Below are 57671 nucleotides of genomic sequence, written 5' to 3'. Positions count from 1 at the left end.
GTAACACTACCAGCTAGGCGGTCGAAATAAGGGCGTAACTTAGCCAAAGCAGCAAGGGTTTGATTATCACGAGGGCCATTATCTAAATGTTGTATATGTTGATACTTAGGCGCAATTGCAACGCTGATAATTTCATCAGCGAATTTGCCCGCTTGTTGCGCTTTTATCGCTTGTTGATGGCTATTTAAAGCAAATTGATCTTGTTGTTCACGCGTAATCGCGAACTCTTTAGCAAGCACCTCTGCCGTTTGCCCCATATTTAAGCCACAAACAGGATCGGTTAGACCTTGTTCAATACCAATCACAGGCTTCAAAAAAGATAAACGAAATTGAGATAAGAGTTTGAGTTTTGCAAGCGGTGTTTTAGCAAACATCATCTGCATCATGAACTTGGTCATTTCAGGGCTATAAAGAAGTGGAACGCTAGACATAGATTCACTGCCACCAACCAATGCGCTGTCAATTTCTCCAGCCAATATTTTATTGGCAGCGGTAGTCATAGATTCCATGCCTGAGGCACAATTGCGATTGACGGTATAAGCACTAGTAGAAACAGGAAACCCACCCTGTAATGCGATGACTCGGGCAATATTCGCCGCATGACCTGGTTGAGCAACGTTGCCCATGATCACTTCATCTATATCGGCATAATCTAATACAGAATTGGCCATCACCTCGCGGACAACAACCGCCCCTAATTGATCTGCCTGCATGCCTTTGAATTCAGTGCCGGCTTTGCAGAATGGGCTACGCCAACCTTCAATAATCGCGAGTCTTTCTTTCATTAACCACCTCCAGCATTATTTCTATGCTTTAAAACAGCCATAAAAATAATAAAAATGCTTTCCTGAAGGAGTCAATAAATACCCTCAGGGCATAAAGATTAACAATTCACAGTGACTTTAAAAATGGTAAAAAGGTGAGCATGATGTTGTAAATATTAAGTATTTCATGGTCACTTGCTTATATTACATACGATCTTCAGTATAAAGATGCTTTATTTTTGAGCAAGGCAAATACAATAAGCCCCATCGAATTCGCGAGGGGCATCGCATAAGTTACCTTTAAAAGAAGAAAAATTAGCATTAAGAGCCATAAAATACAGGAAGTTATTATATAGCTCTTATGAAATGAAATATTGAAGGTGTGTGATCATGGAAGTAAGAGGTCATGTCGCTTAACGCTATTTAACCTTGAATTAGGCTTTCATTAAGCAAACTTTCTAAACAATGATCTTTGATCCCATAATAGGTTTTTATATTAGCAATCTGAGTTAAAATTTTAGCTTGTTCTTTGGCATTGGTTGATGGCTTTTTGATCGCTAAAATCATCTTATTTTTGTTGGTATGCTCTAAACTAATAAACTCAAAGACCTTAGTAGTATAACCATTAGCCTCTAATAATAGTGCCCGTAACGAATCTGTCACCATTTCAGCTTGCTGGCCTAAATGCACACCATATTGCAACATAGGTTGAAATAATTCAGGGCTCTGCATTTGTGGGCGAATCTGCTTATGGCAACATGGCGAACACATAATAATGCTGGCGTTCGCACGGATCCCATAATGAATAGCATAATCAGTAGCAACATCACAGGCATGCAATGCAATCATGACATCGGTTTGTTTAGGTGCATGGGTTTTTACATCTCCACACACAAAGTCCAAACCGTGATGATCTAACGTTGCCGCTGTTTGATTACATAAATCAGCTAAAGCTTGACGTAACTCTACTCCAGTAACCTGTGCGTCATTTTGTAATGTATGGCGCAAATAGTCATGAATAGCAAAGGTTAAGTAACCTTTGCCAGATCCAAAATCGACAACGTTAAGTGGTGTGCTTGTATCCCTTGGAGAAACCTCTAATGCTTGGCTAAAAATCTCAATAAACTTATTGATTTGCTTCCACTTATTAGACATAGCAGGGATCAATTTTTGGTTTTTATCAGTGACTTTTAACGCTGTTAAAAAAGGACGCTGAATGTCTACATAACGATGTTTTTCGCGATTATGAGCAGCTGGCATAGTTTGCATTTGCTTAGCTTTATGTTGCGATATTTTTAACTTACCTTTTTTACTAAACTCTAATTGGATTTCTGAATCTTGCAGCGTTAAATAGGCACTTTTGAAGTCATCACCCAAAAGTGTAGTGATCTCAAGTAGCGCATTTTGATGGTTATGGTTTTTGGTAATATGGTTAGTTTGATGTTCATAAACAAAACTTAATACCGCTTCATTTTGCAAAGTAAGTGGTCGAATATTCAGCCTATTTAAGCTTTTATCTTGACCTCGATATTTGCTCAAGAGTAGCTTCACCACTCCATTACTCTCAAGTTGAGTTGACAGTAATCGATAAAAATCTTCAAGCGAATTAAGTACAGCAGCTGACATAGTAGTTTCCGAGAAAAATAAAAAAGACAATACAAACGAGCATTCTAACAGTTAAGACGAGACCAAATCTATTACTTAGCAGATCATTTGGCTTCGCCAAACAACTAACCATCACACAGCATTGATACTGAGTGCAATTTTGTTTAAACCATCATTCACTTTGTATCAACAATAGCCTCACAGACTACTACCTAAAAGTCGACCTCTTGATCATCCAATAACGGTACTTCACCATCCGCTAAGGCTTGCAAATAAACCTGATTCATTTTCAATGCCAAATACAGATCGGGTCTAATTAAGATGCCACCAGCAGCAATCGGGATTCCCACCACATTGCACCATTTCATCATTTGCCTTTTTCGGCCAGCGATAACTAAACGGACTCCCTGTTTTTTTAAATCTCGATGTAAATCATCTAACATTGCCATCACACTCACATCAAAATGCGTGAAACAAGGCACTCCATCAATAATCAAACATTCTGTTTGTGGCTCTGTGAGTAACTGCTCTAGTACTCTACGCTTAAAGTACATGGCATTAAAATAAGTCAATGGAGAGTTAAATCTATAAATGAATACCCCTGGAATAGTTTTAGTTCGATCTGATGAATCCATACTACGAATGATTCCATTATCGTCTAAGCCTAGTACCTGATCCGTCGGGCGCATCACCGCACGTAAAAATTGAAATAATCCTAATAAAACGGCCAGTGTAATACCGGGAATAACACCAACAAATAAGACCGCTAACAGGGTAATTAACGCCAGCACAAAGGCGGATTTATCATGCTTTCTTAATAACCATAACGCCTTGAAATCAATTAAAGAAATAGATGCTAAGATTAATACAACTCCCAATGCGGCTTCAGGGACATACTGTAATGGAGTAGTGGCAAACAAGGCCACCAGCGCAATAATTAATGCTGCAATAATCGATACTAATTGTGTTTTGCCACCATTCTCATCGTTGACAGCAGTACGAGAACTGGCACCACTGACCGCAAATCCCTGTGATAATGCAGAAGCGATATTAGCAAGACCAAGCGCTCTAAACTCTTTATCTCCATCAATATCGTAGCCATTTTTTGCAGCAAAGCTGCGTGCAGTTAACATCATGCTAACAAAGCTTACCATCGCTAGATTCAATGCAGGCATCACCAACTGACGACTAATACCTAAGTCAAAAACAGGCGCTTGAAAATCAGGTAAACCCACTTTTATTTCACCAATAGTAGCAATATTAAAATCACCAAGTTTAAATAACCACACCAATAGACCAGTACTTGCCATCGCAAATAAAGCCGCAGGCCATTGTGGCACTAAGCGTTTGATAGCAATAAACACCAGCAATGCAATCAGACTGATAGATACCGTTGGCCAATGTGCAGACAACAGATAACTGTGTCCAGACATCACCTGCTCAAGTAAATAAGTTTCGTCAAAACGTACGCCTAATACTTTAGATAGTTGCCCAACAATAATAGTAATAGCGACACCATTAATTAATCCCATTAAAATAGGTTTAGACAGGAAATCAGCAAGTACTCCGAGTTTGAAACGACTGGCTAATAAACACCAAACACCGGTCATTGCAGTCATGGTCATCACTAATTGCCAATGCTTAACTGCGTCACCTGCAGCTAATGGCGTGACCACTGCGGCAATCACAGCACAAGTGGCTGCATCAGGTCCAATAACCAACTGTCTTGAGGTACCAAAGAGTGCATAAACCAACATCGGAAGCACACAAGAATATAATCCGACAATTGCGTTTACACCCGTTAATTGTGCATATGCGATCGCTACTGGTAATGCAACGGCGGCAACAGATAACGCAGCTCGCAGATCATCACGTAACCACTGCTTTTGGTAGGTTACGAACAATTTAGTGCCTGGCATAAATGAATATAAACGAGCTAATGTCAAACAAATGCCTCCGCGACTCTACCATTTAAATGTTATTCGGCTGATATGATTAGTTACTAGCTTGCATCATAACCGCAATTCAATGAACTGGAAATAAGGAAAAATGCAATAAAAGAATGAGAATATTAATTGAATGGATCGCTAATAATGAGTAAAGGCTTCAGGGGGAGATTACCCTCCCCGTTAATGAGCAGATTAAGTATCGCTGAGGTCTTTGTGCTTATGTACTAACCCAAAATCCGCAAGAATCGCGTACGCACTTGGAATAATAAATAACACTAATAAAGTGGAAGTGAAAATACCAAACACAATAGAAATTACAATTGGTTTCACTATTTGCGCTTGTAAACTCGTTTCCAATAACAAAGGGAGCAAACCCGCCGCAGTGGTTAACGAGGTTAAAAATACCGCTCTAAAACGATCTCGGCTAGCTTTCACCACAGCATCATAAACATCAGCATCTTGATCGATGTGATGTCGAATATATTGCACTAATAATATGGAATCATTAACCACAATACCCGCTAATGATATAAACCCTAAAATGGATGGCATAGAAAGGTTATACCCCACTAACCAATGTCCCCACAGCACACCAATTAAAGCTAATGGAATTGCTAGCATCACAACAAAGGGCTCTAAATAGCTACGGAATTGGAAACTCAAAATAGCAAATAAACCAAATAGACCAATCATAAACCCTTTTAGTAATGAGCTACCGGTTTTTGCTGACTCTTTAGCCGCACCTTCAAAATCAACCTTTAAACCAGGGAATTGTTGTTGTAACTCAGGCAAATAATTAATACGCATATTACTTATCACTTCATTGCCATTGGCCTTTCTATTATCGACATCGGCCATCACTGTGACCGTACGCTGGCTATTAATACGTTGTATGCGCACATAGGAGCGATCACTTTTTAACAAAGCAACTGCACTTAATGGGATTTGCCCGCCTTGATCTAACATGATTGGGAAGTTAGCCAGTGTTTGTAAGTTACCTGCCTGTTGTTCATTCAATAAAACTTGTATGGATATATTTTCTGAGCCCACTTGGATTTCATCTGCGGTTTGTCCGAAGTACGCTGCACGTAATTGATTGGCAATCATCTGCCCGTCTACAGCGTAGTTTTCCGCGCCAGGTTTAAGGGAGATAACCACCTCTTCTTTACCCGGGCGCATATCATCTAAAATACCATTGATACCCGAGAATTGGCTTAAATAACCCTGTATAGCAACCGATGCTTGCTTTAATACGTTTAAATCTTCATGTTGCAAACGTATTTCAATATCACGTCCAGCAGGCCCCATTGCAGGTTGTTTAAAAACCAAAGACAAAGGTTCTGCCAACTCGCCTGTTTGTAAACGCCAAGATTCCATGAAAGCGTTGATTAAAGTATTGCGGGTTTCAGCAGATAATAGATCTAAGCGCACCGTAGCAACATGTGATCCAGTCTCTCCTGCATCAGCATTTGAATTATAATGTGCAGTAATATCTTTTATTAACGGTTCACTTTCCTGGTTTTCTTGCGTCGCCTGTTGCCCCACAACTTGTGCACTTTTGATTACCTTCGCAACGATCGCTTCTGTTTGTTGCAACGTTGAGCCTGGCGGTAAAATAAGTCGCGCTTCAGCGATATCGCCATCCAATGCTGGAAATGCTAAAAATTTTAATGCCCCACCAGCGACTAAGGCAAAAGAAGTTAATAGTAAACCGATCGTTATACCGATACTCAGATAACGCCAGCGCACCACAAAGGCAACTTTATTGACTAAAGTAACATTTCGGAAGTGTTCAAATTTAGCTAAAAAGACACGTTTGAATTTAAGTGTGGAGTCTACTTTTTCTGGTTTAGCTAATGAATGGTTTAGGTGATTAGGTAAAATCAAAAAAGCTTCAATTAAACTGATACTAAGCACCATGATTAATACCATCGGCACCACAGATAATACTTTCCCCATTTGACCGTCTAACCACAATAAACTGCCAAAAATAAAAATAGTGGTCAAAAAGGAAGAGATAACACCGGGTGCCACTTTCTTAACACCTTCTATTACTGCGTCATTAACGCTAAGTTTTTTTTCAATGTGTGCAGCAATCGATTCTGCAATCACAATGGCATCATCCATCAGGATCCCAATCGCCATTAACAGGCCAACTAAAGACATCACATTGATAGAGACACCAAATGCACTCATCAAAAACAATCCGCCCATAAAGGAGACCGGCAATCCTGCGGAGACCCAAAATGAATAGCGTAACGAAAAGAATAACCACATTGATAAGAAGACCAAAATGATCCCTTGCCACCCATTTTTCAGCAACATCGACAGCCTATCTTGTAACAAAGATGACATATCATTAGTCAAAGTCAGCGTGATACCTTCGGGCGCTATTTTTTGTTCCATTTCTACAAAAGCACTAACTCGTTCTTTAATACGTAACGCATCATCTGCTTTATTCTTTTTAACCTTTAAAATAGCAGCCGGTTTATCATTAAAAAGAATCTTATTGTACTCAAACTCAAAGGCATCCTGTAGCGTTGCAATATCCTTTAAACGCACCACACCACCATCACCTAGAGACGCAATGATTATGTTGCCTAAAGCCTGAGTCGTTGTTTTCCTTTGATCAAAGCGAAGTAATAACTCCTTGTCACTTAAAGACACAGTACCCGCAGGCATTTTAACATTTTGACGGCCAACTTTATCTGCAACCTCTGCCACGGTTAACCCTAAACGGCGCATATCTTGTAAATTCAGTTGCACTTTAAACTGATGATCTGAAAACCCTGAAATGCTCACCAAACTAACATCGTAGTCTAACTTTAAACGCTTTTTTAACGCTTCGGCATAAGCCTTTAAATGCGGCCAACTTACGTCTCCAGCAACAGCGATATCAACCACAGGTTCTGCCCAATCAAGCTCTTTAACAGTGGGTGGCTCTATTTGCGTAGGAAAATCTTTAATGGCATTTATTTCAGTTTGAATATCAACTAATGAGCGGCCAACATCTGCATCATCAGACATTTTAACTCTCAATGAAGCAGAGCCTTCTTGTGCATCACAGGTAACTTCTTCAATGCCACTTAATCCATCAATAGCATCTTCCATACGTAAGCATAAGCTCTCTTCCACTTCGGCGGGAGAAGCACCGGGATAAACAACACTAGCAATAATATAAGACGAAGAAAACTCAGGGAAAGTTTCACGCTTAATGTTACTAAGACTACTTAAACCAAGCACAAAAAAACTCAGCATGATCAAGTTAGCTAGCGTAGGGTGACGAGTAAAAAGTTTAATCACAGAGACGACTCCTGAACTGAGGTCGCGGCTTTTTGCGGTTCCTGTACTTTTAATGTCATCCCAGGAATTGCAGGCACTAAATCATTTAAAATTAACCATTCTCCTTCCTTTATATCCCCACTAATAGCAACACCTTGTTTATTTCTAAAATGCACTTGTACTTTACGCATCGCAAGCTGTTTATTCTCTTGCATTACATAAATGAGATCACCATGTAATGCCTTCTCTGGGATCATAAATTGTGAAGAAGCAAAACCGTGGATATTAGCACTAACAAACATTCCCTTAGTAAGTGGAGGTTTAGCGCCTAACTGAAACTGGGCAACATCCTGCTCAACTTCTAGATAAAAACCAATCGTTGCTTGTTCAGCATTAATATTATCTGCAATACGGGTCAATTTAGCTGGCCATTGATGTTGCTTTGCAGCAATTTGTAACTCAATATTGGCCCCGAAACCAAGCTCTTCCACGTTGGGTAGCGATGCTTGTGTTGGAAATGATTGAACACTACTCATGAGGATATCTGCATCTTGCAAAGAGAGTTCTGCTTTAACTTCTACAGTGCCCAACTTATATGCTTCAAATAACACGCCACCTAATGCAACTACCTGTGCATTTTCTACATCAACATTCGCAATACGTGCATCAAAGGGCAACGTAATTTGAGTGTTCAATAATTGTCTTTGAGCATCATCTAACATGGCTTGATTAACATTCAACTCTGCTAAAGCTACTTTATTATCGTCAGGCAAAAGTTTTAACGTACTGTTTAAATCTAAAACCACGTTTTTTTGTGCCAGTAAGGTTTGTTTTTGCGTTTCCAAATCAGAATTAGAGATCAAATTCTTTTTCTTTAACGATAGTTTGCGACGGTACTCTTGATTAATTAATTGCAACTTCTCCTGCTCAATCGCCAAACCAGCACTGATATTTTTCTGTTGTTGCTTTAAGCGTGTTAACTGAGCCTTACTGGCATTAACGTTAGCAATGGCTTGGGCTTTTTTTAACTCGTATTCAAATGGATCAATCTTTAATACCAGTGTACCCGCCTTTAATAAGCGGCCAGACTCTAACCCTGGATGGCGATAAATAACCTTACCATTCACTTCAGCAATCGCTTGCCAAGTCGTTTTAGGCAGAACACGCCCAAAGGCGAGAACCAGAGGTGCCGTTGGTTGTAGTATTAATGCTTGTACCGAGACTAACCGTGCTTTATCGAAATTGGGTTGAATCGTTGGTGACGATTTGAAAAAGATTGATAATGCCAAGATAATAATTCCAACTAATACACCAAGGATCGTTAAGCGTTTTTTATTACTGCTCATTTTCATTCTTTATCACTCTCAATAGGATTATTTTTAGGCGTATTTAAGCAACCAGTCTGTAATAATTGGGCATTTTGTTGCCCTAGCTTCAACATAAATTCAGGGGTTATTTTAATACCTATCGTATTTTTTATCCGATCAGGAATAAGGAATGGAAAAATCATCATACTGAAAAAGCTAATTTGCGCGCACAGAGGGTCTACACCGTCTTTTAGTAGTCCCTGCTGCTGCATTGAAGCAAATAAATTAATGTGTTTTGGACGAAAAACTTGATCCAGTATATTTTGAAAATCGATATTTTTATCACTGATTGGAGTTGAAGCGATTTTAAACATTAACTTAGGAAAGTCGGGGTTTTCACTCATTACGCGATAGTAAGTCATCATTAATAACTCACTACTTTTTTCATCAATATTTTGGTTTGCTTTACTTAATTGTTCGGTAACAGGGGCGGCAGTCTCTTTAAGCATCGCCATAAATAAACCCAGTTTAGATTGGAAATAATAACGAATAAGCGCACTATCTACTTGTGCTTTTTTAGCGATTTCACGAAGTGATACTTTGTCGTAGTCCTGCTCCACAAAGAGCTCCCTGGCAGACGTGATCAGCCTAGCTCGATTATCTCTATTTTCACTTGGGCGTCCTACTTTATTCACTTGCTTCATCGTAACCTTCCGTCTGCGACTCTATATTCTTCACCTGTAGAATATAATAATGCAAGAGTGATGACTGAAGCTAATAAAACAATTCTCTAAAGTGAACGGTTTAGTGAATAAAAAGAGAATTAGTTATCCACATCACACCTGCCTAACTATACCCGTTATCAATCGAGATGCTTTATTCAATTGTTAGCTTCGACAGCAAGGCAAGACGTAACTAAAGACAGTGCGAATAATTAATCGCATTAATTTTCTAGGAAGGTGTAAAAAAGAGTGTCACTTTTAAATAATGGGTATTAAAGATAAAGAGGAGGCTCACAGAGAACTTAAGGACTTAAGCCCCCTGCAAGCAAGTAACTGGAATGACTAAGTGGCCATCAATAAGCGAAAAATGACTCAATGAAAACTAACAACTCTTCATTAAGCACTACTGTGCCCTTTGTTAATATGAGTTTGATTAGCTAGATCATTAGCTAACACTTGATAAGCCTGACCAAATCCTTTCACATAAAGGCCCTGCTCTACTTTCAGCTTCACCAAATGAAAGTCATTGAATTGACTCAGCCCCTGTACCGTCTCGCCTAGCCTGTTAATCATCAATTCAATTACATCTTGCCACTGTTGCGTTTCACGTGAAACGATCATGGCATCAGCATCAAAGGTTAAGCGTACTCTTGCATATAAGTTCTTAGCTTTCGATTCTTCTTCAATTAACATCAAAGAAGCATTGGGGTTGTTTAATATATTTTGTGTATGTCGAGCCAATTCCGAAATCAATACATAAAAACTCTGCTCAAAGTAAACAAAAGGCGCATAGCTCGCATTAGGTTTAGCCTTTACATCAACGGTCGCTAGTTGCAGAGTTTTTTTACCGTTTATAAAGTCTAGAATTTCAGCCTCTACAAGCAGATCAGCTTGAGATTTATTTAATATTCCTTCATTTAACGCCGACTGATTTATAATTGATTGTTTCATTACATGCCACCTTAGCTGAAAATTGAATACTCCATGTTCCAATTCCATATATTTTGATTGGTAATAGGTATATTACATTTTCCAATTCTGCCTAGGTACCTTTAAAAAAATCAATCAGCCTTCATTATGCAAAATAGTGAAACAATCTGTCTCCTTTTTATCCAAAGTACAAATAAAACCAACCATTAGATGATAACTATTATCATCAAAAAATGTATCTTAATAAAAATATAAACTTAATACAAATGATAATTGATCTCATTGTTAATTTAATTGATAATGAGTCCTGTTACTGAATAGAATTTTTATATTGGAGTTATATCGTTATGTTTCGTTACCTAAGTGCTGGAATATTGTCTGTCGCGATTCATGCTTTAATTTTTGCCCCACTGTTTGATCAGCCAGTAATGGCACAACCTATGAGCCAACAATCGCAAAATGTTAGCATTAGTTTTAGTACCCCAAAAGCAACGCCTAAAAAGGCTGAAACAACACCCGTTCAAACAGAAACTCCACCAGTTCCAGTAAAAGAAGCTGCACCTACAATAGCGAAACCCAAACCAGTGGTCAAAAAGACAGTTAAGAAGCGCATCGTTAAAGAAAAGAGCGTGACTAAAAAAGAGAAAAAACAGGTTCCTAAAGCGATCCAAAAAGTAAAGAAGCAAGCGGCACCAGTAAAGAAACCAAAGAAAAAAATACAACAGTCTAACAAACCAACCGCGACTGCGGCGGCAAAGAAAGAAACAAAACAGATAGAACAACCAACGGCAGCACCAAAAGCAAAGCAGACAGTCAATGCGAAACAAGTTGTAAAAACTGACAATGGTTTACAGGGTAAACCGCAGCTAATACAAAAAAGTCGTTTTTTAAGTAAACCTAAACCACCTAGATATCCTCGTTTAGCAAAAAGAAAGGGGATCGAAGGTACGGTCACTTACGAGGTGTGGTTAGATGAGAAAGGTAAACAAGTTAAATTGTTATTAAAAGATTCTTCAGGCGCAAGAGTACTTGATCTTGCTGCTTTAAAAGCCATTAAAAAATGGAGATTTTCACCTCATAGTGTCAACGGGAAAACTGTTGCACATCGTATTTATGTCCCTATTAGCTTTCAATTGGATTAATCATGACTTTATTTAATTTAATACAACAACAACTTGGTTTAATGACTTGGCCATTATTAATTTGCTCGATTTTAACGTTAATGATCATAAGTGAACGATTATTAAAATTATTAAGCTTTGGTTCATTAAGCAAAAAAGAAATAACACAATTATTGAAAGGCCATGACCCAAAGCAAAGCGAGCAATTACAATCGCTTAGCGTGCAACTAAAAACAGAAAAAAATCTTGCTAAACGTGGTATCGCAATGCTTTTTGCGCATCAACACTTTAGCCAACAATTGCGTGAAGATACTGCCAGCATTTGGGTACAAGATAAGCGTCAAGAGTTACACAGCGGATTAAAGCTATTAGCCTTGATTGGCGTGATCAGCCCATTACTGGGTTTATTAGGTACCGTATTAGGTTTAATTGAGATGTTTAAAGCCATAGCTTTAACCACAGGCTCAGTCACTCCCAATGATTTGGCTGATGGATTAGGCATTGCAATGCGCACCACAGCCGCGGGTTTATTAATTGCGTTACCTGCTATTTGTGGCGCGCAGCTATTAGGGTTATGGGCAAATAAAGTAACTTATCGTTTAGAATTTACACTCAATTTTTGTAACCTTTGGTTACAAGGCGTTAGTTTTCCTGAGCAAAAACGTACTGCAAAAACAACTATCGCAACAACGCAGGAAGTTAACTCGTGATTAGAAGTCAACGAGCCAATGATCAACAATCATTTCAAGTTGATCTCACTCCATTACTCGATATTATTTTTATTGTGATGGTATTTTTAATGCTCTCAGCAAATATTAAATTGCAGTCATTAGAAGTTGACTTACCAACTACAGATAGCAGTGCTAGCCAAGTGGTTGATGATAAGGCGGTTACCATTAATTTACTTCATCAAGCACCACACTGGGCGATTGATGGGGTAGCACAAGCAGATTGGCCAACGTTCCAACAAAAGTTAATTAAAATCACGAAGGAAAAACCTGCAACACAATGGGTTATTGCAGCGGATAAAACGGCTGATGTGCAGTATATGGTGCAGTTATTAGGCTTTTTACAACAGCATAATATTCAAGCAACGCAAATATTAATCGAAGAAGAGTCGTCGAAAAATTAAAGCCATGCCATTAAAGGCACAGCATTCATGCTTCGACATACTAACTACAATTAAAATGCATTTCTAAAAGACTATTCTGCTAGATCCTTGATAATAAGGTAGGCGAATAGTCTTTATGCACTTCAATGTTGAACCTATCCTGATAAAAAATGTTAAGCGTTTTATATAAGCTGCAGATACAAATAAAAACACACCGCTACTTTTCCACTTTTAACTTCAAAGCTTAAACTCCAAAGTATTAACTTCACCCCTTTAATTTCAAATTAAAGTCATATGAAGTGGCTTCATTAATCTGTTACAAACATTAAATCACAATCTGTTCGCCAAAATATATTGAATAAAATTAAAAGCTATCTCTGTGATCTGATAGATTCATCATCAGGCGACACCTTACGCATTGGAATATTTTCCATGTAAAGTGACACAGCGAGCATATAATAATACAAATACTAACTTTTCAATAAATTTACGTTAATATTATTGAAGAGTAACTCCTTTTAATCTGGCAACAGCCGTAACTAACAAGAGACTGAAGATGACTGACAACAATAATCAAACATTAAGCAATCAAGCTTGTATCAAAGCTGCACAGGAACTATTAGCAAGACGTAAAAATAATCACAGAGGTGAAATGTTAAACGCTGATTGTCGTCCAACTAACCTAGATGATGCACTCGCAATACAAATGGCAACGGTTAAAGAAAATGGATCTAAAATAGAGGGGTGGAAATGTTTAGTGCCATTAAACCCTGAGCAAATGGTGGTTGCACCTGTATTAGAAGGTACTGTACAACAAGGCGCAGAGTGTTTAGTACAACCAACACAACCAGGCAACACTTTAATTGAGCCTGAAATAGCATTTATCCTAGGTCAAGACTTACCTGCTCGAGATCAAGCTTATACTGAACAAGAAATCGATGATGCCATTGTATCTTGCCATATGGCACTTGAGTTATTACAACGCCGTTACAGCCCTAATGATGACCTTGTTTTCTTTGATAATTTAGCCGATTGCCTACTTAACCAAGGTATATTTATTGGACCTGAGATCAGTAAAGAACAAGCTTATCAAGCCTCTGAAATCAATATTGATATCACTACAATTGCAGCCACTGGACAACCTGAAACAAAAAATTACGATGGTAAGCACCCTAACCTGTCTGCACATAAACCAGTTTATTGGTTAATTAATTTCATGCGAGATAGAGGTGTCAGCTTCAAAAAAGGACAAGCTATCATTACTGGTTCTTATGCCGGTGCGATAGAAGTACCTATTGATACAACAGAAATTAAATATCAAGATCTAGGTAAATACCAAGTAAGCTTTAAAGCAATTTAGATTATAGCTATTTAAATTATAGCAATGGAGTACTTGAACCTTTGTAAGTACTCCATTAATACTGCTAATGAGCCTTGCGTAACGCCTTCTTAAATGAAAATCCTGTCACTAACACGGTACCTGTGATCACTAATATTGCACCTAATAACGTATTCAACCCAATCGCTTCCCCTAAGAATAAACGCCCCCATAAAATACCAAACAGCGGCACTAAAAAAGTCACCGATAATGCCGATGCAGGACCATCGTCTTTCACTAATTTAAAATATAATAAATACGCAATACCTGTGCAGATAACACCAAGCACTAATACCGAAAGACTAATAGGTAAAGTAATAGGATCTCTAATAGGTATAAAAGGAAGCAATGGTAAAACAATAATCACGGATGCCCACATGCTGCCATGTGCATTTTCAAATGGCGCTACCGCAGGTGCAACCTTAGTATAATTTGCAGAAAACCCATACATTAAAGCGGCCAGCAAACAGGCCGCGATAGCCAGTAATCCCTGTTCACCAAGTGCCATTGCTTGCTGCCCAACCAATACCGAGACTCCTAACATACCCACTAACAAACCTAGGCCTGCTTTTAACGGTAAACGTTCTCTTTGCCACAAACTTGCTATCACAGCACCAAATAATGGTGCTGTTGAGTTAATAATCGCAAGTGTCGATGCATTTAAAGTTTGTGCTGCATAAGCAAACATTAGAAAAGGGAAGGCACTATTAAAGGCACCAATAATAAAAAAATGTTTAATATAAGAAATAAACTGTAATTTTCGACCAAGATAGAGGCTCATTAACAACAAAAATAATGCCGCCGCTAATACTCTTCCTTCAACTAACATCGCAGGACCTAAACTATTTGCAGTCAGGCGCATAAACAAAAATGAGCCGCCCCAAATAGAGGCTAATAAAATTAATCGTAAAACACTCGCGACAGGCATAGCAGGTCCTTTAAGTAAGCTTTAATGTAATAATTTGGCTTGAAAAAGCCCATTGAAATAAGTTTTCATAACTGCAAAGGTGGTAATAATAAACAGTGTTAAACAGCACTATAGATAAATGATATATAACATATTTTACAGGTTATGCCTTGCTATTAAATATTGTAATTGCGAACTAAGTCAACGGTATTGTTTAGGGTATTATTTAGGAGCTTACTAAGTAACGTATTTTTATTATCTATACGATTAATTTGTCAATGTGCAACAAAGCAAAGTAGACTGATGGTGACAATATAATGACATAACGATAAAATTGATAGAACGGTAAAACAGGAGGACAACATGCTAATTTTTTATATTATTTGCGGGTGTTTTATCTTTGCTATATCAGGTTTCATTGTGCAATATAATCGCTTAGCGATATATCGCCGCCGTGTCATTCGACACCTTGCTGGTCATGGTTCACGAGTCAAATCAGAGCGCCCTCATCAACCACCTATTATTTTATCTGAACAACAAGAGCAGCAAATAAAACAATGTTTTTTAAAAGGGGTTAGCATTCCACAATGCATTGAGCAGCTTTAATAGTAATGATTTATAAGGTCTAGTGATGTTCTTCATAACTAGACCTCTACATGATTGAATAAACACCTCTCAAGCCTTAAGCTCCCAGTTAATGTTTTTTTCAAAAAATCAGTAAACCTTAATAAAATCAATTCAGGAAAATAAGATGAGAATGGTGGCGGTTACGGCATGCCCAACAGGCATTGCACATACTTATATGGCGGCAGAAGCTTTAATCAAATCTGCAGCCAGTTTTGGTATCCAAATACAAGTCGAAACCCAAGGAGCAATGGGTATTGAAAATCAATTAACCCATCAAGATATTCACCAAGCAGATCTGATACTGATTGCGTCCGATATCAACATTGAAAATGCTGAACGCTTCCAACAATATCAAGTAATTAACACAACAATAGTTGAAGTCTTAACTGACCCAAATAAAGTCATTCAAGATTGTATCAAGCAAATCAGTTAATCATCATGTCAACAATACGTATTACTCTGTATTTAGGGGAAAGTGGACTCACAGCTTGGTTAATTAAGGGTATTAACCATCGCTTACGTGACATACAAGGCGCTGCTGAATTAATCAAAATAGATACGTTACAGCGAGTTAATGTACAACACCAGTTGGCAGCACTTAGCCTCGCTTTTAAGCCCTTTGAACTATGCCAAATTTTTCTTATTGGGGAGAATCTACAAACTCAGGTTGACGCACTCAAGTTATATTTACAACAATACTGTATATTGGTGGCAGATACATACACGGCAACGCTCCATTCAAGCTCGCCAATGCGCCATGATAACTTTCAGTTTCATCACTTCTCAGTCCCCAATAAAATGAGCGCCAAACACCGTTACCACGTTATGCCCTTTGCTAAAGATGCCACCATAGTCGATAAAGCACGCATCCTTAAACTAATCGCTAAAATGGCTTCCATCAAACACTATAAAAAAATAGAGTTACAACTCATACAAAGAGAACAACTATCCTCAACTGATATGGCAGGAGGCATTGCCCTACCGCATATAGTGAGTGAATATATCGATCAACCGATGATGATTTGTTTAACCTCCAAAACAGCCATTGACTGGCAGTCAGCACATGGTGGAGTGACTCATATCGTAGCGCTGCTATTACCCAAACCTTGCACTAAAGAGGCTATTTTAGCGGTACGGCATTTAGCAGTTAACTTACTCAATGCTGATAAAAAACAGTTTATTACTTATCATTACATGGGTCATCAATTACAAGCTATTTTAACTTGTTTCATGCAACCTACTGAGCAGTCTACCGAACAATATCGATAACCCTCTGACGTTATTTCACCTAGCAGTAACCCGAATTAAGAGGGCCGTTGTTGATCACTGTAGATCGCCCTAAATTCACTCGGTGTACGCCCTAATTTACTTTTAAATACACGATAGAAATAGTTAACATCATTAAACCCGCAACGTAATGCAACTTCACTAAGTCGAAAGGAATAGCGTGTTAACATAAATTTAGCACGCTCTAAACGTACCCATGTAATGTAATCAGCCAAGCGCATGTGCCCTTGTTGACGAAATAAACGCGATAGATGATTGGGGCTAACATTAAAATGATGAGCGATATTATCGCGACTAATATGGCGATGAAAATTTTCTTGAATATAAATGCAGACTCCCTGATACAAATCTTCACTGCGTCCTTGATTAGCGCTCTCAGGGGATAGCAACATACCATGACAATAGGTCATAAGGGCCATCAATAAATGCCCACCCGTTGGATGCTGAATTTTCTCTTTTGCTAAGGTATTTAACGCATTTAAAATATGATCCAAGGCATGGCCTGTACGAGTTTGCAGGCTATATTTTTGCACATCAAAAAAGGCCTCTTCCCCTTTGCGCTTTTGCACCAAACTAAATCCTAACTGACGCTTACCAAATAATAAACTAAGCACACTACAGTCGCTATTCCACTCAGGTTTATTCCAACTATTAGGTGGAATATATAAAATATCTCCAGGTAATATCTTCACCTCAGTCAAGCCAAATTCAGGATCTTCAATTTTATTAATGTACTCACCAGTGATAACAAATTCCATACGCGGAAAATTAACCTGATAACTAAATGAAGGAGGCGTTGAATGATCACTGGCAAACCACACACGATTAAACTGATCTATTTCAGACAACACACCTTCTAATACATTAATAAATACTTGGCTCATGGTTATTATTCACTTTTATCGTCAATGGAAATAAATTTAGGTGCAATATCAATATAATAACCCCTAGTATTTGTTGCACATAGATTAACCTAGTGACCCACTTCACAAAGGGATATTTAGGGTACAATAATCCAGTAAATGGATTGACTGTACACTATTTTTTATCCGTAAAATATCCAACAATTGCCTCCATAAACTAAAACAATATTTTACACAGAGGAGGTGCAGTCATGATTACTCAAATGATTAATGAAAAGTTGATATGCTTAAATCTTAAAGCCACAACTAAAGATGAAGTACTAAATGAGATGGTCGAGCTATTAGCCAAACAAGGCAAACTGAGCGACCGAGATAGCTTTTTAAAAGATGTCTATGCGCGTGAAGCTATCGATAATACTGGTTTTGAAGAAGGTGTTGCGATACCTCATGCTAAAAGCTCGGCAGTCATTGAACCAGCTGTAGCCATTGGTATTAGTAAATCGGGTATTGAATACGGTGCTGAAGATGGTAAAAATTCAACACTATTTTTCATGATAGCTTCTCCCGATGGTGGTTTTGATCATCACATAGAAGTGTTAGCAGAACTCTCCTCTAAATTAATTGAAGATGGGTTTATTGATGCAATGCATAAAGCGACATCAACTAAACAGGCACTTGCTTTATTATTAGAGAAAAAAGAAATAACCGATAAAGTCGCCTTGGATAAAGGCTTCATTATTGGTGTAACGGGTTGCCCAACTGGCATTGCTCACACCTATTTAGCAGCGGAAGCATTAGAAAAAGCAGCGGCACAAATGGGGTACGAAATTAAAGTAGAGACCAATGGTTCTATTGGCGTAAAAAACGCACCGACAGCAGAAGAAATTGAACGCGCTGTGGCGATTGTTGTAAGTAGTGATAAGCAGGTTGATATGACTCGCTTTGATGGTAAAAAGCTCATTCAAACTCCAGTAAAAGCGCCGATTAGTAATGGTAAAGCAGTTATTCAACAAGCATTGGATGCACCTGCTTACCAAGCTGACTCAAAAAACTCATCACAAAACAATTCCTCTGCAACTTCAGGTAGATCTAACCTTTATCGTTATTTAATGAATGGTGTATCGCATATGATCCCATTTGTAGTCACCGGCGGTTTAATGATTGCACTGTCGCTTGCTTTGGGGGGAGAGCCAACAGCTAATGGCATGCAAATTCCTGAAGGCAGTTTATGGAATCAAGTACTTAATGTAGGTGTCGTTGCCTTTACTCTTATGATCCCTATTCTGGCCGGTTACATTGCCTATGCCATTGGTGATCGCGCAGCGCTTGCTCCAGGGTTCATTGGTGGTTGGATTGCTAACAATGGTTCGTTTTATGATGCTTCTGCAGGAACTGGGTTCATCGGAGCCATTGTCGCAGGCCTATTAGTGGGTTACTTTGTACGCTTTATTGCAACGCGTGAGTACCACAAAATGGTTGCGCCACTTGTACCGATTATGATCGCACCCATTTTAGGTACCGTCTTTATCGCTTCGTTATTTATTTTTGTTATTGGTGCACCTATTGCCAATTTAATGGAATGGTTAAACGCAGTCCTCACTGAAATGAGTACCGGTAATGTCGTTTTATTAGGCATTGTATTAGGCGGCATGGCAGGCTTTGATATGGGTGGACCATTTAATAAAGTGGCATTCCTCTTCTCCGTGGGCATGATCGCAAGCGGCCAAACTCAGTTTATGGGTGCAATGGCAGTCGCTATTCCAATTGCTCCACTGGGTATGGCACTAGCCACCGTGATTGGCCGTAAACTAGAAATATTTGAAGACAGTGAAATAGAAGCGGGTAAAGCAGCCGGTGCGATGGGTCTCGTTGGTATCTCTGAAGGTGCAATCCCTTTTGCAGCGCAGGATCCTCTATCAGTCATTCCTGCCAACGTACTAGGCTCAATGGTCGGCGCAGTAATGGCCTTCTCCTTTGGTATCACCAACAGTGTTGCTCATGGCGGGCCAGTTGTCGTATTACTTGGCGCAATGAACAAACCAGTGATGGCAATTATATGTATGGCAACGGGCACCGTCGTGACAGCCTTAGTTTGTGTTACATTGAAAAAAATGCGCATTGCACGTAAAGCAAAACAGCTGACTTCAGCAAGCGCATAAAACTTAGCGTATAAGCTAAATCATAAAAGGCAGATAATGTTCCCATTATCTGCCTTTTTTCGTTACTGCCAACGGAGTCTATTCTTTCCGTTTAGTAGAGAGTTATGTTTCTCGCTAATAAACTTAATTAATTTTATCAGCTGGAAATACAACCCCTGTTTGGCGGCGGATCTCAGTTGTCATACGAGAAACACTCAATGCTCTTGCCTTGGCTTTTTCACATAATTTGCCCTGTTTAATTTGCTGAGCAAAAAAACTCGCTTCATAGGTCATAGTATTTTCAACCTGTGCAACTTTAAATTCTTGCACTGCTTCTCCTCGACGCTGTAGAGAAATATGATCACACTCAGAAATATGCGGAACTAACATCACTCCCGCCTCTCCTTGTAACTCACTTGGTAACGTTGAATCAGAGACTTTAGAATGGCGGATCACCACTTCAAAATCAGGATAATAAAAAATAGCAGCACCATGTGCATCGACACCCGAGTCAAGTAAATGCGCACTCGCTTTTATTTTTAATGGCTCACCGAACAAAGCAACAACACTGGATACACAATAAAAACCAATATCCATAATTGAACCATTGGAAAAAGCAGGATTAAAGGTATTTGGATTTTCTCCATCAAGATAACGCTGATAACGAGATGAGTATTGGCAGTAGTTAATGCTGACTTTATGTAAGCGACCTAATTTAGGTAAGTGTTCAGTGATTAAAGCGAAGTTAGGTAGATATTCAGTTTTAAATGCTTCAAACAATACTACATTGTTTTTTTCAGCAACCTCGAACATATGTTCAGCTTGGGTTATATTGGAAGCCACAGGTTTTTCGCAAATGACATGTTTGCCATTCTCTAGCATCAGAATACTTTGTTCGTAATGTAGTGAGTTTGGGCTAGCAATATAGATGGCATCAAAGGCATCGCTTTTAGCCATTTCTGTTAAATCAGTAAAACTAACAGCTGCACCATTGAAAGGAGCTGAGAATGCCTGTGCACGCTTTACATCTCGAGAATACACTGCTGTTAATTCAAACTCTTGAGATGCTATCGCAGCTTCGACAAAACGTTCAGTGATCCAGTTGGTACCAATAATAGCGAGACGTAACATCTTTCCTCCAGTGCTTTTCATATAAAAATTATGCCTGAATATATCATGATCTAACCCGAATCACGTCCACACAGTGAAAAATTTGGATTATAGGATGACATCCACCAGCTAGAAATTGTTAGCAGCAAGAAAAACGAGCGACAAGGCAATGTCACATTATTTTATGCGGCTTTCACGAATATAAAGCGTATCACTTTGTTTATAAATGTAATCATCAGTTCGAAAGGCTAATAGCAATGATAACGTTTGTTGAAGCTGTGGCTGGTGGATATGAATGATCACATGACTTTGTAATTGATGCGTAAATTGACGTAATAAAGTCGCACCTTGTACTGTATGTAGGCTGGCAATCAAGGCTACATTTAGTAGCAGCGTGAACATAAACATCACTCTAAAAGATTGCTTTTGGCTTTTATGGCGTAACCTCTGTTGTGCGATAATTGCCCCCGGCCAACCACATAAAATAGAACAAAAGTGTAAGGTTTTTTCAGGCGTTCGCCATCGATTAAGACGCGCTGCTTTTTTATCTTTTGCATAAATGAAATAAGTCACTAGGCTAGCAACCGCAAAAACAACAAAAATGAAGAGTGGCATGTATCCAAGAAAATAAGAAACAGCTAAACCTACAATAGCCAAATATATAGGCAGGTAATGATAATTCATAAGTTCTCTAACTATGCTATATAAGGTTTATTGGAAGTGATTTTAGCTAAGCCATTAATAATGCGATAAATAGACCACACCCAAGTCACAAACAAAACAAAGTAACCCACAACAAAGAAAGCCAAGATCAATCCCACTACTGACCAGGCTAATACCCACCAAAACGTACTCATAATATTGGTATAGTGATCTTCAAACAAAGTACCCCGTGCATCTTCTCTTTTAACCATCACCCAAATAGCACCGATTAACCAAAATATGCCGGTAAACATACCCAGAATCATCAAACCATAACCAATTAGCGCACTGGTTTTTGCTGCATCATCTTCAATAGATAAACTCAAGTTTGAGCGTAAATCGTTCATTTTAATCTCTTTTAATTTTTCATTTATATCAAGGCAATTCGTCTAAAGAATTGATCATTTTATTAAGCACAATGCTATCAAAGGCATTAATACCCATGAACTCATGTTTTAAATCAGCACAGAGGTTGAAACGGTTACTTATCTTAATATGCAGTTACCATTTTAATGCATTACAGCATAAAAATAACACGAACAGAAGGTTAGTTACAGGAGGTAGGAATCACTGGCTTTGAAGTGTTAGCCAGTGATTATTTGTGCTTATCTTGATAGGTTAAAACGCAGCTTCAATGGTGCCTTTGTATGTTTTATCTAAAAATTGACGTGTTGCTTCAGATTGAAGGATCTTAACAAACTTCTTATAAGTTGCATTATCTTTATCTTGTACACGCGCAGCAACATTCATCACAGCAAATTCCGCATCTTTCGCTTCTAAATAAATACCTTGTTCAGCAGGATTTAAACCTGAAGACATAACGTAATTCATAGTAATAACCGATGCATCAACATCATCTAAAGTACGTGGTAATTGTGCTGCTTCCACTTCAATAAATTGAAAGTTTTTAGGATTTTCAACAATATCGTAAACCGTCGTTTTTGCACCAGCATCTGGCTTTAACGTGATCAGTTTTGCATCAGCTAATAACAGTAAACCACGACCACCATTGGTTGGATCGTTAGGAATTGAAATTTTTGCGTTGTCAGGTAAATCATTGATCGACTTGTACTTAGTCGAGTAAATACCCATACGCATTAAAATAGAATGACCGATAGAAACAATTTTTTGCTCGCTGTTACTATTAAAGTTACTCATGAAAGGTTGGTGCTGGTAACTGTTAAGATCCAGGCTACCATCCGCTAACGCAGCATTAGGCGTGATGTAATCAGAAAAAATGACAACTTCAACGTTCAAACCTTGCTTAGCCGCTTCAATAGCGACAGCTTCAATAACTTCAGCATGAGGACCAACGGTTGCGCCTACTTTAATCACTTCAGTGTTTTCTTCTTGCCCACAGGCTGCTAATCCAAACACTAGGGGTAAAAGATAAAATAACCTTGAGATTTTCTTATTAAACATTTTCAGTTCCTTTAAAATAAATGGCCGTATAGACGTCTAAATAAGATAATACAATAAAGATTATAATAGTCATAACTATTTTAACGGTGCTTGATATAATAGATGGTTATAAGTAATAGATATTATTACTTTATTTTTGCCACTAAAAACAAAAAACGGCTACTCAATTGAGTTAGCCGTTTTCATCGTTTTCTATTAATTCATTGCTTTCTATTAATGCATTGCTTTATTAATTCAAGCGCAACTATCAATTAGCAACATCAGATTAGCCATGAGTAGCGCGATCACCCCAAATCTCTTTTAAGCGTTGGTCTCGGCCACAGTTCCAGCGATAAGCTTTGTAACGTAGTGGACTATTTTTATAATAATCCTGATGGTAGCTTTCAGCGCCTTTAATAGGATAAAAAGTACTGCTATCTAAAATAGGTGTAACAACTTTTTGCTTGGGGAACTCAGCAATCACTGTCTGTTTAGATTTTTCAGCCAATGCTCGCTCCTGTTCGTTTGCAACAAAAACAGCACTTAAATAACTTTCGCCTTTATCGCAAAATTGCCCTCTTCCATCAAAAGGGTCAATATTTACCCAGTAATGATCTAATATCTGTTGGTAGCTCACTTGCTTGGCATCATAAGTAATTTCAACAGCTTCATAATGCCCTTGATGATTGCCTCGATAAGTTGGGTTCTCTAACGTGCCACCAGTAAAACCAGACACAACATCAGTCACCCCCGGTAATTTTTCAAAATCAGATTCCATACACCAAAAACAACCACCTGCTAATACGGCTTTATCCGCATTTGCTAATGACACATAAAAAAGCATCGATGTTGATAAAACTAACCCTAATATTTTTTTCATAGATATCTCGCCCTGCTGAATAAATAAAAAATGCTGTAGATATGAGTAAGTAGACCTGACGTTGATAAAAATTATTTCATTTAGAATGAAATAATACTGCACTTATGAGAATTTATCTTAAGATCTAGTAAAAGTATCGAGATACCAACACAACAAATGTGAATTTTTATTAATAAAATATTTCACAGCACGAAATAATAAGATAATCATTCTATTCTGGCTGTGTAAGGCTAATGGACGCTTCTAATTTTAGTTAATAAGAAGATCCTTTAAATCACCAGTAAGAAGATTAATATTATTATAACGGACTATTAAAATGGTAGTGTCTCTTATACTTTTCAAATTAATCCAATTAGGTTTAGATGATGAAATTCATAAATATAATCAAGGGAGACTTCGAGCAGACTAAATGGATGCTTGAGGAAGATAAACTGATACTTGGATCTTACAATGTTCAAGAAATTCCGATTAGAGAGATTATATCGATAGAAAAGAAAGAAGTTATCAAAAAAGATTATTACGTAGTATTCAAACTTGGCTCAGGCCAAAATTTTACCGCAATGATGAAAGAAAAAAATTATAACCATCTATATAAAGCGTTTCTTTCTAAGGGAAATAACCCAACGAACATTAACCTTCCTATAAAAAATAAACCCAAAGCTAACAAAGTATGGTTTTGTACCGGCTTAGCAATATTAGCCATCTTTTTATTTATTAGTCGTGGTGCATCTGAATCTGATTTGGGATCAATAGCGAGACTTGATGCATGTGACTATTTAGCTAAAAATAACTTACCTACAGGTGACTGGAAAGAGCATTATGGAGAGTATAGCTGTAACAGTGAATATTATGATGTAGATGTTAGTAACAATAATTCATTGTCTAATAATATTGCGTATTATGTTCAGGGAACTTCACCAACGATATGGGATACATTGAAAATAGTTGGGAATGTCAACACTCCAAAAGATAGAGACGAATTCAATCATCAATTCAATAAAACAATTAAATCTTTCATTGACTCCTTTTCAGGAAAACCTGTAAATATTTTTGCTAAAAAAGATGTAATTATGATGATTGATCAAGGAAAAATAGAGAGTCCCATTAAGCTAGGTAAGGTAGAGTACGACGAAAATAATAGCGCTTCCATTTTTTTATCAGGTAAAAAAATTCTGTGGAAGAATTCAAGTGAAGGCTTTGAGTATCAATTCATCATTGAACGAAGAAAGTAATCACTGCACGCAAAAGCTGCTATTGCAGCTTTTTATAAATAAAGATTTCCCTATCTCTTAAATATTGCTCAAATGCCACATTCGAAGCATGTTTTATACACAAAAAACACTATATCCATCACTTGCTTAGCTACCCTTCTAATCCCCTAATTCTGCTATTACAAAGTCGATAAAACTACGTACCTTGGCTGACATATGCTTTCTACTCGGGTAAACCACATAAACCCCTATTGGCGGCTTAGGCCAATCACAGAAAATCTCTACTAATCCCCCTATTTCCACTTCATCTTTTAAGGCAAATTGTGGCACGCGAATAATGCCTTGGTCGGCAACGGCGAGGTCTATTTCCAATGTGGCATTGTTGGTTAGTACATGACTTTCAACATGCACCTGAATGGTTTCTCCTTGATGATCACGAAACAGCCAAATATTAGGTTGCTTCAAATTACTATAGCTAATGATTTTATGGCGATCTAAATCATAGGGGTGGTTTGGAGTACCATGTTTCGCTAAATAGCGAGGTGAAGCTAATACTAAAGCTTCTGATTGACTCACCCTGCGACTAATTAAACTAGAGTCTTCGAGCTGCGTAGAGGCTCTGATCACGACATCAAAACCATCGGCGATAAGATCTACTTTTCTATCATTAAGTTCTAATTCAAGTTGGATTTTTTGATGCTTTTCAGTAAATAGACTCAACACAGGACTCAGGTTAGACAAACCATAGGAGATAGGACAACTTATGCGTAGCTTTCCTCTAGGCTCCCCTTGATTCCCACTAATACTATTTTCTGCTTGTTCGGCATCTTCAATGAGTTGCTGGCACAATTGAAAATACAACTCACCTTCCTGCGTTAAACTCAAGGATCGTGTGGTTCTATGTAATAGGCGAATACCCAAACGTGCTTCTAACTTATTCACTTCCTTACTAATGTAAGAGGTGGAATGGCCACTATTCTCTGCAGCTAAGGTAAAACTACCTAATTTTGCTACATCAACAAAAACAACCATGCCATCAAATAATTTGCTTTTATTCGCCATCACATCACCTTTTATTTAAATAGATAACAACAAGTCATTTGGAAACAATCTATGCACAAAACGACTATTACTCAACAAATGATAATAATTTAAAGTGTATCCATCCACTGAGAGAAAGAACAGGAAATAATAATGAAAGTACTCGCATTCGCAGCAACAAGTAGCAAAAGCTCTATTAACAAACAACTAGCTAATTACACAGCCAAACAAATTAACAACGCACAAGTAGAGTTGTTAGATATCAACGATTATGAAATGCCACTATTTAATGAAGACCGTGAAAAAGAATTAGGACAGCCAGCGCTAGCTAAAGCCTTTTATAAAAAATTGGGTGAAGCTGATGTGATTGTTATCTCTTTTGCAGAGCATAACGGTTCTTATACTGCGGCTTATAAAAATCTATTTGATTGGACGTCTCGTATTGATCAAAAACTATTCCAAAACAAACCGGTCATTATGCTGTCAACGTCACCGGGTCCTGGTGGTGCCGCTAGCGTATTAGCTTCAGCACAAGCTTCAGCACCATTTTTTGCAGCCGAGGTGAAAGGTGCCATTTCAGTACCTAGCTTCTACGATAATTTTGACCTAGAAAATGGCCAATTAACCAACCAAGACTTGGTTGATAAAATAATGAGTGTTATTGCTAAGCTGTAAAACTTAGATTCAAATATTAAAAAGCGAAATGATATGACTTAAGCTTTTAAAATAGGAATAAGAGTGCTTGAATCGCTAATAACAAAAAACCGACTAACGTCGGTTTTTTTATGATCATAAATAAAAACTTACTTTATCATTTATTCAACTGTAACAGCTTTAGCTAGGTTACGTGGTTGGTCTACATCAGTACCTTTAATCAATGCCACATGGTATGACAATAATTGCATCGGTACCGTATGGAATATAGGTGCGATGATTGGATTTACATGAGGTAATGAGATAATTTTCATTCCATCACATGCTTCAAAGCCTGAGTTTTCATCAGCAAATACATACAATAAACCGCCACGTGCACGCACTTCTTCAACATTTGACTTCAATTTTTCTAATAAGTCATTGTTTGGTGCAACCACTACTACAGGCATATCTGCATCCACTAATGCTAATGGACCATGTTTTAATTCACCTGCTGCGTAAGCTTCTGCATGAATGTAAGAGATCTCTTTTAGTTTTAATGCCGCTTCCATCGCGATTGGGTAGTACTCACCACGACCTAAGAATAATGTGTGGTGTTTATCGGCAAAGTCTGGTGCTAATGCAGCAATTTCTTTATCAAACGCTAACGCTTTTTCAATTTCAGTTGGTAATGAATGCAGCGCATGTACAATTTCAGCTTCTTTTTGCGGACTAATAGTACCTTGCTCTTTACCAATAGCAGTCACCAAGATCAGCATTGCAGCAAGTTGTGTAGTAAATGCTTTAGTCGATGCCACACCAATTTCAGTCCCAGCGCGAGTCATAAACGCAAGGTCAGATTCACGTACTAGTGAAGAACCAGATACGTTACAGATAGACATCGCAGACATGTAACCTTTCTCTTTCGCTAAACGCAATGCAGCCAACGTGTCAGCTGTTTCGCCTGATTGAGAAAGTGTAAGCAATAAGCTATTTGGGCGAACAACAAAATCGCGGTAACGGAATTCAGAAGCAATTTCAACATCACAACTTACGCCAGCAAGTGATTCAAACCAATAACGAGCCGCCATACCTGAGTTGTATGAAGTCCCACAAGCGATGATTTGAACATGTTCAACTTTAGATAAAATCTCTTTTGCGCCATTACCAATGCTTTCAACAATGATGCTGTCTTCGTTTATACGCCCTTCTAATGCACTGATTAATGCAGTAGGCTGTTCAAAAATTTCTTTTTGCATAAAGTGACGGTATTTACCTTTACTACCTGCATCATGCTCAACGGTAGATTCAATCACTTCACGTTCAATCGCTTCACCGCTTGCATCAAAAATATTAACTTCGCGACGAGTAATTTCCGCTACATCACCTTCTTCAAGGTAAGTAAAACGACGTGTTACGTTTAATAGCGCTAGTTGGTCTGATGCAAGGAAGTTTTCACCAATACCATGACCGATAACTATTGGGCTACCTGAACGTGCAACGACTAAACGAGATGGGTCACGGCTATCTAATGCAACCATGCCGTAAGCACCTTCTAATTGAGGCACTGCTTTTTGTACTGCTTCACGTAATGAAGCTGCTGTTTTTAGTTCCCATTCTACTAAATGAGCAATTACTTCAGTATCAGTTTGAGATTCAAAAACATAACCACGCTCTTGTAACAAGCGACGTAGTGATTCGTGGTTTTCGATAATACCGTTATGTACGATAGAGATAGCACCAGAAACATGTGGGTGAGCATTAACTTCTGAAGGTTCGCCGTGTGTTGCCCAACGTGTATGAGCAATACCTGTTCCGCCCATTGTATGCATTGCATCAACAGCATCAGCTAATTCTTTTACTTTACCTAAACGACGTACGCGAGTTAATTTACCTTCGCTATCAACAATGGCAACACCTGCTGAGTCATAACCACGATATTCTAATTTTTTTAAACCTTCGATTAAAATTTCAGACACTTCTCTTTGCGCAACTGCACCAACGATACCGCACATAAACTACCCCTTTTAATTAGTTTCAAATTATATAAACACGCACTCTAGTGCATTTTTAAACATAAATCACTTAAAAAAACGCACAAACGCGCATAAAACTTATGTTTTACATCATTTAGTCAAACTAAAAGTAAAAAGGTGCAAAATAATGCAGCTTTTATTTATCATCTGCCTCTCGTAGATAACGTGCGCTATGTTTATTTTTTACGCTTGCCTATTCACTTCTTTATAATTACTGGTTAAAGTTACAGTTCTTACATTGTCGATTGGAAAAAACATGTTGAATCACCCGCTTACTCAAGCATTATCCTTAGCTTGGAAACTACTAACGGTTTTGATCTTACCTGTCATTATGGCTGTCTATGTAGAAGTGGTGGACACCTATTATATTGCGTTTTCTTTTTCTGATTTAGACCAGGGTAAAAATTTGCATAAGTGGGCTATTCTCGGGATTTATCTGCTATTTCTACTGTGTTGGAATAGACTTAACCCTCATGTGATCAATACATTAAAGAAAATGGAATATTAAATGCCAGCAGATTTATTGGCAAATAACAGCTTATTATTAATGAGCATTATAAGTGGTTTACTTTTTATCAGCTTATTAATCGCCCTTAACCGTTTATCTCACCACAAAACAGATCTTACTGAGCAGTATTTAGCCCTGAAGCTAAGTGAACAAAATCTGCAACACCAAACGCAACAAAATCAATTGCTAGACAGTAAAATAGCGGCTTTATCGTTACATAATGAAAGCTTGCAAGCACAGGTCAGTAAATTAACCACGCGTGTTAGAGAATCCGACGTTCGCTTGCAGGCAGGAGAACAACGATTACAAGATCAACAAGCAACGGAGGCAAAATTAAGCCAACAGTTTGAGGTCTTGTCACAGCGTATTTTTAACGACAAATCGACACAGTTCCAACAATTAAACAAACAATCCATCAAACAACTATTAGACCCTTTAAGTACTCAACTCGAAGGTTTTAAAAAGCAAGTAAGCGATTGTTATATCAATGAAAGCAAAGAACGTTTTAACTTAAAACGAGAAATCGACCAACTGGCTAACTTAAATAGCCTGATGCACCAAGAAACTCAGAACCTGACGAATGCTTTGAAAGGCGACAATAAGCAACAAGGAAACTGGGGAGAGGTTGTTTTACAGCGCATACTAGAAAACTCAGGTTTACGTGAAGGACATGAGTACCAAACTCAGGTCAATTTAAAGGATACACGAGGGCAACGCTTTCTTCCTGATGTAGTGGTTAATTTACCGCAACAGCGTAATATAATTATTGATTCAAAAGTGTCTTTAGTTGCCTATGAACGTTACTTTAATAGTGAAAATATTGGGGAGCAAAAACAAGCGCTTGATGCGCATTGTTTATCTATCCGTCAACATATTAAGGGCTTAGGGAAAAAAGATTATCAGGATTTAATTGGTGCCAACACACTCGACTATGTATTGTTATTTGTGGCCGTTGAACCCGCCTTTATTACAGCTTTAGAGCACGATCCAAGCTTAGTTCAACTGGCGCTCGATAATAATATTTTATTAGCTAGCCCGAGTAACTTAATGATTGCACTCCGCACTATCGAAAACCTATGGCGCTTTGAACGACAAGAAAAAAATGGGCAGTTAATTGCGCAACAGGCGAGCAAGTTATACGACAAACTACGCTTATTCAGTGACAACTTTTTAGAGGTTGGTTCACAGCTAGATAAAGCGCAAAAAACTTACCATAGCGCCCTCAAGCAGTTGAGCGTCGGTCGTGGTAATGTGATTCAACAAGCAGAGCAATTAAAGGGCTTAGGAGTGCCGATTAAAAGGCCGATTGCAGAGCAATTAACGCAACACAATAGCGAGCCAGAACAATTAAGTGAAGAATAGTTCTTACTTTAACAGTTGCATTATTTTAGTTTCAAACCATTGATAACGAGCAGGTAATTGACGATAACGCTTTTGCGTTAAATACAGAGCTTCGTGCGTTGCATTAGTTAATGGTACTATTTTTAATTGTTGCTGTTGGCTAAATTGCTGTACAGCACGCTTTTGCAAAATAGTGTAACCAACCCCCTGTGCAACGGGTAATAGTATTTGCTGTATTTGATTCACATAACCTTTGATATGAAGGCTACTAGGACCTTTATAATCCGCTGCAAAGTTACTTGAAAAGACCTCATCAAGAAAGTGTAAACCATCCGGGTGATTAATAAATCCCAATTTATTGAGTACTGCAAACCCAACATCTTCGCTTATATCAATTTTCGCCGGCAATACTAGTTGTAGCTCCTCGTAACCCACTAATGTTTGCTTGAGTTGTTCATGTACTGTTTGTCGAGTCACAATACCAAGGTCTATTTTATTATTGAGTAAGTCAGTAATGATGTTTTGATTTGGCGCCGCTTCTACAAATACGCTTAATTGCGGGTGTGTACTTTGTTGTTTTACAAAATAGGGATAGAGGAAGTTTGCGAGGGCACCTGAACAAGTGATGAACAGACGCCTTGCGTTGCATCATCATGATTAATACTTTCACTTAGTTGCGCTTCGAGATCTCGCATACTTAAGCCCATTTGATAGAGCTTTTCACCGGCTAATGTTAACTCAAACTGTTTGCCATAACGTGCTAACAACAAGGTATCAAAGTGTTTTTCAAGATTTTTAATATGTTGAGTAACACCGGGTTGAGTCATAAACAACTGCTCTGCGGTATGCGTAAAGTGCTTTGTCTCAACCAACTTCATAAAGGTGTTTAAATGCTTTTGATTAATCATGAGTATCTTCTCTTAATACGTTTTACCGCTGATGTATGAGTGCCAACTAATAATGACGATCGCAGTAGAGATTAGCTCACTATCAAAAAACAATATTTCTAACGACGCCAAAAATGTCCAGTAAACATGACTGCAACAGTTAATATCTCTAAGCGGCCCATTAACATGCAAATAGATAATATCCACTTAGAAACATTCGGCAGTTCAGCAAAATTACCAGAGGGCCCTATCGACTCAACTAACCCTGGTCCAACATTTGATACCGCAGTAATTGATGCTGTTAATGCCAGCATGGCCTGTGAACCAAATAGAGTAAGCAATAGAGTAGAGACTGCAATGGTCGCCATATAGGCAATTACAAAGGCTACTAATGAACGTAAAATTTCATCACTCACTTTACGATTATTGTATTTTTGCGTGAATAGCGCATGTGGGTGCATTAATAACATTAGATGACGTTTTAATAGGCTGAAGGCAATTTGAAAACGGAATATTTTCATGCCACCAGAAGTAGATCCAGAACAAGCACCGGTAAACAACAAAACAGCAAAAATAATTAAACTAAAATCCCCCCACGTTAGAAAATCATCTAAGCCAAAGCCAGTGGTAGTGATCACTGAAACCACATTAAATACACTCAACCTAATAGCATCAGCCCATAAGAACTGACCACTAATGACTAAATAAGCACTTAGACTTAATGAACAAGCAATCACTAACCATGCAAAACCTTGAATCTGGGCATCTTTCCATAACGGTTGTAATGACTTTTGCTTCATACCTCGAATCAACAATAAAAAAGGTAACCCACCTAAAAACATAAAGATAATTGCATTCCAATGCGCAATATGTGAAAAGTGTCCCATCGAACTATCGGAGGTGGAATATCCTCCTGTGGAAATAGTTGTCATGGCATGATTGACGGCATCAAAATTATCCATACCTGCAATTCGATAACCAATAAAACAACAGATAGATAAAAACATATAAACAAATAAAATATCTAAGGCAACACGACGTGTTTTTGCTGTGGATTTATCTGACCAGTCCGAGGACTCGGTTTGGAACAAGCGCATGCCACCCACATTTAAAAATGGCAAAATCGCTACGCCCATCACTATAAAACCAACACCACCTAACCATTGCAAAATAGATCGCCAAAGCAAAATACTAGGGTGCATAGTATCTAAGCCATGCAATACCGTACTGCCGGTCGTAGTAATACCAGACATAGTTTCAAAGAAGGCATCGCTATAACTAATATGTTCAATAAAAACAAAGGGCAAGGCAGCAAATAAACTAGAGAGCACCCATACACCAGTGGTTAATAAAAACATCTCTCTTACACCCAAATGCGAATGTTGTTTTTCGCCACCTAGGTATAAGAAAATAGCAGAAGCAATGTGTGTAATAATAATAGAAATTAAAAATTCGACGCCGCCCAAGGTGTTATTATAAAAAGCTAATAACATGGGAAAATACATAAATACTGCCATTTTAGACAGTACTAAACCTGTAATAAAAAATAGAGGACGGTAAGTCATAATTCGCAGCTTATAAGAAGAATGGACTTGGTTGGAATAGTTTTTCGATGTCGTTAATGTACTTCTTATTCACCAAGAACAGGATCACATGGTCATCACTTTCAATCACCGTATCATCATGTGCAATTAATACTTGTTCATCACGAACAATTGCCCCCACACTGGTTCCTTTTGGCAGTTTCAACTGTGATATCTCTTTGCCTACTACTTTCGAGGTCATATTATCACCTCGCGCAACAATCTCAATCGCCTCTGCTAAGCCTTCTCGCAACGAATAAACGTGTTTTAAGTCTGCTTTACGTACATGTGTTAGTAGAGCGGATAACGTGGCCTGTTGTGGTGAAATGGCGATATCCAGAATATTACCTTGGATCAGATCCACATAGGCATTACGTTGAATCAGCACCATCGCTTTTCTCGCGCCCAAGCGCTTTGCCAACATCGCCGACATAATATTAGCTTCATCATCATTAGTCACAGTGATAAACAGATCGATCTGGTCAATATGTTCTTCTAGTAGTAAATCTTGGTCAGAAGGATCGCCACAGAAAACAATGGTATTAGATAAGGTTTCAGATAAATACTCAGCTCGACGAAAATTCTTTTCAATCAATTTAACCGAATTTTCTTTTTCTAAACGCTTCGCTAAACTTTCACCGATATAACCACCACCGACAATCATAATGCGTTTATAGGGGTGCTCAAGCTTTTGCATTTCGCCCATAATGGCCCGAATATTCGGGCTTGCAGTAATAAAGAAAACTTCATCATCGGCTTCGATTATGGTTGTACCCTGCGGACGAATAGCTTTACCACGCCTAAATATTGCCGCTACACGTGCTTCAATATTGGGCATATGTTCTTTTAACGCAGAAATAGCATTACCAACCAAAGAGCCGCCATAATAAGCACGGATCGCCACTAATCCAACTTTGCCATTAGCAAAGTTAGCTACTTGTAAAGCACCCGGGTATTCAATTAGCTGAGTTATATAATCACTCACTAATTTTTCAGGAGCAATGATGTGGTCAATCGGAAAAGCATCTTTATTGAATAATTCTTTCTCATGCATAACCACACTTTGAGAACGAATACGGGCAATTTTTTTAGGTACGTTAAACAGTGTAAATGCGATCTGGCAAGCAACCATATTGACTTCGTCACTATTGGTTACCGCAATCAACATATCAGCATCGATAGCACCAGCATCACCGAGAGTATGTGGACTTGACGCACTACCTTGTACAACGCGTAAATCAAAGCGATCTTGTAACTCTTGCAAAGCTTCGTGGTTTTCGTCCACCACCGTGATATCGTTATTTTCGCCAACCAAGTTTTCCGCTAAAGAAGCACCCACTTGCCCTGCACCTAAAATAATAATTTTCATGTCATCTCACTGCTTATCGATTTACTGAATATCGCTTACTACTTATATCGCTTTTTGTAACTTAGCGTAATAAAATCCATCCATTTTTTCTTCGTTTGGTAATATTTGACGAGTTACTGCTTGGCCATCATAGTGCGCAGCTAATGGCACCAGTGATGCGTCACTTGTTGCAGCTAAAAAGTCCTTAATTTGTTGGTCATTTTCATCGGGTAAAATAGAACATGTTGCATATAGCAACACACCACCCGGTTTTAGTTTTTGCCATAACGCATGTAAAATATTTTTCTGTAAAGTGACCAGTTCACTAATATCACTATCACGTCGTAACCATCGAATATCTGGATGGCGACGTATCACTCCCGTTGCACTACAAGGGGCATCACACAAAATACGGTCAAACTGCTCTCCAGACCACCAATCATCTGGTTTAGCTGCATCACCATGAATAACCGTCGCTTGTAGATTAAGTCTTTGTAGATTTTCATTAACACGTACTAAACGTTTTTCATCAAAATCCACGGCAACCATCTGCTTCAACTCTGGTTGTAGCTCTAAAGTATGCACGGTTTTGCCACCAGGCGCAGAACAAGCATCCAGAACTAAATCACCCGGTTGTGCATCCAAATAATGCGCCGCTAATTGCGCTGCGCCATCTTGTACTGATACCCAACCTTCTGCAAAACCCGGTAATTGGTAAACATCACAAGCATTTTCTAAACACAATGCATTGTCATTAAACGCTGTCATCTCTGCTTGTTTATCTTGCTCGGTTAATAATGCAAGATATTGTTCACGATCATGAAAACGTGAATTTACACGTAACCACATTGGTGCTTGCTGGTTGTTTTCAGTCATAATTTCAGCTGCTTTTTCTTCACCATAAGCAGATTGCAACCGTTTTACTAACCAACTTGGATGGCAATACAGTAAAGCAGGTTGTTGATCAGCCTGAGCAATTAAGCTCTCTTGCTCGCGTAAAAAACTACGTAAAACACCATTTATCATGCCCTTTAACGCAGGTTTTTTAAGGGCTTTTGCACCATTAACGGTTTCACCCACCGCCGCATGGCTAGGAATACGTGTGTATAACAGTTGATAAATACCAACTAGGATTAAAAAATGTAGATCTCTTTGTTTACCCGTCAAAGGTTTTTTCATTAATGAACGACAGAAAAAATCTAAACGAGGCAATGTACGCAGTACGCCATAACAAAGCATTTGTACTAAGGCTTTATCTTTAGGGGAAAGCTCTTGCTGAATAGCAGGCAATGCTTGTGATAGTGATTGCCCCTTTTCTACAACTTGATTTAACACTTTAGCGGCAATCGCACGTACATTCATTATCATTAACCTTGTTCGAGTAAGTTGCTAGAAACTGTAAACAGTTCACGGCGAGAATTTAAAACATCTTGGACTGGCATTGCTTTTTTTCCTGCCAGTTGAATCACTTCAAGGTTGATCACACCTTGGCCTGTAGCAACTTGAATACCCTTTTTATCAACCTCTAGAATAGTGCCTGCTGGCGCTGTGCTAACGGCATCTACTAACGAGGCTTTATGTACTTTAATGACTTGTCCCGCCCATTCAAAATAGCTAATAGGCCAGGGGTTAAAGGCACGAATGCATCGGTCAATAAACTCGGCTTGATCATTCCAGTTAATTAAGGCTTCGGCTTTACTCAGTTTTTTAGCATAAGTTGCCGCATTTTCATCTTGTTTTTGTGCCGTTATTTGCCCTGTTTGTAATTGCTTGATTGTTTCAATTAATACCGCTGGAGCTTGTTTGGCAACTTTTGCATATAAAGAAGCACTGGTTTCATCTGTATCAATCGGACAGCTTACTTTTTTAAGCATATCCCCAGTATCTAAGCCTTCATCCATTTGCATGATGGTAACGCCGGTTTCTTTGTCTCCGGCCCAAATAGCACGTTGGAAAGGTGCAGCACCACGCCATCTAGGTAACAAAGACCCGTGTACATTCAAGCACCCTAAACGCGGTGTAGTTAATACGCTATTTGGCAAAATCAGACCATAAGCGACCACAATCATTAAATCTGCATTTAATGCAGCAAGTTGCTCTACACTTTCGGCTTGTTTAAAGTTCTCTGGTTGATACACGGCGATATCATTTGCTAACGCCACCTCTTTTACTGCACTTGCTGTCAGTTTTTTGCCTCGCCCTGCTGGACGATCTGGCTGGCTATAAACGGCGACAACATTAAAGTCCGCAGTAATTAACGCTTGTAAATGATTAGCAGCAAAATCAGGCGTACCTGCAAAAATGATATTAAGTTTTTCCACGAAACAACCTTATAAATATGAAAATAATTATGAAAACTTTTTATTTTGACGCTGTAATTTTTCTAGCTTGGCTCTAATTCGCTTTTGTTTGAATGGTGAAAGATAATCAATAAATAATTTACCTTTTAAATGATCCAATTCATGTTGAATACAAACAGCAAATAAACCATCAGCCTTAACCACTTGTGTTTCACCCTCTAAATCTTGATATTGCAAAGTAACGAACTCTGCACGCTCAACATCGGCATTAGTATCTGGAACAGATAAACAACCTTCTTCCGATACTTCTACGCCAGAACTCTCTAGAATAGTAGGATTAATAAGGGCAATAGGTTGGTTGCGATCTTCAGACACATCAATAACAACGATGCGTTGGTGGATGTTGACCTGTGTTGCAGCTAAACCAACACCATTTTCGTCATACATAGTTTCTATCATATCCGCTGCAATTTTTTTAATTTCAGGGGTGATCTTGTCGACAGGTTGGGCTACAGTTCTTAGACGTTCATCTGGAAAATGTAATACTTCAAGTAAAGGCATGGTATTATCGCACTCATAGTTAATGTTCAAAATGTTAATTCTAGTCATTTCCCTTTGCAAAAAACAGTTTTATTAATCACAGGACAAGGATTGTTATGAAATTAAAACTCATTGCTTCACTGATATTCGGTGTCGCTCTGTCAATGACCGCTTTTGCAGACAAGATTAAACTCAAAGGAGATCACCCAGAAACCTACATCGTACAAAAAGGCGATACACTATGGGGCATCTCATCTCATTTTTTAAACAGCCCATGGTTATGGCCGCGTTTATGGGAAACAAATACACAAATAAACAACCCACATTTAATTTATCCTGGTGATGTTTTAAATCTGATCTGGATAGATGGTGAACCGAGATTAACACGTAAGCAGTTAAAAAAATTATCGCCGACACCACGCTTACAAGAAAAAGCGCAAGCAATTCCAACGATCCCTTTACAAGCGATTTCAGCTTTTTTATCAAAAGACCATATTATTGACCCCGATTTATTACGCAATGCACCGCGTTTATTAGGTGATGCACTCGGCTCTCCACGTTTTTTTGAAGGTGATATTTTCTACGCTCAAGGACACTACGATAAAGATAAACTGTACGGTATCTATCGTTTAGGTGAAACCTATAAAGATGAAGCGGAAAATAGCTTAGGTACAAAATTAATCTTTATTGGTTATTCACAGGTATCAAAAAGTACCAATGTTGATACAACCGATCAGGTCACACCACATGACTTTATTAAAAGCTCCCGAGAAGCGCGACAAGGAGATTTAATTTTATCTATTCCTGAATTTGACTCTTTACCTGCTTACTTTATTCCTCAGCCAGTACCTAAAAGTAAAAAAGGGCATATTTTAGCTGCTTTAAATAATGCAACGGCTATTGGCAAGTGGGATGTAGTGGTAATTAATAAAGGTAAAATAGACAGTATTAAGATTGGCTCTATGTTTTCTATCTTACGCTCAGGACCTGCATTATTAATTAGAGATGCTAATATCATTTATAAAGAAGATGGGGACGCATTCGATAAACTAAAAGAATCAAGTTTAATCCTTCCCCCAGAACGAATAGGCGAACTAATGGTGTTCAAAGTCTACGATCAAGTTAGTATTGCTATTATTATGCGCGGCAAAGATGTGATGGGAGCTAAGTCTGAGATTGAAGGTTTACCATTTTAATAGGGCATCGATAACTCCGGAACACTACATAATATTTAAGCACTAACCAAAATCTCAACGTTTTAGGCTTACTCCTGTGACGAGTAAAAAGTAATGTTTGGCACTAATTAATTGGGAAACATATAAAATGCACTATCAGAATAGACCCAGAGAAAGCTTCAATAAGTTTGCATTTTTAATTTGCCCTAAAATGCCTAAGCACTTTCGCTTATGGACGTTAAGCAACCCTAAATGGTTGCTTTTGCTAACGATGCTCGTTGTAAACTTATTTAACGGTTCGATTATTTCTAGCGCTAATGCGTCAGACATGAAAAACTCATTACAAATCAAAGCAGCTGACGAGATTGAAGCAAAGCGAGAGTATCTAAAACACATTATTGGCCAACAGGAGAGGTTACTTACTTCATTGGTTGATACGCCTTTCATGAATGCGTACATAGCTAAAAACCAAGATTCAGACCGAGATAGGTTGAGTGAACTGTTCCTCACTGCAGCCGCTATCAATAGGCATTACATGCAGGTCCGCTTTATAGATGCTCAAGGTCAAGAAAAAATTCGAATTGAACAATCCAATAATAATTTAGCACCAGTGATCATAAAAGAGGCAGCACTCCAGGATAAAAGTAGTCGTGAGTATTTCAGCGCTACTCAAAAAACACCTGCAGGAGAACTTTGGCACTCACCCTTTGATTTGAATATAGAACAAGGGGCGATTGAGCAATTAATTAAACCTACCTACCGAATCGCTCATCCCGTTTATTTTGATGGTGCTTTTTCTGGTATGGTCATTATCAATTTAGATATGACTTATGTGCTCAATTATTTAACTGAATCTAATAATTTTTTGGTCTACCTTGTTGATTCTGATAACGAATTATTAATACATCCAGATCCTAAAAAATCTTGGAGCAAATATCTACCAGGCCGAAGTAAATACTTACAAACAACTGCATTAACATCAGAAAATATGACTCATTCTTTAGAGGATATATTTAAAAATGGTGAAGGAATACGCATTATATTGCGAGAAAAAATGAGTAATGAATCAAGTACTAAAGATTAAGTTGAAGGGTTAGCATTTTAAAGGGCAGACTCTTTAATTAAGAGAGGTTGTTATTCAAAAAAATCTATTTGAACAAGATAGCGAACTTGATCCTCTATATTGCTGGATAGCACTTGATGCTATTCCTAGCTTACAAAAGCGCAAAATTTTTACATTACTATCGCATTACTCTATTCAACAGTTATTTCAACTTAATGCAAAGCAACTAAGTCAACATAACCTTAATCCTGAACAAATAAATGCTTTTTTATCCCCTAATCAATTACATATACAAGCTTGTCTCGATTGGCAGGATAGTGCACCAGACCAAGCGATTATAAGTTATGCAGACCCACGCTACCCAAGTTTATTAAAACAGATCAGCAGCCCACCTCTTTTATTGTTCACTCAGGGAAACCTAGCGTTGCTCAACTCGCCACAAATTGCCGTTGTTGGTAGTCGAAGTTGTACTCCCTATGGGCAAGAAAAAGCGATGTTATTAGCTCAACAACTTACTCAATCAGGTTTAACCATCACCAGTGGCTTAGCAATAGGCATCGATGGTGTCGCTCATCAAGGTGCGTTAAAAGAAACCGGAGCGACTATTGCAGTATTAGGTACCGGCCTTAATAATATTTATCCGAAACGTCATTTATCATTAGCCCATAAAATACGTGAAAAAGGTTTATTAATCTCTGAATTTTGGCCTGATACTCCTGCTTACCCAAGTAACTTCCCTCGACGTAACCGAATAATTTCAGGCTTAAGCTTAGGCACCTTAGTGATTGAAGCTTCAGTAAAAAGTGGATCCTTGATCACTGCGCGTTATGCCGCAGAACACAACAGAGAAATTTTTGCGCTACCGGGTTCAATAGATAATCCACAGGCCTGCGGTTGTTTAAAACTGATCCAGCAAGGTGCCAAATTAGTCTTAACCAGTTCAGATATATTAGAAGAATTTCCGCTATTAAACGTTTCTCCACCACCCTCGGAAAAAGAAAATAAAACACCTAAAAATCAACATGTTTTACTCGACATGATCGATTACCATCTGACCAGTTTTGAGACTATTTTAGCCCGTAGTGGTTGGGATGTGGTGAGCTTACAAAATGAGTTAATAGAATTAGAGATAAATGGTATAATTAACGTCCAACCGCAAGGTTACATTAAGTTATAAGGTCCGTTATGTTCGAAATTATCATGTATCTCTTTGAAAGTTATATCCAAGTTGATCAAACTATGGAGCTTGATACGCAAGAGGTGACCGATGAATTGATGCAAGAAGGCTTTCAGAAGTCAGAAATTAACAAAGCGTTAGCTTGGTTAGACAACCTTGCTAATATGCATAACCAAGAACCCCAAAGCAGAACCATTGCTGAAAAAGCAACCTCTCATCGAATCTATAACAAAATAGAACAACGCCAAATTTCATTAGAGTCGCGTAATTACATTAGCTATTTAGAAGAAGCTAAAATACTAACAACACATACGCGAGAAATGGTCATTGATTGCATTATGTCATTAGAGAGTGGCGGTGAACTGATTTTAGAAGATGTAAAATGGTTGATCCTAATGGTTTTATTCAACGATCCCGTCAGCGATGATGCATTCTTACAATTAGAGTCAATGTTAATGGATTTCGAAGAAGGACTGATCCACTAATATGGCTAATTTAGATACGCACCATAAAAAGATTTCAGAAGCTTGTCCTAAGTGTGCGTCACCATTACATATTAGAAATGGTAAACAAGGACCATTTTTAGGTTGCAGTGCTTATCCTACCTGTGATTATTTACGCCCATTACATGAAAAGAGCGACATCAAAAAGGTATTAACTGGAAGTAGCTGCCCTCTTTGCCAACATGAATTGGTGTTAAAACAAGGCCGTTTTGGATTATTTATAGGTTGCAGTGACTACCCTAACTGTGAACATACCGCGCAATTATCTGAACAAAATAAGACAACAGAAAACATTGAAAAAGAAAACTTAGTCCCCTGCCCAAGCTGTAAAAAAGGCCATTTAGTGGCCCGCCAATCTCGTTTTGGTAAAACGTTTTATGCCTGTGACAATTACCCTGATTGTAAATATGCAGTGAATGATAAACCCGTGAATGAGTTCTGCCCTGAATGTAAGTGGCCTATATTAGTTGAACGAAAAACGGCTACCGCTACACGTATAATCTGTCCTAAAAAAGGATGTGGTTATCGAAGTAAGCCTATATAATTATCGGCTGTTTGATATTAAAACAGCTTAAACTTTATAATTAGTGGGACTCTTAATGACTATCAACGAAGATGCGCTTTCTGAAGCACTATTAGCGTTAACAACACAGGGTGTTATTGCTTACCCTACTGAATCTGTTTTTGGCTTAGGTTGTGATCCTGATAGCGAAGTAGCGATTCAAAAAATTCTCGATTTAAAACAACGCCCCGCCCATAAAGGGTTAATTCTAATTGCCGCAAATATCGAGCAATTACAAAATTATGCAGACTTTTCATCATTAACTCCAGAGCAACTGAATAATATTAAAGCAACTTGGCCCGGACCTTTTACTTGGGTTGTACCGGTGCAAAGCTCATTATCAAAATTGGTCAGCGGCGACTTTGATAGTATTGCTGTACGAGTGACCAAGCACCCCGTAGTGCAAGCCTTATGCACCGCATTTGGCAAGCCAATCATTTCCACCAGCGCAAATTTATCGGGTGAACAAGCCTGCACCACCACGTTACAAGTTAAGCAAATGTTTGTTAATCACCCACTACTTGATCATGTGATTGATCAACCTGTAACTGGGTTAGAAAACCCTTCACAAATCCATGATGCGTTAACCGGTGAACGCTTACGCTGATTGCTTAATATGCTATTAATCATAGCTTCAGTTGACACCTTTATGATTAAAATGAAGGTGTACAAAATTCCTACATTTTTAGCCTCATCTCAATTCCCTAATTGATAGACCTAACTTTGCATCTTGTAGGGTAACGGGTATATAATCGCGCGCATCATTGAACGATATTTAAATAATCCCCTATACAGGAGTATGCATGAAAGTTGGTATTATTATGGGCTCAAAATCTGACTGGCCGACCATGGAACACGCGGCAAATATGCTAGATTCTTTTGGTATTGAGTATGAAACACGTGTTGTTTCTGCACACCGTACTCCACAACTATTAGCTGATTACGCTTCTAGCGCTGCTGAGCGTGGTATTAAGGTGATTATTGCTGGTGCAGGTGGTGCGGCGCACTTACCTGGCATGGCTGCCGCTTTTACCAGTTTACCTGTATTAGGTGTTCCAGTTCAATCTAAGGCACTTAAGGGCATCGACTCTTTATTATCAATTTGCCAAATGCCTAAAGGTGTTGCAGTAGGCACACTTGCTATCGGCGAAGCGGGTGCTGCGAATGCGGGTTTATTAGCAACGCAAATTCTAGCTTGTCAGCAACCAGAACTACTCGCGAAAGTTGACGCATTCCGTCAAAAACAAACAGATACTGTCTTAGCTAACCCAGATCCTGCGATTTAATATGAACATTTTAGTATTAGGTGCAGGACAGCTTGCACGTATGATGAGCTTAGAGGCTGCGCCATTAGATTTGAACGTGCGTGCTTATGACGTGGGCTCAAAACAGGTTATTCACCCACTAACGTTGCAATCCTTTGAGCAAACACTTGAAGAAGCGATCGCTTTAGTCGATGTGATCACCTGTGAATTTGAGCATATTCCCGATGACGTGCTCACGCTTTGTTGCGCAAGTGGTAAGTTCTTTCCAGGTAAGGCCGCAATCAAAGCTGGTGGCGACCGCAGCATTGAAAAAGCCTTACTTGATAAAACTGGCGTTCCTTCTGCTCCTTATAAACTGATCACTGAAAAACAACATCTGGTTGATTCAGTTTCATTACTCGGTTTACCGTTAGTCATTAAAACCTGCCAAGCCGGTTATGACGGAAAAGGCCAATGGCGTTTAAAATCAGTCGACCAACTAGATTTGATTTGGTCTGAAATGGCTGAGTTTATTGCTGCTGGTACAGAAAGTTTTCCACATAGCATTATTGCAGAAAAAATGATCCCTTTTAATCGTGAAGTATCAGTGATTGGTGCGCGTGATAAAGCAGGAAATATTGCAATCTACCCTGTTACTGAAAATCAGCATACGGATGGTGTATTAACCTTATCCTTGGCTATTGAAATGGATCTTAGCATTCAACAACAAGCGATTGATGCATTTAATAGATTATCAACAGAAATGGGTTATATTGGTGTATTAGCCATTGAATTCTTTGATGTAGATGGACAATTGATGGTCAATGAGATTGCTCCGCGTGTACATAACTCTGGTCACTGGACGCAACAAGGTACAGTTTGTAGTCAGTTTGAAAACCACATGCGCGCTGTTGCCGGTTTACCATTAGGTGATACTAAGCAGCAAAAAGTCAGTGCGATGATCAATGTATTAGGTCAAGCGAGTATAAGTAAGCAAGTGCTTACTATCAGTGATGTTAAAAGCCATTGGTATGGAAAAGCACAACGTGCTGGTCGTAAGATGGGACATATTAACGTCTCAGCAGAAAACAACGCTGCTTTAGCAGATAAATTGTTGCAACTAGCTGATATTTTACCTGAGCAAGATTATCCAGGTATAAAAAGTACTGCGCAACGTTTGTTAGAAAGTTAATACGCTCTAATGTTTGAGCAAAAAGCCGAGTTTACTCGGCTTTTTTGTACCTGCAGGTAAGGGTAATCAGTATAGTTATTATAAGGTTAACGCTACTATTTTTAATGGGTGGTTATCATCAAATGATGGAAAGTCTTGATGACAATCTAACCATTCAACATGGCTTACTTCTCTACCCTGTTTTTCAACACAACGCACTAAACTTTTAAACCATGCTTCTTTATCAACTTTCGCTACATTGTTACAACACACAATGGTGCCGCCCGGTTTAGTGGTTAGTACTGCCGGTTTAAATAAACTTTGGTAATCATTAACCAGATCAACGGTACCAAATGCACTTTTAGCAAAACGAGGTGGATCTAAAAAGACCAAATCAAACTGAGAAGCAGACATTTTAGGGTAACTAGGCAGTTTTTTATTATTTCGGCTCGCGACTTTAAGCCCTGCTAACTGGCGCAATGCCGGAAAAGCATCACTTTGAATAAACTGGCAAACTGACTCAACGCCGTTTAACTGCGCATTTTTTTCGCCAGCAGCTAATGCAAAAGAGGAAAAATCAACATTAAGCACTCGTTTAGCGCCACCTACTGCAGCTGCAGTGCCAATACCACAGGTATATGAAAATAGATTGAGTACCGTTTTTTTATGGCTGTTTGCTTTAACAAACTCACGCCCAACACGCATATCTAAAAATAATAGCGGGTCCTGTCCTTCATGGCGCAGCTTGCTAGTAAACAATATGCCATTTTCAGCGATCACTTGCTGAGAATGTGCATAAACATCAATGTCTACATCAAGTTCATTGATAATACGAGAGTTTTTATTAGACCGATCGTTATACACAATAGGTAAATCAGCAACACTTAACAATACGTTACGGATCGATTGTAGCTCTTCCTCGTTAAGTGTTTGATGAAAAGTCTGAATTAACCAAGCATCGCCATAACGATCAATATTAAGCCCGTTAATACCTTCAACCGTGCCATGAAAAACACGAAAACAATCTGTTTTTGGGAAATCTGTTTTCGGTAAATCAGCAATCGATAAATTATTAATAAGGGTCTCGCGTTTTGCTAACGCAGTGGTTAATAAAGCAGTTATTGGCATAATCAAAAAACTCAGTAAGGGAAAGTAGCTATTTAGCAGAAAAATATGCCAGATAATGGACCACTATATTAACAAACTGCAAAGCTTAACAACACTAACTTACTAGAAAATAAGTATGCTTTAGTTACCAACCTTCAATGATTGAGAAACGCTTAATTTATTTAACCTCAACTCGGGGTAATGAAAACGAAATTTAATCAACAATCAACTAGTTATAGTTTTTCACTGTACAGTGTTGATAGTTTTTTGTAGTTCAAGGCAAATCAGAACAGAAATACACGGAAGTAGTCGTGTTGTATCGCTTTGCTTATCCAGCACTGAGGTTATTTATAATAAAGCGTTGAAAAGTACCTCATAAAATACCCTGAATAACACATACATGATAAATTAACCCTTACTAAATTTATTGAAATCGGAGCTCACATGGATCAGTACGCTGTATTTGGCAATCCAATCAAACATAGTAAATCGCCTTTTATCCACACTTTATTTGCTAATCAAACACAGCAACAGATGTCTTACGGTATTGTTGAAGCACCGGTTGAGGGTTTCACTGCGGCAGTTCAAGCCTTTTTTAACAGTAATGCAAAAGGCTGCAATATTACTGCCCCTTTTAAAGAAGAAGCTTTTCAGTTTGCACAATCATTAACGGATCGTGCACGTTTAGCCGGTGCAGTAAATACACTAAAGAAAACTGATGACGGTTTAATTATTGGTGATAACACTGACGGTGCAGGGTTAGTTTTAGACTTAAAAAATAACCACGTAAACCTAACCGGCGCACGCATTTTATTATTAGGTGCTGGTGGCGCTGCACGTGGAGTATGTAGTTCACTTTTAGCAGAAAATCCTGCACAGTTAACGATTGCAAACCGTACTTTTGAAAAGGCTGAAACCTTGGTCTCTATTTTCAAAGCATTAGGAAATATTAATGCCTCTGAATTTAGTGATTTATCAGGTCCATTCGATCTCATTATCAACTCTACCTCAGCAGGTTTACACGGTAGTTTACCAAATATATCCACGGCATTGATCACCCCAGAAACAGCCATATATGACATGACTTATAATGCTCAAGTAACGGCATTTAATGCATGGGCAAAAGAGAACGGTGCTCGCTTAACCATTGATGGTTTAGGTATGTTAGTTGGCCAAGCCGCAGAAAGCTTTGCTATTTGGCGTGGTGTCAAACCTAGCGCTAAACAAGTGTTAAATGAATTACGTCATAATTTAGCCGGTTAATTTAATATGAATCAAAGCATTATTTTTTCAGATAACGAATACTATAACGATCAGTTGCAACAAGTAGAATTTCAAGCTCAATGCCAAGGGCACTTAATTAGATGTATTATCTCTTGGGAAGCATTAAAAAAATTAAGTGAGCAATCTAATGCGCTAATAAAGGCAAATCAACAATTAGCGTTAATGTTATTTGATAGCGCTCGTTTTGATATTGAAGATCTCGCTGAAGCGTTGATTAATCAACAAGCTTTTAATGAGCATGGAGAAATACTGATCACACCTTAATTAAGTTCTGTATGCACCATTACAAGGAGTCTAATATATGCAAGCTCATCGTATCAATGAAATTTTAGAATTAATAAAGCCTTATTGGTTAAAAAATCAAGAATTGAGTTTATTAGAAATATTACAGCTAATAGCAACTGAATCAGGGTTTGATAAATCGGTTGCAGAGTTAACAGATGAAGTTATTATTTATCACTTAAAAATGGATCAAACTGCAAAAGGTGACATGATCCCTGGCATCGCAAAAGATTGTGAAGATGACTTTGAAACAGCATTATTAAAAGCACGCGGTTTATTATAAAACGGACATAGACTTAATCAATTAAAAGGATAAAGACAATGTTAGAAAATTATAAAAAAATGGATGTTAATATGCTGCTTAGCATCGTTAATATGAAATTAAGAAATGAAAGTGAAACACTTGAAGATCTCTGTGCGACCTATGAAATTGAAAAGTCACTATTACTAGAAAGGCTGGCAAAACATGACTTTGTTTATGATCAAGAGCACCATCAGTTTAAACAGCATTCTCCACAATAAAAATCATCAAAAAAGTAACCCTACTAAGTAAGTAATAGGATGTTATATCAATAACGTCCTATTACTTATTGATTGTTTTAATGTAAAAAAATACACTTCTATCTCTTTAAACCATAAGTGAACTAAAAAATGAAAAAAATTGCTTTAATTCTATTAGGCGGCGCCCTATTAGCTGGTTGTCAAACTACTAGCTCAGACCTTACTTCAACGGCTAACGCAGCAGCAACTTCTGCCACGAACAGTGCAACTAGCTCTGTTAGCAGCTTAACAAGCAACTTACTTAATACAAACTTCCCTAGCCTAAGTTGTTCTGCAATTAAGCAAACTTTTGTTACTTACGAAGCACAAGCAGCAAACCTAGAGTCAGGTTCAAGCATGCTTACAGCAGCAGGTATCAGCGCTGAGAGTACAAAAGCAACACTAGACAGTGCTTACAACACAGCAAAAGCAACTGCAATACCAGTAATGAGTGCTAAAGGCTGTAGCGAAACACTATAAGCATTAGTATTAAATAAAGCTTCGTTTATTACGAAGCTTTATTATTTCAGCTCTAAATAAAGCAAACCATGCAATACCACGATTCTCTTCGTTAAATTATTTATCCCTAATATTTAAATTTAATCATGTCTTTATTTACTGTTAAACACACAGCTAACTAACCTATCAAATCGAGCTCATTCAAGGTAAAAAACAAGTTAAATAATAATCATTATTATTTATAGCTAAGTATCTATTATAAAGCAGTAATTTGATCATAGATTTTGTTTTATCTGTTGCATTTATTCGCTCATAATTCCTTTATAATCGCGATATTATTTATAGCAGGTGTTTACAAATGACGCAGAAAATTAAAATTAAAGAGATCAAGACAACTCATAAAGAAAGTGCCGATCGTTTTAATCCAAGCAATCGTATTTATGTGCGTGCAGCTTACGGCCTTTTTCAGAAAATTCGTAAATTAACAGGTTGGGGTTTGATTTTATTATTCCTCACCATTCCCATGATCCGTTGGGATGGGCATCAAGCAGTTTTATTTGATGTTGATAAGCAACAATTTCATCTTTTTAACATGCTGCTGTTCCCTCAAGACCTAACCTTGCTGGCATGGGTATTTATAATAGCCGCCTTTGCCCTGTTCTTCTTCACTACTTATTTAGGGCGAGTATGGTGTGGTTACACTTGCCCACAAACAGTTTGGACCTTTATTTTCATCTGGTTTGAAGAACGCTTTGAAGGAACTGCTAATAAACGTAAGCGACTTGATCAAATGCCGTGGAGTTTTAATAAGATATGGAGAAAAACAGCAAAGCACACCGGTTGGCTAATCGTTTCATTATTTACAGCGCTTGCTTTTTGCTCTTATTTTGTTCCTGTTGAAACGCTTTATCGTGACTTTTTCACCGGCCAAAGTAGCATGCTTGTATTGTTAATGGTGTTTATATTTACTTTCTCAACCTATGCAAATGCGGGTTGGATGCGTTCTATTTTCTGTATTCATATGTGTCCATATTCGCGCTTTCAATCTGCCATGTTTGATAAAAACACTTATAGTGTTGGCTATGATGCAACACGTGGTGAAAAGCGAGGCCCTCGTTCACGTAAAATAGACCGTTCAGAAACTGAGTTAGGTGACTGTGTCGATTGTGATTTATGTGTGCAAGTATGTCCTTCAGGCATAGATATTCGTGACGGCTTACAATATGAATGTATTAACTGTGGCGCTTGTGTTGATGCCTGTGATGAAACCATGGACAAAATGGGTTATCCAAGAGGTTTGATTTCATATACGTCGGAACAAATATTGGAAGGTAAAAAAACCAAGTTAATGCGTCCGAAAATTATCGGATATGGGTTGATGCTAGTTGTCATGCTTGGCTTATTTTTTATTAATATCGCCACATTAACTAAAGTAGAAATGGAAATTTTACGTGATAGAACATCTTTATATCGTGAAAATGTTGATGGTTTAATTGAAAATACTTATACCTTAAAAGTACTCAATAAAACGATTCAACCACAGACCTACAATATTACTTTTTCAGGGTTAAAAGACGCGACCATGATAGGACCGAAGCAAGTTACTATTAACTCCGGTGAAATATTTACTCAACCTATTTCAATTGCTGTCGACCCTTATGATATTAAAGAGAAGAAAAGAACTATCACTATCAAGCTAACTAACTTAGATGATAGTGACGAAGTAATCCAACAAGATGCTTCATTCTTTCTTGGCTTATAAGCAAATACTATTAAATTAACTTTATTAAGGCGCGCTAATTGTTAGTTGCGCCTTTTTTTGTGGGAAAAAATAATGCAAAACGAACCTTTAAGCTATCAAAAGTTGACACCCGAATGTCAGTTGGATGCCTTGGCAAGCATTGGGATTTATCCTGAAACAGGTTTATTAGCGTTAAATTCTTATGAGAACCGCGTTTACTCATTTAGTGATGAGAATAAACAGCGTTATGTAGTTAAATTTTATCGCCCTAGACGCTGGAGCGAGCAACAGTTATTAGAAGACCATGCATTTAGTCAACGCTTATTAGCGTCGGGCTTAAATCTATCTACGCCACTTATGTTTGATGGTAAAACCTTACACTCGTTTGCAGGCTATCATTTTGCTTTATTCAATAACCTCTCTGCTCGCACTCTAGCAGTTGATAACATTGATAGTTTATATGATGTAGGTATCGCCTTAGGGAAATTACATAAAATCGGCGCTCAGCATCAATTTACCACTAGACCAAATTTCGATATGGTCACCACCATTGAACAAGCTTTAAATAATTTAAAAGGCTGTGAATATATACCGAATACTGTTAAATCCCCTCTTTTCACTGTCATTGAACAAATTCAACAAAAAATAAAAGCGACTCATCCTGTTAAATTAAAATTGATTGCCATTCATGGTGATGCACATGCGAGTAATATACTGCTAAAAGAAGATCAGCCCTATTGGGTCGACTTTGATGATTGTAAAATGGGCCCTGCGATACAAGATATTTGGATGTTACTGAATGGAGACCGTAGTGAACAACAATTACAGTTATCAATGATTTTAGAAGGATACCAAGAAGAATTTGACTTCGATACCAAACAATTACCGTATATTGAGGCGTTACGCACAATGCGCATCATCAATTATGTGAGCTGGATCAACAATAGATGGACAGATCCGGCATTTTCTCGAAACTTTCCATGGTTTATAACTGACCAATACTGGAAAGACTTGCTACAATCCTTGCAACAACAGTTATTATTATTGGATGAAGCTCCTTTAGATCTTCAACCACAGTATTAATTAAAAATAATAAATATCCATTACGACTCTCAATACAATAAAGGAACAAATATGAAAAAGGTTTTTGCTCTATTAATCGGCTTATTCTTATTACCGTTAAGTGTAAACGCGGCTGATTTCAAAGAAGGCACGCATTATGATGTTATTAAACAAACTGCCACAGAAAAGCCTGAGGTTTTAGAGTTTTTCTCTTTTTATTGCCCACATTGTTTTAAATTTGAACCCCTAATGAAAACATTACAAAGCGAATTACCAGCTGATGTAACGGTTAAGAAAAATCACGTTAATTTCTTAGGTGGTAACATGGGTCCAGAAGTCACTAAAGCCTTCGCTGCAGCTGATTTATTAGATGTTAAAGAAGAAGTGACTAGCATTATCTTTGATCACATACATACACAACGTAAACCTATTAATGGCGAAAAAGATATCCTAGCTATTTTTGAGAAAGCCGGTGTATCTGAAGAGGAAGCAAAAGGCGCTTTAGCTAGCTTCCCTGTTAACGGCCTTGCTTCACAAATGAAACGTAATACTGAAAACTTTAAAGTTCGCGGTGTACCAACACTGATTGTTAATGGTAAATATAAAGTAAATACAGGATCAGTGAGAAGCACTGCTGAGTTTGTTGAATTAGTGACATTTTTAACTAAAAAAACTGATTAAATCTGGCACTAAAGTATCCTTATCTAAAATTAAAAGCCACTTTAGTGGCTTTTTTCATTTTTGTGGCATAATAGCGCCGTCTAGATAGGGAGATGATCGTTGAAAACCATGTTTAATAATGCGGCACAAATGAAAAGTGCTATTAAAGAACTACACAACCATAAAGAATCCACCAAAGCACAAGTTGTTGCTATTAGTGGTATTGAAGGCAGTGGCAAACGTGCATTAACCGAAAAAATAGCCGCAGCCCTAAGATTAGATGGTTTAAATGTAGCGGTTATTCATACCGATGATTGGGAAGCGAGTAAAAGTATTCGCTTTAACGTCATGAACAGCCCCGAAGAATATTATTTAAATGCTTATCGCTTTGACGAAATGTTTGAAGAATTAATACTACCCTTGAAATTATTTGGTAGCATTAAAACATCAGTCAACTTAGACGATGCAGAATGCCCGCGTAAAGTAGATTATAACTTTGAGAATATAGATATCATCCTGATCGAAGGTGTTTATCTATTACAAGAGGCGTATTTAGATCTCTATGATTATAGTTGTTGGGTAAAAAGTAATTTTGATACAGCCCTTAAGCGCCTTCATGAACAGGCTAATATTGAAGAGTCTCAAGAGGCACTGGTTAATCTATTTGAGTTACTGATTAAACCTGCAGGGCAATACCACCTCTATGCCGATGACCCAATTGGTAACAGCAAATCCATTTATTTAGAAGAAACAAGCGCAGTGCCTAATGAGTAATCATTCTGCATTCAAGCAACAAGGCTTGCATAGCGCTTATATGCATTTTGAGCGCAATGAATGGGCGCATTTACGCGACAATGTAAAATTAACGCTGTCTGAAGAGGATATCACCCAATTACAAGGTATCAATGAGTCTTTATCAATGCAGGAAGTGGTAGATATCTATTTACCGCTTTCTCGTTTATTAAACTTATATGTGGGTGCGCGCCAATATCGACATACTGTACGTGACAAATTCCTTGATGCGCATAATGAAAAAGTGCCTTACATTATCGGTATTGCTGGTAGTGTTGCAGTTGGGAAAAGTACTTCGGCACGTATTTTACAAGCTTTATTATCACGTTGGCCAGAGCACCCGAAAGTTGCACTCGTAACAACTGATGGATTTTTACGTCCTAATAAAGACCTAGTCGCTCGTAACTTAATGCATCGTAAAGGTTTTCCTGAAAGCTTTGATATTAAAGCGTTAATCGAATTTGTCTCAGCGATTAAATCAGGTAAAAAGAAAATAACTGCACCGATTTATTCACACTTAACCTACGATATTATTCCAGATCAGTCGTTGCAATTTGAACAGCCTGATATTGTTATTTTAGAAGGTTTGAATGTATTACAAACTGCTGCGTTAAACGATCCAGAACAGTCTCATCGAGTATTTGTATCTGATTTTGTTGATTTTTCTATCTTCGTTGATGCGGATACAGAACTCTTAAAAACTTGGTATATTCAACGTTTTCTGAAATTTAGAGAAGGCGCATTTACTGACCCTAATGCTTATTTTCATAGCTATTCAAAGATGACTGAGCGTGAAGCAATCACAATAGCAGCCAAAATTTGGGATGAAATTAATGGTATTAATTTAGAAGAAAATATTCGTCCCACACGTGACCGAGCGAATTTAATTCTAAAAAAATCGATTAACCATCAAGTAAGCCAAGTGAAATTAAGAAAATAATCTTAAAAGTAACTAAAAGTAACTATAAAAAAAGGCGCTAGTAGCGCCTTTTTTTATTTTATTTAACTAATTTAAAGAATAATATCTTTTAAATTAGGATCTTTACGGTCTAAGTAATGCGTTGAATGAATACGGCGCACTGTGCGTGATTTACCACGAACCAATAATGTTTCAGTAGTCGCTAAACGTCCATTAACAGAAACACCTTCTACTAAATCGCCTTTAGTAATACCCGTTGCTGAGAAAATAACGTTATCGTTTTTCACTAGGTCTTCAAGTTTTAAGACTTTATTAACTTCAATGCCAACAGCTTCACAACGAGCAACTTCTTCTTTACCAATGCGAATATTCTCTTCTGTTGGCTCTTTAACCATTGGACGAGGAATAAGGCGTGCTTGCATATTTCCATCCAGAGCACGTACTACAGCGGCTGAAATAACGCCTTCAGGGGCTCCACCAATACAATATAATACATCAACTTGGTTATCTGGCATACAAGCCAATACAGAGATAGCTACATCACCATCAGGAATAGCGAATACGCGTACACCCATGCCCTGCATATCTTTGATGATACGATCATGACGTGGTTTTGCTAATGTAGCGACGGTCAATTCAGATAAAGATTTACCTAGGGCAAATGCAATCGCTTTTAAGTTTTGTTCTAGTGAGCGCTCTAAATCAATCGCATCTTTAGCATTAGGGCCAACAATAAGCTTTTCCATATACATGTCTGGTGCACGTAAGAAGCTACCCTTTTCACCAACAGCGAGTACTGCCAATGCGTTTGATTGTCCCATTGCAGTCATTCGTGTACCTTCAATCGGATCTACAGCAATATCAACCGCATCACCTACACCAGTACCCACATGTTCACCAATATATAACATTGGCGCTTCATCGATTTCGCCTTCACCAATAACAATTTCACCGTCAATATCTATTTGATTAAATATAAGACGCATTGCCTCTACAGCAGCACCATCGGCGGTGTTTTTATCACCTCGGCCTAACCATTTGTATCCTGCTAATGCAGCCGCTTCCGTTACTCGAGAAAATTCTATTGCTAATTCGCGTCTCATCTTATGAGCTCCCAGTTTTTAAATCTAATTGAAGCAAAATATCATTCATTTTCAGAATGACGACTTTGCTCTTAAGTATCTTTATTGACGATATTTTTTACTGCTTGTTTTAATTTCAGCATAGCTTGCTCGATTAAGTCATCTGAAATATTTAAAGCTGGTACAAAACGCAGTACATTTGCCCCCGCCACTAAAATAAGTAGACCTTGCTTAGCAGCCTCTAAAAAGAAAACTTTAGCTTGATCTTGATATTGTTCATTTAATACTGCACCTAACAATAAACCTGCACCACGAACTTCTTTAAAGATAGAAAATTCATCATTAATGGCTTGTAAATGTTGACGTATTAGTTGTTCTTTGTGTTTTACACCAGTTAACATTGTTTCTGTGTTGATAAGGTCGAATGCTTTACCAGCGACGGCACAAGCAAGGGGATTGCCACCAAATGTTGTACCATGAGTGCCTGCGGTTAAGTGTTCTGCAAAACAGGTTTTAGTTAGCATTGCTGCAATAGGGAAGCCAGAGCCCAGTGCTTTAGCTGACGTCAATACATCAGGAGTAACACCTAACCCCATATAAGCAAACAAATGACCCGTTCTACCCATACCTGTTTGCACTTCATCAAAAATCATTAATGCATTATGCTTATCACACAATGCTCTTACACCTTGTGCAAATTCAGGCGTGATCGGTAGAACGCCACCTTCACCTTGTAGAGGCTCTAAAATAACCGCGCAGGTTTTGTCTGAAATAACTTTTTCAAGTGCGTTTAAGTCATTATATTCAAGGTGCGTAATAGCAGCAGGTTTAGGACCAAAACCATCGGAATAAGAGGCTTGTCCACCAGCGGTAACGGTAAAAAATGTACGACCATGAAAACCTTGATAAAAAGCGATAATTTCAGTTTTATCTAGACCATATTTATCAAATGCAACTCGACGCGCCAATTTTAGTGCAGCTTCATTCGCTTCGGCACCGGAGTTTGCAAAAAAGATTTTTTCAGCAAAAGTATTCTCGACTAACTTTTGTGCCAAGCTTAATGCTGGCTCGTTAGTATAAATATTACTAACATGCCATAACTTTTGGGCTTGTTCGGTTAAAGCTTTTATTAGTTCAGGGTGTGCATGGCCTAATGCATTTACCGCAATACCACCAGTTAAATCAATATATTCATTATCTTGTTGATCCCACACTCGTGAACCTTCACCGCGCACAGGGATCATCTCCAACGGAGCATAATTTGGCACCATAACTTGATCAAATAGCGAACGGGTAATGTGAGTGTTTGACATAAATAGTTCCTTTAACGGGTTGAAAGATGAAGAATATAGGGTTTATCGAAGCTTAATATACGCACTTATTCCGACAATCCAAGATCTTGCTTAATAAAATTATTAAGCAGTGTTAAACCTTGCTCAGAGCGAATACTTTCAGGGTGAAATTGTACACCTTCTAAAATAAACTCCTTATGACGAATAGCCATAATTTCTTGGCTTTGAATAACTCTTGCAGAAACATCAAAACAGGTAGGCAAACTTTCTTCTTGTACAATTAAACTATGGTAGCGAGTAACATTTAAGGGATTATTCAAACCTGTAAATACACCTTTATTATCATGACTAATCAATGAATTTTTACCATGCATTACTTTATTAGCACGGATCACATTAGCCCCAAAAACCTGTGCAATACTTTGATGCCCTAAACACACGCCTAAGATCGGAATTTGTCCCGCAAAACGCTCAATAGCAGCTAACGACACTCCGGCTTCATTAGGTGTACAAGGCCCTGGAGAAATAACGATATGCTCAGGGTTTAGGTCAGCAATTTCCTGTAAACTAATTTGGTCATTGCGTTTAATGATCACTTTCTGCTGTAGCTCACCAAAATACTGAACTAAGTTATAAGTAAAGGAGTCATAATTATCGATCATTAACAGCATAATTCTGGTTCATCTAAAAAATAAAGATCCATTTTATCATTACTAACGTATGTAGTCCTAATAGATTAAGGAGTCACTATGAGTAAAGTAACTGAAAATAAAATTAATGTACTGATCACTGGCTCATCAGGTTTAATCGGTAGTTCATTGGTACCTCTTTTAAATACTCATGGTTACAATGTTTATACTTTAAGTCGTACTCCTAATGCCTCTTCACCTTATTGGAATATTCAAGCTAAAGAAATACAGCTAAACGGACACCCTAATCCAGACATCATCATTCATTTAGCTGGAGAAAATATAGCGAAGTCACGATGGACAGATCAAGTAAAAGAAAAAATAAGCAAAAGCCGCTTACAATCAACACAACTAATAGTCGATTACATCAATAACTCTGATACACCACCCAACTTGTTCATTTGTGCTTCTGCAATTGGATTTTATGGCAATAGTGGCCAACAACCCGTCGATGAAGAATCAGTTAAAGGCACCGACTTTGTCAGCCAATTAGCATCACAATGGGAATATGTTAGTCAACAAGTAGATCAAACTAAGACTCGCGTTGTTAATATACGCACCGGTATCGTTTTGAGTAAAAAAGATGGCGCATTAGCTAAAATGCTAACGCCTTTTAAAATGGGAGTAGGAGGAAGAATAGGTAGTGGTAAACAAATGATGAGCTGGATAGACTTGCAAGATGAGTTGAATGCCATTTTATTTATTATGCAACATCACTCTTTGTCAGGACCTATTAATCTAGTTGCTCCGAATCCCGTTGATAACAAAACTTTTTCAGTCATATTGGCTAACACTTTAAAACGACCTTGTATATTTCCATTGCCAGCATTGATGATTAAGATTTTATTTGCACAAATGGGAGAAGAGTTATTGTTATCCAGCACTAATGTACGACCAACAAAATTGATAAAAGCAGGATTTAAGTTTAAGTATGAATTATTAGAAGGTAGCTTGAAAAGCCAGTTGGCGTGAATTAAAAACCAGAAAAAGGAAAGGGCAGCCGAAGCTGCCCTTAATTTAGTCTCTCTATCGAATCCGTGATAGTTGATGCTCCATGCGTTACATCCCTTTGACCATGCCATACTAGGCGTCCACTTCCCAACTCCTTTGGGCTCGTCCTTGTAACATCCGTATTAGATAACATCCTGTTTATCCATCATCTCCCTTTCCTTAGGAGGTGTCCTTCTTTGTCATCTTGACTTAATACCCACAATCCTAGTAGATACTAAAAACTCTATCCTAGAGTGTCCTTTCTTCCGTGACTATAAAACATCCTGTTTTATAAACTCTCATCCTGAGAGGTCCAATTGTCATCCTGACAATGCGTTGGTTCAATGTTTACATCCTGTAAATCA

General features: G+C 38.1%; 58 protein-coding genes (1 of these 58 running past the window's edge). 31 read left to right on the top strand and 27 right to left on the bottom strand.

Going from position 1 to position 57671, the window contains the following annotated elements:
- From GQR44_RS15470 to GQR44_RS15440, 7 genes are all read right to left on the bottom strand, one after another.
- A protein-coding gene (locus GQR44_RS15470) for a thiolase family protein (protein ID WP_166372628.1) crosses the window boundary here: on the bottom strand, nt 1-785 show its 5' portion. Its footprint begins 505 nt before the window's first position; the window shows 785 of its 1290 coding nt (coding positions 1-785); it begins with the start codon at nt 783-785; its stop codon lies off the left edge, out of view.
- A 402-nt stretch (nt 786-1187) separates the two neighbouring features.
- Entirely contained in the window at nt 1188-2390 is a 1203-nt protein-coding gene (locus GQR44_RS15465) for an SAM-dependent methyltransferase (RefSeq protein ID WP_166372627.1), read from the bottom strand.
- 191 nt (nt 2391-2581) lie between these two features.
- Complete coding sequence (locus tag GQR44_RS15460) at nt 2582-4288, bottom strand: SulP family inorganic anion transporter (protein ID WP_166372645.1); 1707 nt, start codon at nt 4286-4288, stop codon at nt 2582-2584.
- Between the two features lie 222 nt (nt 4289-4510).
- Entirely contained in the window at nt 4511-7621 is a 3111-nt protein-coding gene (locus GQR44_RS15455) for an efflux RND transporter permease subunit (RefSeq protein ID WP_166372626.1), read from the bottom strand.
- Entirely contained in the window at nt 7618-8946 is a 1329-nt protein-coding gene (locus GQR44_RS15450) for an HlyD family secretion protein (RefSeq protein WP_166372625.1), read from the bottom strand. The genes GQR44_RS15455 and GQR44_RS15450 overlap by 4 nt, the downstream gene beginning before the upstream one ends.
- Nucleotides 8947-8948: 2 nt before the next feature.
- Nucleotides 8949-9611 (bottom strand): TetR/AcrR family transcriptional regulator, encoded by a 663-nt coding sequence (locus tag GQR44_RS15445; protein ID WP_166372624.1) that lies wholly within the window; start codon nt 9609-9611, stop codon nt 8949-8951.
- Nucleotides 9612-10025: 414 nt separating this feature from the next.
- The gene (locus tag GQR44_RS15440) at nt 10026-10580 is read right to left on the bottom strand and encodes a pyridoxamine 5'-phosphate oxidase family protein (protein WP_166372623.1); all 555 of its coding nucleotides are present in this window, start codon (nt 10578-10580) and stop codon (nt 10026-10028) included.
- 326 nt (nt 10581-10906) lie between these two features.
- Between GQR44_RS15440 and GQR44_RS15435 the strand changes: the two genes are divergently transcribed.
- The 4 genes from GQR44_RS15435 to GQR44_RS15420 all read left to right on the top strand — a co-directional run bounded on the left by GQR44_RS15435 (nt 10907) and on the right by GQR44_RS15420 (nt 14151).
- Nucleotides 10907-11701 (top strand): energy transducer TonB, encoded by a 795-nt coding sequence (locus tag GQR44_RS15435; RefSeq protein WP_166372622.1) that lies wholly within the window; start codon nt 10907-10909, stop codon nt 11699-11701.
- Between the two features lie 2 nt (nt 11702-11703).
- Nucleotides 11704-12390, top strand: coding sequence for a MotA/TolQ/ExbB proton channel family protein (locus tag GQR44_RS15430; RefSeq protein ID WP_166372621.1), 687 nt, complete (start codon nt 11704-11706; stop codon nt 12388-12390).
- Nucleotides 12387-12812 (top strand): biopolymer transporter ExbD, encoded by a 426-nt coding sequence (locus tag GQR44_RS15425; protein ID WP_166372620.1) that lies wholly within the window; start codon nt 12387-12389, stop codon nt 12810-12812. Before GQR44_RS15430 ends, GQR44_RS15425 begins: the two co-directional genes overlap by 4 nt.
- Nucleotides 12813-13347: 535 nt before the next feature.
- Nucleotides 13348-14151, top strand: coding sequence for a hydratase (locus GQR44_RS15420; RefSeq protein WP_166372619.1), 804 nt, complete (start codon nt 13348-13350; stop codon nt 14149-14151).
- Nucleotides 14152-14215: 64 nt separating this feature from the next.
- On the opposite strand, the gene GQR44_RS15415 is transcribed toward GQR44_RS15420, so the two are convergent.
- A complete protein-coding gene (locus GQR44_RS15415; RefSeq protein ID WP_166372618.1) occupies nt 14216-15097 on the bottom strand; it encodes a DMT family transporter in 882 nt (293 codons plus the stop codon).
- Nucleotides 15098-15439: 342 nt separating this feature from the next.
- Here GQR44_RS15415 and GQR44_RS15410 point away from each other — a divergent pair, with 342 nt between their 5' ends.
- From GQR44_RS15410 to GQR44_RS15400, 3 genes are all read left to right on the top strand, one after another.
- On the top strand, nt 15440-15682 hold the full coding sequence (locus GQR44_RS15410) for a hypothetical protein (protein WP_166372617.1): 243 nt from the start codon (nt 15440-15442) through the stop codon (nt 15680-15682).
- 145 nt (nt 15683-15827) lie between these two features.
- Complete coding sequence (locus GQR44_RS15405; RefSeq protein ID WP_166372616.1) at nt 15828-16136, top strand: PTS fructose transporter subunit IIB; 309 nt, start codon at nt 15828-15830, stop codon at nt 16134-16136.
- A 5-nt stretch (nt 16137-16141) separates the two neighbouring features.
- Nucleotides 16142-16972, top strand: coding sequence for a PTS sugar transporter subunit IIA (locus GQR44_RS15400; protein ID WP_166372615.1), 831 nt, complete (start codon nt 16142-16144; stop codon nt 16970-16972).
- Nucleotides 16973-17007: 35 nt separating this feature from the next.
- Here GQR44_RS15400 and GQR44_RS15395 read toward each other — a convergent pair whose 3' ends face one another.
- The gene (locus tag GQR44_RS15395; RefSeq protein WP_166372614.1) at nt 17008-17874 is read right to left on the bottom strand and encodes an AraC family transcriptional regulator; all 867 of its coding nucleotides are present in this window, start codon (nt 17872-17874) and stop codon (nt 17008-17010) included.
- 230 nt (nt 17875-18104) lie between these two features.
- On the opposite strand from GQR44_RS15395, the gene GQR44_RS15390 reads away from it, so the two are divergent.
- A complete protein-coding gene (locus GQR44_RS15390; RefSeq protein WP_166372613.1) occupies nt 18105-20012 on the top strand; it encodes a fructose-specific PTS transporter subunit EIIC in 1908 nt (635 codons plus the stop codon).
- Between the two features lie 123 nt (nt 20013-20135).
- On the opposite strand, the gene GQR44_RS15385 is transcribed toward GQR44_RS15390, so the two are convergent.
- The 5 genes from GQR44_RS15385 to msrA form a co-directional block, all read right to left on the bottom strand.
- A complete protein-coding gene (locus GQR44_RS15385) occupies nt 20136-21143 on the bottom strand; it encodes a Gfo/Idh/MocA family oxidoreductase (protein WP_240923668.1) in 1008 nt (335 codons plus the stop codon).
- A gap of 135 nt (nt 21144-21278) precedes the next feature.
- The gene (locus tag GQR44_RS15380) at nt 21279-21785 is read right to left on the bottom strand and encodes a DUF1294 domain-containing protein (protein ID WP_166372612.1); all 507 of its coding nucleotides are present in this window, start codon (nt 21783-21785) and stop codon (nt 21279-21281) included.
- Between the two features lie 11 nt (nt 21786-21796).
- Nucleotides 21797-22150, bottom strand: coding sequence for a YIP1 family protein (locus GQR44_RS15375; protein WP_166372611.1), 354 nt, complete (start codon nt 22148-22150; stop codon nt 21797-21799).
- Nucleotides 22151-22421: 271 nt separating this feature from the next.
- Entirely contained in the window at nt 22422-23225 is an 804-nt protein-coding gene (locus tag GQR44_RS15370; protein ID WP_166372610.1) for a MetQ/NlpA family ABC transporter substrate-binding protein, read from the bottom strand.
- A 265-nt stretch (nt 23226-23490) separates the two neighbouring features.
- Complete coding sequence (gene msrA / locus GQR44_RS15365; protein ID WP_166372609.1) at nt 23491-24084, bottom strand: peptide-methionine (S)-S-oxide reductase MsrA; 594 nt, start codon at nt 24082-24084, stop codon at nt 23491-23493.
- A gap of 365 nt (nt 24085-24449) precedes the next feature.
- On the opposite strand from msrA, the gene GQR44_RS15360 reads away from it, so the two are divergent.
- Complete coding sequence (locus GQR44_RS15360) at nt 24450-25316, top strand: hypothetical protein (protein ID WP_166372608.1); 867 nt, start codon at nt 24450-24452, stop codon at nt 25314-25316.
- A gap of 138 nt (nt 25317-25454) precedes the next feature.
- On the opposite strand, the gene GQR44_RS15355 is transcribed toward GQR44_RS15360, so the two are convergent.
- On the bottom strand, nt 25455-26357 hold the full coding sequence (locus GQR44_RS15355; RefSeq protein WP_166372607.1) for a LysR family transcriptional regulator: 903 nt from the start codon (nt 26355-26357) through the stop codon (nt 25455-25457).
- Between the two features lie 132 nt (nt 26358-26489).
- On the opposite strand from GQR44_RS15355, the gene GQR44_RS15350 reads away from it, so the two are divergent.
- A complete protein-coding gene (locus tag GQR44_RS15350; RefSeq protein ID WP_166372606.1) occupies nt 26490-27011 on the top strand; it encodes an NAD(P)H-dependent oxidoreductase in 522 nt (173 codons plus the stop codon).
- 140 nt (nt 27012-27151) lie between these two features.
- On the opposite strand, the gene glmS is transcribed toward GQR44_RS15350, so the two are convergent.
- Nucleotides 27152-28984 (bottom strand): glutamine--fructose-6-phosphate transaminase (isomerizing), encoded by a 1833-nt coding sequence (gene glmS, locus GQR44_RS15345; RefSeq protein WP_166372605.1) that lies wholly within the window; start codon nt 28982-28984, stop codon nt 27152-27154.
- 277 nt (nt 28985-29261) lie between these two features.
- Between glmS and GQR44_RS15340 the strand changes: the two genes are divergently transcribed.
- Nucleotides 29262-29513 carry a hypothetical protein gene (locus GQR44_RS15340; RefSeq protein WP_028869371.1) on the top strand — a complete coding sequence of 84 codons (252 nt, stop codon included), beginning with the start codon at nt 29262-29264 and terminating at the stop codon, nt 29511-29513.
- Complete coding sequence (gene rmuC, locus GQR44_RS15335; RefSeq protein ID WP_166372604.1) at nt 29514-30875, top strand: DNA recombination protein RmuC; 1362 nt, start codon at nt 29514-29516, stop codon at nt 30873-30875.
- A gap of 3 nt (nt 30876-30878) precedes the next feature.
- Here the strand turns inward: rmuC and GQR44_RS15330 are convergent, their stop codons facing one another.
- From GQR44_RS15330 to def, 7 genes are all read right to left on the bottom strand, one after another.
- Entirely contained in the window at nt 30879-31481 is a 603-nt protein-coding gene (locus tag GQR44_RS15330; RefSeq protein ID WP_346774368.1) for a substrate-binding domain-containing protein, read from the bottom strand.
- A complete protein-coding gene (locus GQR44_RS15325; protein ID WP_166372603.1) occupies nt 31433-31762 on the bottom strand; it encodes a LysR family transcriptional regulator in 330 nt (109 codons plus the stop codon). Before GQR44_RS15325 ends, GQR44_RS15330 begins: the two co-directional genes overlap by 49 nt.
- A 98-nt stretch (nt 31763-31860) precedes the next feature.
- Entirely contained in the window at nt 31861-33309 is a 1449-nt protein-coding gene (locus tag GQR44_RS15320) for a TrkH family potassium uptake protein (protein WP_166372642.1), read from the bottom strand.
- A gap of 7 nt (nt 33310-33316) precedes the next feature.
- Complete coding sequence (gene trkA, locus GQR44_RS15315; RefSeq protein WP_166372602.1) at nt 33317-34693, bottom strand: Trk system potassium transporter TrkA; 1377 nt, start codon at nt 34691-34693, stop codon at nt 33317-33319.
- A 42-nt stretch (nt 34694-34735) separates the two neighbouring features.
- On the bottom strand, nt 34736-36034 hold the full coding sequence (gene rsmB / locus GQR44_RS15310; protein ID WP_166372601.1) for a 16S rRNA (cytosine(967)-C(5))-methyltransferase RsmB: 1299 nt from the start codon (nt 36032-36034) through the stop codon (nt 34736-34738).
- A 5-nt stretch (nt 36035-36039) separates the two neighbouring features.
- Nucleotides 36040-36993, bottom strand: a complete 954-nt coding sequence (gene fmt, locus GQR44_RS15305; RefSeq protein ID WP_166372600.1) for a methionyl-tRNA formyltransferase — start codon at nt 36991-36993, stop codon at nt 36040-36042.
- 27 nt (nt 36994-37020) lie between these two features.
- Complete coding sequence (def, locus tag GQR44_RS15300) at nt 37021-37533, bottom strand: peptide deformylase (RefSeq protein ID WP_166372641.1); 513 nt, start codon at nt 37531-37533, stop codon at nt 37021-37023.
- 95 nt (nt 37534-37628) lie between these two features.
- Between def and GQR44_RS15295 the strand changes: the two genes are divergently transcribed.
- From GQR44_RS15295 to GQR44_RS15260, 8 genes are all read left to right on the top strand, one after another.
- Complete coding sequence (locus tag GQR44_RS15295; RefSeq protein ID WP_166372599.1) at nt 37629-38708, top strand: LysM peptidoglycan-binding domain-containing protein; 1080 nt, start codon at nt 37629-37631, stop codon at nt 38706-38708.
- A gap of 127 nt (nt 38709-38835) precedes the next feature.
- Entirely contained in the window at nt 38836-39771 is a 936-nt protein-coding gene (locus GQR44_RS15290; protein WP_166372598.1) for a cache domain-containing protein, read from the top strand.
- A 52-nt stretch (nt 39772-39823) separates the two neighbouring features.
- Nucleotides 39824-40927, top strand: a complete 1104-nt coding sequence (gene dprA, locus GQR44_RS19985; protein ID WP_346774367.1) for a DNA-processing protein DprA — start codon at nt 39824-39826, stop codon at nt 40925-40927.
- 8 nt (nt 40928-40935) lie between these two features.
- Nucleotides 40936-41412 carry a DUF494 domain-containing protein gene (locus tag GQR44_RS15280; protein ID WP_166372597.1) on the top strand — a complete coding sequence of 159 codons (477 nt, stop codon included), beginning with the start codon at nt 40936-40938 and terminating at the stop codon, nt 41410-41412.
- A gap of 1 nt (nt 41413) precedes the next feature.
- Complete coding sequence (locus GQR44_RS15275) at nt 41414-41974, top strand: topoisomerase DNA-binding C4 zinc finger domain-containing protein (RefSeq protein WP_166372596.1); 561 nt, start codon at nt 41414-41416, stop codon at nt 41972-41974.
- A 55-nt stretch (nt 41975-42029) separates the two neighbouring features.
- The gene (locus GQR44_RS15270; RefSeq protein WP_166372595.1) at nt 42030-42599 is read left to right on the top strand and encodes a Sua5/YciO/YrdC/YwlC family protein; all 570 of its coding nucleotides are present in this window, start codon (nt 42030-42032) and stop codon (nt 42597-42599) included.
- Between the two features lie 196 nt (nt 42600-42795).
- Nucleotides 42796-43278, top strand: coding sequence for a 5-(carboxyamino)imidazole ribonucleotide mutase (gene purE / locus GQR44_RS15265; protein ID WP_166372594.1), 483 nt, complete (start codon nt 42796-42798; stop codon nt 43276-43278).
- A 1-nt stretch (nt 43279) separates the two neighbouring features.
- On the top strand, nt 43280-44428 hold the full coding sequence (locus GQR44_RS15260; RefSeq protein ID WP_166372593.1) for a 5-(carboxyamino)imidazole ribonucleotide synthase: 1149 nt from the start codon (nt 43280-43282) through the stop codon (nt 44426-44428).
- 78 nt (nt 44429-44506) lie between these two features.
- On the opposite strand, the gene GQR44_RS15255 is transcribed toward GQR44_RS15260, so the two are convergent.
- Nucleotides 44507-45535: a class I SAM-dependent methyltransferase gene (locus GQR44_RS15255; protein WP_166372592.1), complete on the bottom strand. Its 1029-nt coding sequence runs from the start codon at nt 45533-45535 to the stop codon at nt 44507-44509.
- Nucleotides 45536-45958: 423 nt separating this feature from the next.
- On the opposite strand from GQR44_RS15255, the gene aroE reads away from it, so the two are divergent.
- The 10 genes from aroE (at nt 45959) to coaA (ending at nt 53274) form a co-directional block, all read left to right on the top strand.
- On the top strand, nt 45959-46777 hold the full coding sequence (aroE, locus tag GQR44_RS15250) for a shikimate dehydrogenase (RefSeq protein ID WP_166372591.1): 819 nt from the start codon (nt 45959-45961) through the stop codon (nt 46775-46777).
- Nucleotides 46778-46783: 6 nt separating this feature from the next.
- A complete protein-coding gene (locus GQR44_RS15245; protein ID WP_166372590.1) occupies nt 46784-47062 on the top strand; it encodes a DUF1488 domain-containing protein in 279 nt (92 codons plus the stop codon).
- 37 nt (nt 47063-47099) lie between these two features.
- On the top strand, nt 47100-47363 hold the full coding sequence (locus GQR44_RS15240; RefSeq protein WP_166372589.1) for a YihD family protein: 264 nt from the start codon (nt 47100-47102) through the stop codon (nt 47361-47363).
- A gap of 38 nt (nt 47364-47401) precedes the next feature.
- The gene (locus GQR44_RS15235; protein ID WP_166372588.1) at nt 47402-47602 is read left to right on the top strand and encodes a DUF4250 domain-containing protein; all 201 of its coding nucleotides are present in this window, start codon (nt 47402-47404) and stop codon (nt 47600-47602) included.
- Nucleotides 47603-47731: 129 nt separating this feature from the next.
- Nucleotides 47732-48100: a hypothetical protein gene (locus GQR44_RS15230; protein ID WP_166372587.1), complete on the top strand. Its 369-nt coding sequence runs from the start codon at nt 47732-47734 to the stop codon at nt 48098-48100.
- 337 nt (nt 48101-48437) lie between these two features.
- The gene (ccoG, locus tag GQR44_RS15225; protein ID WP_166372586.1) at nt 48438-49841 is read left to right on the top strand and encodes a cytochrome c oxidase accessory protein CcoG; all 1404 of its coding nucleotides are present in this window, start codon (nt 48438-48440) and stop codon (nt 49839-49841) included.
- A gap of 72 nt (nt 49842-49913) precedes the next feature.
- Nucleotides 49914-50903, top strand: a complete 990-nt coding sequence (locus GQR44_RS15220; protein WP_166372585.1) for a serine/threonine protein kinase — start codon at nt 49914-49916, stop codon at nt 50901-50903.
- A 51-nt stretch (nt 50904-50954) separates the two neighbouring features.
- Nucleotides 50955-51563, top strand: a complete 609-nt coding sequence (locus GQR44_RS15215; protein ID WP_166372584.1) for a thiol:disulfide interchange protein DsbA/DsbL — start codon at nt 50955-50957, stop codon at nt 51561-51563.
- A gap of 108 nt (nt 51564-51671) precedes the next feature.
- Nucleotides 51672-52316, top strand: a complete 645-nt coding sequence (locus GQR44_RS15210) for a uridine kinase (protein ID WP_240923669.1) — start codon at nt 51672-51674, stop codon at nt 52314-52316.
- The gene (gene coaA, locus GQR44_RS15205) at nt 52309-53274 is read left to right on the top strand and encodes a type I pantothenate kinase (protein ID WP_166372582.1); all 966 of its coding nucleotides are present in this window, start codon (nt 52309-52311) and stop codon (nt 53272-53274) included. The genes GQR44_RS15210 and coaA overlap by 8 nt, the downstream gene beginning before the upstream one ends.
- A gap of 71 nt (nt 53275-53345) precedes the next feature.
- Here the strand turns inward: coaA and glpX are convergent, their stop codons facing one another.
- The 3 genes from glpX to GQR44_RS15190 all read right to left on the bottom strand — a co-directional run bounded on the left by glpX (nt 53346) and on the right by GQR44_RS15190 (nt 56298).
- Nucleotides 53346-54356 (bottom strand): class II fructose-bisphosphatase, encoded by a 1011-nt coding sequence (gene glpX, locus GQR44_RS15200; protein WP_028869398.1) that lies wholly within the window; start codon nt 54354-54356, stop codon nt 53346-53348.
- Nucleotides 54357-54427: 71 nt separating this feature from the next.
- Nucleotides 54428-55648 carry an aspartate aminotransferase family protein gene (locus tag GQR44_RS15195; RefSeq protein ID WP_166372581.1) on the bottom strand — a complete coding sequence of 407 codons (1221 nt, stop codon included), beginning with the start codon at nt 55646-55648 and terminating at the stop codon, nt 54428-54430.
- A 65-nt stretch (nt 55649-55713) separates the two neighbouring features.
- Nucleotides 55714-56298 carry an aminodeoxychorismate/anthranilate synthase component II gene (locus GQR44_RS15190; RefSeq protein ID WP_166372580.1) on the bottom strand — a complete coding sequence of 195 codons (585 nt, stop codon included), beginning with the start codon at nt 56296-56298 and terminating at the stop codon, nt 55714-55716.
- Nucleotides 56299-56376: 78 nt separating this feature from the next.
- Between GQR44_RS15190 and GQR44_RS15185 the strand changes: the two genes are divergently transcribed.
- Nucleotides 56377-57288, top strand: coding sequence for a TIGR01777 family oxidoreductase (locus GQR44_RS15185; RefSeq protein ID WP_166372579.1), 912 nt, complete (start codon nt 56377-56379; stop codon nt 57286-57288).
- Nucleotides 57289-57671 lie beyond the last annotated feature (383 nt).

Origin of the sequence: Psychromonas sp. SA13A (assembly GCF_011378715.1) — a bacterium.
GTDB lineage: Bacteria > Pseudomonadota > Gammaproteobacteria > Enterobacterales > Psychromonadaceae > Psychromonas.
This window is presented reverse-complemented; position numbering and strand designations above follow the sequence as displayed.

Bases quoted from the DNA above. Each gene is read 5' to 3' on its own strand.
- GQR44_RS15255 (WP_166372592.1), bottom strand. From the start codon at position 45,535: ATGCCAATAACTGCTTTATTAACCACTGCGTTAGCAAAACGCGAGACC.
- GQR44_RS15390 (WP_166372613.1), top strand. From the start codon at position 18,105: ATGATTACTCAAATGATTAATGAAAAGTTGATATGCTTAAATCTTAAA.
- GQR44_RS15385 (WP_240923668.1), bottom strand. From the start codon at position 21,143: ATGAAAAGCACTGGAGGAAAGATGTTACGTCTCGCTATTATTGGTACC.
- GQR44_RS15370 (WP_166372610.1), bottom strand. From the start codon at position 23,225: ATGTTTAATAAGAAAATCTCAAGGTTATTTTATCTTTTACCCCTAGTG.
- rsmB (WP_166372601.1), bottom strand. From the start codon at position 36,034: ATGAATGTACGTGCGATTGCCGCTAAAGTGTTAAATCAAGTTGTAGAA.
- GQR44_RS15435 (WP_166372622.1), top strand. From the start codon at position 10,907: ATGTTTCGTTACCTAAGTGCTGGAATATTGTCTGTCGCGATTCATGCT.
- GQR44_RS15340 (WP_028869371.1), top strand. From the start codon at position 29,262: ATGTTGAATCACCCGCTTACTCAAGCATTATCCTTAGCTTGGAAACTA.
- GQR44_RS15185 (WP_166372579.1), top strand. From the start codon at position 56,377: ATGAGTAAAGTAACTGAAAATAAAATTAATGTACTGATCACTGGCTCA.
- GQR44_RS15440 (WP_166372623.1), bottom strand. From the start codon at position 10,580: ATGAAACAATCAATTATAAATCAGTCGGCGTTAAATGAAGGAATATTA.
- GQR44_RS15290 (WP_166372598.1), top strand. From the start codon at position 38,836: ATGCACTATCAGAATAGACCCAGAGAAAGCTTCAATAAGTTTGCATTT.
- GQR44_RS15415 (WP_166372618.1), bottom strand. From the start codon at position 15,097: ATGCCTGTCGCGAGTGTTTTACGATTAATTTTATTAGCCTCTATTTGG.
- ccoG (WP_166372586.1), top strand. From the start codon at position 48,438: ATGACGCAGAAAATTAAAATTAAAGAGATCAAGACAACTCATAAAGAA.
- GQR44_RS15445 (WP_166372624.1), bottom strand. From the start codon at position 9,611: ATGAAGCAAGTGAATAAAGTAGGACGCCCAAGTGAAAATAGAGATAAT.
- GQR44_RS15240 (WP_166372589.1), top strand. From the start codon at position 47,100: ATGCAAGCTCATCGTATCAATGAAATTTTAGAATTAATAAAGCCTTAT.
- GQR44_RS15195 (WP_166372581.1), bottom strand. From the start codon at position 55,648: ATGTCAAACACTCACATTACCCGTTCGCTATTTGATCAAGTTATGGTG.
- GQR44_RS15400 (WP_166372615.1), top strand. From the start codon at position 16,142: ATGTCAACAATACGTATTACTCTGTATTTAGGGGAAAGTGGACTCACA.
- trkA (WP_166372602.1), bottom strand. From the start codon at position 34,693: ATGAAAATTATTATTTTAGGTGCAGGGCAAGTGGGTGCTTCTTTAGCG.
- GQR44_RS15350 (WP_166372606.1), top strand. From the start codon at position 26,490: ATGAAAGTACTCGCATTCGCAGCAACAAGTAGCAAAAGCTCTATTAAC.
- GQR44_RS15430 (WP_166372621.1), top strand. From the start codon at position 11,704: ATGACTTTATTTAATTTAATACAACAACAACTTGGTTTAATGACTTGG.
- GQR44_RS15325 (WP_166372603.1), bottom strand. From the start codon at position 31,762: ATGATTAATCAAAAGCATTTAAACACCTTTATGAAGTTGGTTGAGACA.
- aroE (WP_166372591.1), top strand. From the start codon at position 45,959: ATGGATCAGTACGCTGTATTTGGCAATCCAATCAAACATAGTAAATCG.
- GQR44_RS15380 (WP_166372612.1), bottom strand. From the start codon at position 21,785: ATGAATTATCATTACCTGCCTATATATTTGGCTATTGTAGGTTTAGCT.
- GQR44_RS15395 (WP_166372614.1), bottom strand. From the start codon at position 17,874: ATGAGCCAAGTATTTATTAATGTATTAGAAGGTGTGTTGTCTGAAATA.
- GQR44_RS15375 (WP_166372611.1), bottom strand. From the start codon at position 22,150: ATGAACGATTTACGCTCAAACTTGAGTTTATCTATTGAAGATGATGCA.
- GQR44_RS15355 (WP_166372607.1), bottom strand. From the start codon at position 26,357: ATGGCGAATAAAAGCAAATTATTTGATGGCATGGTTGTTTTTGTTGAT.
- purE (WP_166372594.1), top strand. From the start codon at position 42,796: ATGAAAGTTGGTATTATTATGGGCTCAAAATCTGACTGGCCGACCATG.
- GQR44_RS15465 (WP_166372627.1), bottom strand. From the start codon at position 2,390: ATGTCAGCTGCTGTACTTAATTCGCTTGAAGATTTTTATCGATTACTG.
- GQR44_RS15210 (WP_240923669.1), top strand. From the start codon at position 51,672: ATGTTTAATAATGCGGCACAAATGAAAAGTGCTATTAAAGAACTACAC.
- GQR44_RS15215 (WP_166372584.1), top strand. From the start codon at position 50,955: ATGAAAAAGGTTTTTGCTCTATTAATCGGCTTATTCTTATTACCGTTA.
- GQR44_RS15220 (WP_166372585.1), top strand. From the start codon at position 49,914: ATGCAAAACGAACCTTTAAGCTATCAAAAGTTGACACCCGAATGTCAG.
- def (WP_166372641.1), bottom strand. From the start codon at position 37,533: ATGCCTTTACTTGAAGTATTACATTTTCCAGATGAACGTCTAAGAACT.
- rmuC (WP_166372604.1), top strand. From the start codon at position 29,514: ATGCCAGCAGATTTATTGGCAAATAACAGCTTATTATTAATGAGCATT.
- GQR44_RS15260 (WP_166372593.1), top strand. From the start codon at position 43,280: ATGAACATTTTAGTATTAGGTGCAGGACAGCTTGCACGTATGATGAGC.
- GQR44_RS15410 (WP_166372617.1), top strand. From the start codon at position 15,440: ATGCTAATTTTTTATATTATTTGCGGGTGTTTTATCTTTGCTATATCA.
- glpX (WP_028869398.1), bottom strand. From the start codon at position 54,356: ATGAGACGCGAATTAGCAATAGAATTTTCTCGAGTAACGGAAGCGGCT.
- GQR44_RS15230 (WP_166372587.1), top strand. From the start codon at position 47,732: ATGAAAAAAATTGCTTTAATTCTATTAGGCGGCGCCCTATTAGCTGGT.
- GQR44_RS15360 (WP_166372608.1), top strand. From the start codon at position 24,450: ATGAAATTCATAAATATAATCAAGGGAGACTTCGAGCAGACTAAATGG.
- GQR44_RS15270 (WP_166372595.1), top strand. From the start codon at position 42,030: ATGACTATCAACGAAGATGCGCTTTCTGAAGCACTATTAGCGTTAACA.
- GQR44_RS15295 (WP_166372599.1), top strand. From the start codon at position 37,629: ATGAAATTAAAACTCATTGCTTCACTGATATTCGGTGTCGCTCTGTCA.
- GQR44_RS15190 (WP_166372580.1), bottom strand. From the start codon at position 56,298: ATGCTGTTAATGATCGATAATTATGACTCCTTTACTTATAACTTAGTT.
- GQR44_RS15245 (WP_166372590.1), top strand. From the start codon at position 46,784: ATGAATCAAAGCATTATTTTTTCAGATAACGAATACTATAACGATCAG.
- msrA (WP_166372609.1), bottom strand. From the start codon at position 24,084: ATGAAAAAAATATTAGGGTTAGTTTTATCAACATCGATGCTTTTTTAT.
- glmS (WP_166372605.1), bottom strand. From the start codon at position 28,984: ATGTGCGGTATCGTTGGTGCAGTTGCGCAAAGAGAAGTGTCTGAAATT.
- GQR44_RS15280 (WP_166372597.1), top strand. From the start codon at position 40,936: ATGTTCGAAATTATCATGTATCTCTTTGAAAGTTATATCCAAGTTGAT.
- GQR44_RS15460 (WP_166372645.1), bottom strand. From the start codon at position 4,288: ATGCCAGGCACTAAATTGTTCGTAACCTACCAAAAGCAGTGGTTACGT.
- GQR44_RS15235 (WP_166372588.1), top strand. From the start codon at position 47,402: ATGTTAGAAAATTATAAAAAAATGGATGTTAATATGCTGCTTAGCATC.
- GQR44_RS15275 (WP_166372596.1), top strand. From the start codon at position 41,414: ATGGCTAATTTAGATACGCACCATAAAAAGATTTCAGAAGCTTGTCCT.
- GQR44_RS15405 (WP_166372616.1), top strand. From the start codon at position 15,828: ATGAGAATGGTGGCGGTTACGGCATGCCCAACAGGCATTGCACATACT.
- coaA (WP_166372582.1), top strand. From the start codon at position 52,309: ATGAGTAATCATTCTGCATTCAAGCAACAAGGCTTGCATAGCGCTTAT.
- GQR44_RS15450 (WP_166372625.1), bottom strand. From the start codon at position 8,946: ATGAGCAGTAATAAAAAACGCTTAACGATCCTTGGTGTATTAGTTGGA.
- GQR44_RS15420 (WP_166372619.1), top strand. From the start codon at position 13,348: ATGACTGACAACAATAATCAAACATTAAGCAATCAAGCTTGTATCAAA.